The organism is Thiosocius teredinicola, assembly GCF_002009425.1.
Taxonomy (GTDB): Bacteria; Pseudomonadota; Gammaproteobacteria; order Chromatiales; family Chromatiaceae; genus Thiosocius; species Thiosocius teredinicola.
This window is the reverse complement of the sequence record NZ_CP019936.1, coordinates 949,987-1,005,031: the sequence shown is the minus strand read 5'-3', so window position 1 is coordinate 1,005,031 and position 55,045 is coordinate 949,987. Positions and strand designations below refer to the sequence as shown.

General features: G+C 51.9%; 76 protein-coding genes (1 of these 76 cut by a window edge). All 76 read right to left on the bottom strand.

From position 1 onward, the window contains the following. Positions 1-169: 169 nt before the first annotated feature. On the bottom strand, positions 170-493 hold the full coding sequence (locus B1781_RS22855; protein ID WP_164513250.1) for a hypothetical protein: 324 nt from the start codon (positions 491-493) through the stop codon (positions 170-172). A 138-nt stretch (positions 494-631) separates the two neighbouring features. Next, the gene (locus B1781_RS04835; protein WP_125931921.1) at positions 632-823 is read right to left on the bottom strand and encodes a hypothetical protein; all 192 of its coding nucleotides are present in this window, start codon (positions 821-823) and stop codon (positions 632-634) included. Positions 824-1,202: 379 nt separating this feature from the next. Then, positions 1,203-1,571, bottom strand: coding sequence for a hypothetical protein (locus B1781_RS04830; RefSeq protein ID WP_078118577.1), 369 nt, complete (start codon positions 1,569-1,571; stop codon positions 1,203-1,205). A gap of 588 nt (positions 1,572-2,159) precedes the next feature. Then, on the bottom strand, positions 2,160-2,546 hold the full coding sequence (locus B1781_RS04825; RefSeq protein WP_125931920.1) for a hypothetical protein: 387 nt from the start codon (positions 2,544-2,546) through the stop codon (positions 2,160-2,162). 129 nt (positions 2,547-2,675) lie between these two features. Beyond that, positions 2,676-3,125, bottom strand: a complete 450-nt coding sequence (locus B1781_RS22850) for a hypothetical protein (RefSeq protein WP_125931919.1) — start codon at positions 3,123-3,125, stop codon at positions 2,676-2,678. A 687-nt stretch (positions 3,126-3,812) separates the two neighbouring features. Next, positions 3,813-4,184, bottom strand: coding sequence for a DUF5071 domain-containing protein (locus tag B1781_RS04815; RefSeq protein ID WP_164513253.1), 372 nt, complete (start codon positions 4,182-4,184; stop codon positions 3,813-3,815). Between the two features lie 328 nt (positions 4,185-4,512). Further along, positions 4,513-4,755: a hypothetical protein gene (locus B1781_RS04810; RefSeq protein WP_334223885.1), complete on the bottom strand. Its 243-nt coding sequence runs from the start codon at positions 4,753-4,755 to the stop codon at positions 4,513-4,515. A gap of 669 nt (positions 4,756-5,424) precedes the next feature. After that, a complete protein-coding gene (locus tag B1781_RS04805) occupies positions 5,425-5,697 on the bottom strand; it encodes a hypothetical protein (protein ID WP_164513252.1) in 273 nt (90 codons plus the stop codon). 160 nt (positions 5,698-5,857) lie between these two features. Then, entirely contained in the window at positions 5,858-6,271 is a 414-nt protein-coding gene (locus B1781_RS04800; RefSeq protein WP_078118573.1) for a GFA family protein, read from the bottom strand. Positions 6,272-6,438: 167 nt separating this feature from the next. Beyond that, positions 6,439-6,900, bottom strand: a complete 462-nt coding sequence (locus B1781_RS04795; protein ID WP_078118536.1) for a DMP19 family protein — start codon at positions 6,898-6,900, stop codon at positions 6,439-6,441. A gap of 128 nt (positions 6,901-7,028) precedes the next feature. Next, positions 7,029-7,394 (bottom strand): hypothetical protein, encoded by a 366-nt coding sequence (locus B1781_RS22845; protein WP_125931918.1) that lies wholly within the window; start codon positions 7,392-7,394, stop codon positions 7,029-7,031. A 132-nt stretch (positions 7,395-7,526) separates the two neighbouring features. Continuing rightward, positions 7,527-7,943 (bottom strand): hypothetical protein, encoded by a 417-nt coding sequence (locus tag B1781_RS04790; RefSeq protein WP_334223884.1) that lies wholly within the window; start codon positions 7,941-7,943, stop codon positions 7,527-7,529. A gap of 160 nt (positions 7,944-8,103) precedes the next feature. Continuing rightward, the gene (locus B1781_RS22840) at positions 8,104-8,550 is read right to left on the bottom strand and encodes a hypothetical protein (protein WP_125931917.1); all 447 of its coding nucleotides are present in this window, start codon (positions 8,548-8,550) and stop codon (positions 8,104-8,106) included. A 446-nt stretch (positions 8,551-8,996) separates the two neighbouring features. Continuing rightward, on the bottom strand, positions 8,997-9,527 hold the full coding sequence (locus B1781_RS04785; RefSeq protein WP_078118572.1) for a hypothetical protein: 531 nt from the start codon (positions 9,525-9,527) through the stop codon (positions 8,997-8,999). Between the two features lie 127 nt (positions 9,528-9,654). After that, the gene (locus tag B1781_RS04780) at positions 9,655-10,107 is read right to left on the bottom strand and encodes a protein tyrosine phosphatase family protein (protein WP_078118571.1); all 453 of its coding nucleotides are present in this window, start codon (positions 10,105-10,107) and stop codon (positions 9,655-9,657) included. 129 nt (positions 10,108-10,236) lie between these two features. Continuing rightward, entirely contained in the window at positions 10,237-10,737 is a 501-nt protein-coding gene (locus B1781_RS22835) for a hypothetical protein (RefSeq protein WP_125931916.1), read from the bottom strand. A 13-nt stretch (positions 10,738-10,750) separates the two neighbouring features. After that, on the bottom strand, positions 10,751-11,350 hold the full coding sequence (locus B1781_RS04775; protein ID WP_125931915.1) for a hypothetical protein: 600 nt from the start codon (positions 11,348-11,350) through the stop codon (positions 10,751-10,753). A gap of 153 nt (positions 11,351-11,503) precedes the next feature. Further along, a complete protein-coding gene (locus B1781_RS04770; RefSeq protein WP_078118502.1) occupies positions 11,504-11,920 on the bottom strand; it encodes a DUF1493 family protein in 417 nt (138 codons plus the stop codon). Between the two features lie 578 nt (positions 11,921-12,498). After that, positions 12,499-12,906: a hypothetical protein gene (locus B1781_RS04765; protein WP_078118569.1), complete on the bottom strand. Its 408-nt coding sequence runs from the start codon at positions 12,904-12,906 to the stop codon at positions 12,499-12,501. Between the two features lie 29 nt (positions 12,907-12,935). Continuing rightward, a complete protein-coding gene (locus tag B1781_RS22830; RefSeq protein ID WP_125931914.1) occupies positions 12,936-13,268 on the bottom strand; it encodes a hypothetical protein in 333 nt (110 codons plus the stop codon). Between the two features lie 271 nt (positions 13,269-13,539). Further along, positions 13,540-13,929, bottom strand: coding sequence for a hypothetical protein (locus B1781_RS04760; protein WP_078118568.1), 390 nt, complete (start codon positions 13,927-13,929; stop codon positions 13,540-13,542). 127 nt (positions 13,930-14,056) lie between these two features. Further along, a complete protein-coding gene (locus B1781_RS23575) occupies positions 14,057-14,437 on the bottom strand; it encodes a DUF805 domain-containing protein (protein ID WP_078118567.1) in 381 nt (126 codons plus the stop codon). Between the two features lie 157 nt (positions 14,438-14,594). Then, a complete protein-coding gene (locus B1781_RS04750) occupies positions 14,595-15,029 on the bottom strand; it encodes a HEPN domain-containing protein (protein ID WP_078118566.1) in 435 nt (144 codons plus the stop codon). Between the two features lie 133 nt (positions 15,030-15,162). Beyond that, complete coding sequence (locus B1781_RS22825; RefSeq protein WP_125931913.1) at positions 15,163-15,528, bottom strand: hypothetical protein; 366 nt, start codon at positions 15,526-15,528, stop codon at positions 15,163-15,165. Between the two features lie 241 nt (positions 15,529-15,769). Then, positions 15,770-16,024, bottom strand: a complete 255-nt coding sequence (locus B1781_RS04740) for a YdeI/OmpD-associated family protein (RefSeq protein WP_078118564.1) — start codon at positions 16,022-16,024, stop codon at positions 15,770-15,772. A 145-nt stretch (positions 16,025-16,169) separates the two neighbouring features. Beyond that, positions 16,170-16,586: a hypothetical protein gene (locus B1781_RS04735; RefSeq protein ID WP_125931912.1), complete on the bottom strand. Its 417-nt coding sequence runs from the start codon at positions 16,584-16,586 to the stop codon at positions 16,170-16,172. A 146-nt stretch (positions 16,587-16,732) separates the two neighbouring features. Further along, entirely contained in the window at positions 16,733-17,089 is a 357-nt protein-coding gene (locus B1781_RS04730) for a hypothetical protein (RefSeq protein WP_078118562.1), read from the bottom strand. 144 nt (positions 17,090-17,233) lie between these two features. Continuing rightward, positions 17,234-17,902, bottom strand: a complete 669-nt coding sequence (locus B1781_RS04725) for a LysE family translocator (protein ID WP_164513251.1) — start codon at positions 17,900-17,902, stop codon at positions 17,234-17,236. Between the two features lie 98 nt (positions 17,903-18,000). Beyond that, the gene (locus B1781_RS04720) at positions 18,001-18,603 is read right to left on the bottom strand and encodes a hypothetical protein (protein WP_125931911.1); all 603 of its coding nucleotides are present in this window, start codon (positions 18,601-18,603) and stop codon (positions 18,001-18,003) included. Positions 18,604-19,240: 637 nt separating this feature from the next. After that, positions 19,241-19,669 carry a tetratricopeptide repeat protein gene (locus B1781_RS04715; protein WP_078118559.1) on the bottom strand — a complete coding sequence of 143 codons (429 nt, stop codon included), beginning with the start codon at positions 19,667-19,669 and terminating at the stop codon, positions 19,241-19,243. A gap of 201 nt (positions 19,670-19,870) precedes the next feature. Beyond that, the gene (locus B1781_RS04710) at positions 19,871-20,194 is read right to left on the bottom strand and encodes a hypothetical protein (RefSeq protein WP_078118558.1); all 324 of its coding nucleotides are present in this window, start codon (positions 20,192-20,194) and stop codon (positions 19,871-19,873) included. 647 nt (positions 20,195-20,841) lie between these two features. Continuing rightward, positions 20,842-21,234, bottom strand: coding sequence for a DUF6678 family protein (locus B1781_RS04705; RefSeq protein WP_125931909.1), 393 nt, complete (start codon positions 21,232-21,234; stop codon positions 20,842-20,844). A gap of 158 nt (positions 21,235-21,392) precedes the next feature. After that, complete coding sequence (locus B1781_RS04700; protein ID WP_078118556.1) at positions 21,393-21,791, bottom strand: WapI family immunity protein; 399 nt, start codon at positions 21,789-21,791, stop codon at positions 21,393-21,395. Between the two features lie 147 nt (positions 21,792-21,938). After that, positions 21,939-22,316 carry a hypothetical protein gene (locus B1781_RS22820; RefSeq protein ID WP_125931908.1) on the bottom strand — a complete coding sequence of 126 codons (378 nt, stop codon included), beginning with the start codon at positions 22,314-22,316 and terminating at the stop codon, positions 21,939-21,941. A 140-nt stretch (positions 22,317-22,456) separates the two neighbouring features. Continuing rightward, positions 22,457-22,723, bottom strand: coding sequence for a DUF3592 domain-containing protein (locus B1781_RS23665; protein WP_456300673.1), 267 nt, complete (start codon positions 22,721-22,723; stop codon positions 22,457-22,459). Positions 22,724-24,267: 1,544 nt separating this feature from the next. Beyond that, entirely contained in the window at positions 24,268-24,399 is a 132-nt protein-coding gene (locus B1781_RS23385) for a hypothetical protein (protein ID WP_334223883.1), read from the bottom strand. Between the two features lie 683 nt (positions 24,400-25,082). Beyond that, a complete protein-coding gene (locus B1781_RS04680) occupies positions 25,083-25,487 on the bottom strand; it encodes a hypothetical protein (protein WP_078118552.1) in 405 nt (134 codons plus the stop codon). 208 nt (positions 25,488-25,695) lie between these two features. Beyond that, entirely contained in the window at positions 25,696-26,079 is a 384-nt protein-coding gene (locus B1781_RS22815; protein ID WP_125931907.1) for a DUF6756 family protein, read from the bottom strand. A 716-nt stretch (positions 26,080-26,795) separates the two neighbouring features. After that, positions 26,796-27,125 (bottom strand): DHCW motif cupin fold protein, encoded by a 330-nt coding sequence (locus B1781_RS04670; RefSeq protein ID WP_078118550.1) that lies wholly within the window; start codon positions 27,123-27,125, stop codon positions 26,796-26,798. Positions 27,126-27,271: 146 nt separating this feature from the next. After that, positions 27,272-27,637 (bottom strand): hypothetical protein, encoded by a 366-nt coding sequence (locus tag B1781_RS04665; protein WP_125931906.1) that lies wholly within the window; start codon positions 27,635-27,637, stop codon positions 27,272-27,274. 143 nt (positions 27,638-27,780) lie between these two features. Then, positions 27,781-28,332, bottom strand: a complete 552-nt coding sequence (locus B1781_RS04660; protein WP_078118548.1) for a tetratricopeptide repeat protein — start codon at positions 28,330-28,332, stop codon at positions 27,781-27,783. A gap of 160 nt (positions 28,333-28,492) precedes the next feature. After that, on the bottom strand, positions 28,493-29,284 hold the full coding sequence (locus tag B1781_RS04655) for a hypothetical protein (RefSeq protein WP_125931905.1): 792 nt from the start codon (positions 29,282-29,284) through the stop codon (positions 28,493-28,495). Further along, positions 29,274-29,984: an HNH endonuclease gene (locus B1781_RS04650; RefSeq protein ID WP_078118546.1), complete on the bottom strand. Its 711-nt coding sequence runs from the start codon at positions 29,982-29,984 to the stop codon at positions 29,274-29,276. Before B1781_RS04650 ends, B1781_RS04655 begins: the two co-directional genes overlap by 11 nt. 137 nt (positions 29,985-30,121) lie before the next feature. Next, a complete protein-coding gene (locus B1781_RS04645; RefSeq protein ID WP_078118545.1) occupies positions 30,122-30,703 on the bottom strand; it encodes a hypothetical protein in 582 nt (193 codons plus the stop codon). A gap of 141 nt (positions 30,704-30,844) precedes the next feature. Then, entirely contained in the window at positions 30,845-31,210 is a 366-nt protein-coding gene (locus tag B1781_RS04640) for a putative signal transducing protein (RefSeq protein WP_125931904.1), read from the bottom strand. 1,297 nt (positions 31,211-32,507) lie between these two features. After that, complete coding sequence (locus B1781_RS04630; protein ID WP_125931903.1) at positions 32,508-32,951, bottom strand: hypothetical protein; 444 nt, start codon at positions 32,949-32,951, stop codon at positions 32,508-32,510. A 146-nt stretch (positions 32,952-33,097) separates the two neighbouring features. Beyond that, complete coding sequence (locus tag B1781_RS23565) at positions 33,098-33,478, bottom strand: DUF805 domain-containing protein (RefSeq protein WP_078118541.1); 381 nt, start codon at positions 33,476-33,478, stop codon at positions 33,098-33,100. Between the two features lie 157 nt (positions 33,479-33,635). Beyond that, the gene (locus B1781_RS04620) at positions 33,636-33,980 is read right to left on the bottom strand and encodes a hypothetical protein (protein WP_125931902.1); all 345 of its coding nucleotides are present in this window, start codon (positions 33,978-33,980) and stop codon (positions 33,636-33,638) included. Positions 33,981-34,244: 264 nt separating this feature from the next. Beyond that, complete coding sequence (locus tag B1781_RS04615; RefSeq protein WP_078118539.1) at positions 34,245-34,520, bottom strand: hypothetical protein; 276 nt, start codon at positions 34,518-34,520, stop codon at positions 34,245-34,247. 2,037 nt (positions 34,521-36,557) lie between these two features. Beyond that, positions 36,558-37,019 (bottom strand): DMP19 family protein, encoded by a 462-nt coding sequence (locus tag B1781_RS04600; protein WP_078118536.1) that lies wholly within the window; start codon positions 37,017-37,019, stop codon positions 36,558-36,560. 128 nt (positions 37,020-37,147) lie between these two features. Further along, on the bottom strand, positions 37,148-37,483 hold the full coding sequence (locus B1781_RS04595) for a hypothetical protein (protein WP_125931900.1): 336 nt from the start codon (positions 37,481-37,483) through the stop codon (positions 37,148-37,150). 131 nt (positions 37,484-37,614) lie between these two features. Next, positions 37,615-38,061 (bottom strand): hypothetical protein, encoded by a 447-nt coding sequence (locus B1781_RS04590; RefSeq protein WP_125931899.1) that lies wholly within the window; start codon positions 38,059-38,061, stop codon positions 37,615-37,617. Positions 38,062-38,193: 132 nt separating this feature from the next. After that, a complete protein-coding gene (locus B1781_RS04585) occupies positions 38,194-38,607 on the bottom strand; it encodes a hypothetical protein (RefSeq protein WP_125931898.1) in 414 nt (137 codons plus the stop codon). Positions 38,608-38,709: 102 nt separating this feature from the next. Further along, a complete protein-coding gene (locus B1781_RS22810) occupies positions 38,710-39,033 on the bottom strand; it encodes a hypothetical protein (protein WP_164513250.1) in 324 nt (107 codons plus the stop codon). Positions 39,034-39,178: 145 nt separating this feature from the next. Continuing rightward, positions 39,179-39,574, bottom strand: a complete 396-nt coding sequence (locus B1781_RS04580) for a hypothetical protein (protein ID WP_125931896.1) — start codon at positions 39,572-39,574, stop codon at positions 39,179-39,181. A 1,105-nt stretch (positions 39,575-40,679) separates the two neighbouring features. Beyond that, positions 40,680-40,820, bottom strand: coding sequence for a DUF4431 domain-containing protein (locus B1781_RS23560; protein ID WP_125931895.1), 141 nt, complete (start codon positions 40,818-40,820; stop codon positions 40,680-40,682). Further along, positions 40,817-41,326 carry an HNH endonuclease gene (locus B1781_RS23555; protein WP_078118531.1) on the bottom strand — a complete coding sequence of 170 codons (510 nt, stop codon included), beginning with the start codon at positions 41,324-41,326 and terminating at the stop codon, positions 40,817-40,819. Before B1781_RS23555 ends, B1781_RS23560 begins: the two co-directional genes overlap by 4 nt. A 1,915-nt stretch (positions 41,327-43,241) precedes the next feature. Continuing rightward, complete coding sequence (locus B1781_RS04565) at positions 43,242-43,628, bottom strand: DUF4160 domain-containing protein (protein ID WP_078118529.1); 387 nt, start codon at positions 43,626-43,628, stop codon at positions 43,242-43,244. Between the two features lie 147 nt (positions 43,629-43,775). Then, positions 43,776-44,030 carry a hypothetical protein gene (locus B1781_RS04560; protein ID WP_078118528.1) on the bottom strand — a complete coding sequence of 85 codons (255 nt, stop codon included), beginning with the start codon at positions 44,028-44,030 and terminating at the stop codon, positions 43,776-43,778. Next, complete coding sequence (locus B1781_RS04555) at positions 44,031-44,279, bottom strand: hypothetical protein (protein WP_078118527.1); 249 nt, start codon at positions 44,277-44,279, stop codon at positions 44,031-44,033. A 186-nt stretch (positions 44,280-44,465) separates the two neighbouring features. Then, the gene (locus B1781_RS22795) at positions 44,466-44,903 is read right to left on the bottom strand and encodes a hypothetical protein (protein WP_125931893.1); all 438 of its coding nucleotides are present in this window, start codon (positions 44,901-44,903) and stop codon (positions 44,466-44,468) included. Between the two features lie 149 nt (positions 44,904-45,052). Next, positions 45,053-45,466 carry a GFA family protein gene (locus B1781_RS04550; protein WP_078118526.1) on the bottom strand — a complete coding sequence of 138 codons (414 nt, stop codon included), beginning with the start codon at positions 45,464-45,466 and terminating at the stop codon, positions 45,053-45,055. Positions 45,467-46,103: 637 nt separating this feature from the next. Further along, complete coding sequence (locus B1781_RS04545; protein WP_078118525.1) at positions 46,104-46,559, bottom strand: hypothetical protein; 456 nt, start codon at positions 46,557-46,559, stop codon at positions 46,104-46,106. A gap of 8 nt (positions 46,560-46,567) precedes the next feature. Then, on the bottom strand, positions 46,568-47,206 hold the full coding sequence (locus tag B1781_RS04540) for a hypothetical protein (protein ID WP_078118524.1): 639 nt from the start codon (positions 47,204-47,206) through the stop codon (positions 46,568-46,570). Between the two features lie 151 nt (positions 47,207-47,357). Further along, positions 47,358-47,744, bottom strand: coding sequence for a DUF2703 domain-containing protein (locus B1781_RS04535; protein WP_078118523.1), 387 nt, complete (start codon positions 47,742-47,744; stop codon positions 47,358-47,360). A gap of 176 nt (positions 47,745-47,920) precedes the next feature. Next, entirely contained in the window at positions 47,921-48,367 is a 447-nt protein-coding gene (locus B1781_RS04530; protein ID WP_078118522.1) for a hypothetical protein, read from the bottom strand. Positions 48,368-48,683: 316 nt separating this feature from the next. Next, entirely contained in the window at positions 48,684-48,815 is a 132-nt protein-coding gene (locus B1781_RS23380) for a hypothetical protein (RefSeq protein WP_334223882.1), read from the bottom strand. A 127-nt stretch (positions 48,816-48,942) separates the two neighbouring features. Continuing rightward, positions 48,943-49,467 (bottom strand): GNAT family N-acetyltransferase, encoded by a 525-nt coding sequence (locus B1781_RS04525; RefSeq protein WP_078118521.1) that lies wholly within the window; start codon positions 49,465-49,467, stop codon positions 48,943-48,945. Positions 49,468-50,031: 564 nt separating this feature from the next. Continuing rightward, complete coding sequence (locus B1781_RS04520; RefSeq protein WP_078118520.1) at positions 50,032-50,583, bottom strand: tetratricopeptide repeat protein; 552 nt, start codon at positions 50,581-50,583, stop codon at positions 50,032-50,034. 156 nt (positions 50,584-50,739) lie between these two features. Beyond that, a complete protein-coding gene (locus B1781_RS04515) occupies positions 50,740-51,183 on the bottom strand; it encodes a DUF6998 domain-containing protein (RefSeq protein ID WP_078118519.1) in 444 nt (147 codons plus the stop codon). 139 nt (positions 51,184-51,322) lie between these two features. After that, entirely contained in the window at positions 51,323-51,625 is a 303-nt protein-coding gene (locus B1781_RS04510; RefSeq protein ID WP_078118518.1) for a hypothetical protein, read from the bottom strand. A gap of 182 nt (positions 51,626-51,807) precedes the next feature. Then, the gene (locus tag B1781_RS22790) at positions 51,808-52,209 is read right to left on the bottom strand and encodes a hypothetical protein (protein ID WP_125931891.1); all 402 of its coding nucleotides are present in this window, start codon (positions 52,207-52,209) and stop codon (positions 51,808-51,810) included. Between the two features lie 154 nt (positions 52,210-52,363). Further along, positions 52,364-52,837, bottom strand: a complete 474-nt coding sequence (locus B1781_RS04505; protein WP_078118517.1) for a DUF5063 domain-containing protein — start codon at positions 52,835-52,837, stop codon at positions 52,364-52,366. A 139-nt stretch (positions 52,838-52,976) separates the two neighbouring features. Next, the gene (locus tag B1781_RS04500) at positions 52,977-53,297 is read right to left on the bottom strand and encodes a hypothetical protein (RefSeq protein WP_125931890.1); all 321 of its coding nucleotides are present in this window, start codon (positions 53,295-53,297) and stop codon (positions 52,977-52,979) included. Between the two features lie 141 nt (positions 53,298-53,438). Further along, on the bottom strand, positions 53,439-53,936 hold the full coding sequence (locus tag B1781_RS04495; protein WP_078118515.1) for a hypothetical protein: 498 nt from the start codon (positions 53,934-53,936) through the stop codon (positions 53,439-53,441). Between the two features lie 564 nt (positions 53,937-54,500). Further along, a protein-coding gene (locus B1781_RS04490; RefSeq protein WP_078118514.1) for a tetratricopeptide repeat protein crosses the window boundary here: on the bottom strand, positions 54,501-55,045 show its 3' portion. The gene runs 7 nt beyond the window's last position; only the last 545 of its 552 coding nucleotides appear in the window; its start codon lies off the right edge, out of view; its stop codon occupies positions 54,501-54,503.

The following is a 55,045-nucleotide window of genomic DNA, read 5'->3' as shown; positions in this document are numbered from 1 at the left end:
GCCACGCTTCTCGCTCGCTTAATTCGATTCACGATCTTCTTACAGCTAACGCCAGGTTAAGCGGCACCTAGCGCGGAGCGCCTGCTGCGCCACAATGCCGAAGGCAGGCGCAAGCAGGTGCGGAGTGCTAGGTGTCCGAGCGAGCGTAGCGAGTGGCTTGAACGCCTTGTTAGGTGCTTACGCTTTGCCTGCATTCGTTGCACCAACATTCTCCGTTGCGGCATGTGCCAGGGCGCAAGATCCTAGCAATAGCATCGAATATATCGCCTGTTTCGAGTTCGCCTGGGCTTGTTGCCTCATCAAGCGTTAAATCGCCACAGCGCACGCATTTTGAGATGGTATACCGTTCCGACGAGTAACCTGCAAATTGATATTCGTCGAATTCAGCGCCAAACTTTTGAAGAACCTCTTTCAATTCTTCAATCAACCGTTCTCTCTCAGAATCTGAGAAATCTTCCGGCAACCTGTGAAACAAAATCGATCCGAATTCCATATCTTCTTTTACACCTAACGCCAGGTTAAGCGGCGGCCAGCACGGAGCGCCGTTTGCGCGAACATGGCGAAGCCACGCGCAATAAGGTGCGGAGTGCTGGGCGTCCGAGCGAGCATGGCGAGCGGCTTGAACGCCTTGTTAGGTGTTTTTGCCTGTTTTTCCATTACAAAACCACCACGCAACGCCGACAAACACCAAGGTTACTGCGATACCTGCAGGTACATAGCTTGAGTGAAAATCGACAATCTCACTGCCCAGATAATCGAGAAACTCCGGATCGCCCGACTGCGCGAATATGACAAATAATGTTCCACCGATCATTGCAGCCAAAACGGGGAACCCGATCGGAAAGTTTGATTGGAATGTTTGCCAGTAGAACAAAAAAGAAAGATATACACCCCAAAAACAGGTCTTGGTTACGAACAACCTTCAAATAGTTTTCATCTACTAGAAACGTTTGCGGCAATTGCCCAAGCGGCCCGAACGGCGCCGCAATAAGCAACACGAGAATCGATACAACCACTAGACCTGTCGTTTTTCCGATTATTTTGGCCATATCCCTTCTACACCTAACGCCCAGTTAAGCGGCGTTTCGCATGGAGCGCTTGATCGGGAAACAATGGCGAAGCCATGCCCGAACAAGTGCGGAGTGCGAAACGTCCGAGCGAGCATAGCGAGCGGCTTGAACGCCTTGTTAGATGCAGTTTTTTCACGCTCTCAACCTACGACGTGCACCCAAAAGCGCACCGATAACTGCAGCAGCTACGCCGGACAACATAAAGGCAAGAAGAATTGCCAATTCATCTATTCTCATAGTGAAAATCACGATTAGTAACGTGATCGTGAGTCCTACGGCACCACCCATAATCAGATACCTCGACAGCCTCGCCGAACGCACCTGCCGCGCCGAAACGTAACCACCAATTGCTAACGATGCTGCCGTGAGTATGCCGAAAGGCCAAAATCCGAGGCTGCCCACGAAATCAAAGAGGAAATGTAGAACGACCAACCACAATAGCCACGCTGCACCCAATCCAGCGACGACACCGAATACGTAAGGCCGAATTATTTGCTGCATGAAACTTCGCCCCGCATCTAACGCCCAGTTAAGCGGCGGCCAGTACGGAGCGCCGTTTGCGCAACAATGGCGAAGCCATGCGCAATAAGGTGCGGAGTGCTGGGCGTCCGAGTGAGCGAAGCGAGCGGCTTGAACGACTTGTTATGTGCGCAACGGAGTGCGTTGCAACAGGGAGATGAATCGGCTGCCAAGATGACCCAATTGGCACCAAAGGATGTTGGCACTTGGTTTGGTGAGCGCATTTCCATTTTTTGCGGCCTTTGCCTCCCTGCCTTAGTCTGCCTTCCGCGATTATTGCTTCGCGAACCCCGGAGGAAAAGTCCCCAATCTCTTTCCGCCATCAGGCGGCACACCCATTAGCCAGATGATGCAGGGCTTTAGCGTGCTTCAGCACTCACCAACGCTAACGGGTTGCACGAAAAGACTTAAATTCTTGACTTGCTATTGCCCCGTACTTTCTGCACATAACGCCCAGTTAAGCGGCGGCCAGTGCGGAGCACCGTTTGCGCAAAAATGGCAAAGCCATGCGCAAAAAGGTACGGAGTGCTGGGCGTCCGAGCGAGCTTAGCGAGCGGCTTGAACAACTTGTTAGGCATTCGGCTTCACCGCGAAAAACCAAAAGATTGCTGCCCCAAGTACACCGATAATGCTGAAGACCATTGATTGATAAGCGAGATCTTTCAGCGAATCATTTCCGAACGGTTTCGCTAAGGCAACAAAAAAAGGACCGGGAATGATGCCGATCAGTGCATACCAGACAATTCGCGTATGGTTTCTTCGTTTCAAAAGCAGGTGGATCGGTATCGCCCATGCGACTAGAAAGCCTAGAATTACGAAGGGACTGACAATAGCTACTCCAATTGCAAGCGCTTCCTGGAGATCGTTATTTGTACCTAACGCAAAGAATATGGCAATTGAACTGAGCCACATGCCAAGCGCCGAAACTAGACTCCCTCGAATTAGCTGCATATTCATTTTTGCCTAACGCCCAGGTAAGCGGCGCTTTGCGCGGAGCGCCCGCTGCGCAACGATGCCGAAGGCATGCGCAGCAGGTGCGGAGTGCAAAGCGTCCGAGCGAGCATAGCGAGCGGCTTGAACGCCTTGTTAGGAGCCATCATCGCAGTTTGCTCCATATGCCATAGATACTTGCTTTGTTTCTTTGCCAACAAGAACATCAACGCAATCGCCTACCGCAAACCCGGAATGCTTATTAAGTATGACAACCTTCTTAGAATCGGGCATTTCTATGGTATAGCGATAAGGTTCGCCCGATATTGTTTCTCCGCCAATAGCATCAACGTTTGCGCCGACGAGCGATCCGCCTATAGCTCCACCCAGCGCACTACCCAACCCAAAAAGAAACAACGAAGTTCTGTACCGTACTTCAGCTTCCCGAAGTTCTTCTTTCAGATTGGGATTCTTCTTCTCGACTTTCTCGATAATTCTTCCTGGGTATCGGTCTTTCGGCTCAACCGGTTCGTAGGTTGCGCAGCCGAACATCAATGTGGACATGACCGCGGGGATCAAAACCTTCCCTGTTGTTGCAAATTTCATTCTTGCTCCTAACGCCCAGTTAAGCGGCATTCAGCGTGGAGCGCTTGCTCGGGGAACAATGCCGAAAGGCATGCCCGAGCAAGTGCGGAGTGCCGAATGTCCGAGTGAGCATAGCGAACGGCTTGAACGCCTTGTTAGCGGAATCTCTCTGTGCGACACAACCTCACATGTTGATAGGCCGCTTAAGTACTCTGCATTCTTCCGGACTAGGATCGATGCGCCAATACTTAATAATGTCGGTATCACTCTCAACTCCATAGTTGAACGTACACCCATCGGACCTTTGCCTCCGATACTCGCTCAGATTCGCTGAGATTGGGACGACTTCGAATGAAGCTCTCCCAACCCTAACAGCATCTTCAAAGCGCAAGCCAACAAGCTCTTCGTCGTTTGGAACCGTGCTAACCGACCCGCAAGCAGCGAGATGAATAAGCACGAGCCCTCCGATCAGTAGTAGCGGCCCAAACCGATTTCTGGAAGCCGAGGTTGCGGCAATTTCGCTTCGTTCGTTCAGTTGAGCACCTTTTCTCATAGCACCGCTGATTAATCTCTTTTTATTATCGCTAACGCCCAGTTAAGCGGCGCTCAGCATGGAGCACCATTTGCGTGAACATGGCGAAGCCATACGCAATACGGTGCGGAGTGCTGGGCGTCCGAGCGAGCATAGCGAGCGGCTTGAACGACTTGTTAGGCGCTTCGAACACATTTTGCTAGAACCTTTGCGGACGCCAATGGTACTTCTTCATTTAACTCAACCTCGTTCACTGAACTCGCGAGGAAACGCAACTCTGCCTGAAGAGCAATGGCGAGAGATGGTTCCGCATTCGCTACAAGCTCCGTAATAACCCAATATTTCCAGACTGGATCGGAGCCCACTAGAACCTTTCTGACCTGCTCGGCCAAGGAATTACCCAGCGGAATCAAGCGCTCGCAGACTCGTGGGGCTACGGGCCAGTTCATATCTTGCAACCATTCTAAAAGTGCTTCCACGTGACGTGCCACCTCGTCATCTTCTGCCGCAGCAAGGGCATCACAAGCTGTGAAGTCGGTTTTGCTCATTGGAACGATGTGCATTTCTTTTTACGCCTAACGCCAAGGTAAGCGGCGGCTGGTGCGGAGCGGCGTTTGCGCAATCATGGCGTAGCCATGCGCAAAACGCCGCGGAGCACCAGACGTCCGAGTGAGCGTAAGCGAACGGCTTGACCGAATTGTTAGGCGTGAATCACTCACCGTTTACCGCCCACATGGTTTCACAGTGAAACGTACTGAGACCGTTGCGGAGCAGCCGCCCTTTTCAACGCTGACCCCAAAAGCCTCTAGATTCTCGCCGTAAGACGCGCGGCTTGCTCAATGTTCCACTAAATGCACGATGCGCGAACCATTCGCGTTATGTCTTTGTGTTTTCAAGAGATGATACTTTTTTAAGCTCAATAATCGAATCTTGCCGAATTAAAATCGTTGACCCATCCGGCCTTTCAACGCGATAGGATTTTGGTGTTTTCTTAATGCACTTAACACCATTTTCATATTCGATTTCATACTTGCCGCGCCGATAAACAACATCGTAAACCGTTCCTATTTCCATTCTTGTACCTATCAGCCTAACGCCCAGGTAAGCGGCATTCGGCATGGAGCGCTTGCTCGGGAAACAATGCCGAAGGCACAGCCGAGCAAGTGCGGAGTGCCGAATGTCCGAGTGAGCGTAGCGAGCGGCTTGACCGACTTGTTAGATGCTTTTGGAAATGCGTTAACTCGGAGGCCAAAAAGACGGTTCTGCTCGGTGCACTATAAATGCGCGCATCACCGGCATAAGGCACGGCCGTGAAAAGACCTTGCTCGACGATTGGCACTGACGTTCCTAATGGCACAGCGAAACAACCTCCCTATATCGAAATTCGCACGCGCTCGCTAATTATGGGCCACGGGTTATCAAGATACACCGCAACCACGTACCGCGAATAATCGCTGACCACCAAAGAAAGCGGCCTTAATAACTCACTTTAGCCGCAACTGCCGGACCACGAAACCCTACCGCTACGCGGCAGCCTATTTAATGGCACGAGCTGCCCGGCACTCATTTCTTTTACGCCCATCTAACGCCCAGTTAAGCGGCGCTCAGCATGGAGCGCCGTTTGCGCGAACATGGCGGAGCCACGCGCAATAAGGCGCGGAGTGCTGGGCGTCCGAGCGAGCTTAGCGAGCGGCTTGAACGACTTGTTAGATGCGCCACTGAACGCGGAAACACTGGAGCCATTTCCCCACCGTTTGCGGTAATCAGCCACCCAGATTGATGAACGCCTCATTCACTCAGCCCCGGCAATGCTATCAACGCTATTGCGACAGGCAAAATCACCCAAATTGACTGCATCAACCACTTTTGGAAGACGAGTTGCTTTTTTGATTCAGGATCTTCTTCCGAATCGATAGCGCGGAGCAAATTTGGGTAATCGTTCAAATGACCCGTTAGCCAGCTCACTTTGGTGCCCCGCTTACCGAGTAGATACTTGGTTCGCCACCAAATCATATTGGCCAGAACAATCAGGACGGCACCGATTTCAACTTGCGTAATCATTGACATCTTCATGCTTCGTGCATCTAACGCCCAGGTAAGCGGCGTTTGGTACGGAGCGGGCGCTGCGCAATCATGGCGTAGCCATGCGCAAGCGCCCGCGGAGTACCAAACGTCCGAGTGAGCATAGCGAACGGCTTGACCGCCTTGTTAGCCCTTCGCTTCATTGTTCGACCGGCGGGAACTCTGGATAACGCGGCAATTCATCAGAGAACTCGGCCCATGACAGGTGCCTCGAGTACCAGTAATGCATAGACGGCTGTATCGATTCGGGTTTATCGAAACTGCCCACGGTGATATCAATCAGCCCGGGTAAGTATTCAGCCTCAAAACTGATTTGGGTACCGCATTCAGCACAGAACCCTCGTATTGCTTCTTCAGATGCCTCGTACTTCTTCAATTGCCCAGCCACGAACGCAACTTGCCCGGACTCGAACATTGCCCACGCTACAGCAGGCGCGGCATTGGCTTTACGGCAGGTTGAGCAATGGCAGATCGCTGCCATAATCGGCTCGCCTTCAATTACGTATCGCACTGCGCCGCACTGGCAACCACCCTCAATGTTTTGCTTTGGCATTTGGGTCTTCCTCTTCGGGGCTAACGCCCAGTTAAGCGGCGCTTTGCGCGGAGCGCCTGCTGCGCAACAATGCCGAAGGCATGCGCAGCAGGTGCGGAGTGCAAAGCGTCCGAGCGAGCTTAGCGAGCGGCTTGAACGCCTTGTTAGCGTTACCTCCGATCGCGAAGCTAATCCGCATAATTTTCTTCGAAGTATTTAACGACAACCGCTTCCGCGACCTCCGCGATAGCATAGAATTCTTTGTTTACCGCATCGAGCGCGACAGACCACTCCGGCTCAATACCCTGTTCGATTTCTTCCTCGCTCCAACATAGCAGTTGCGCAAGTTGTTCTTCGAATTCCTTGGACACCCCGTTCGAAAAGATGATTGACTCGGCTTTTTCTACGAGTTCTGCAATCTTGGGAGCACCATTTTCGCGAAACGCCCTTTTTGCAACCTCAATTTCTTCTCTCGACGCCAAATCGAAGTATGTATGAAAGCCACCTCGTAAGACCGCACCTCTCAATAGATTTAGGGCATAGAATGTTCTTTCGCGACAGGTAAGCGACTCTAAACCAGCCTTCTTCTCTTTCTGAGAAACCGCAAGCCAAGCATCCCAGAATGGATCAGATTCTTCGCTGGAATTCATGACGCTAACGCCCAGTTAAGCGGCGTTTGGTGCGGAGCGCCTTTTGCGCAAGTATGGCGGAGCCATGCGCAACAAGGCGCGGAGCACCAAACGTCCGAGCGAGCTTAGCGAGCGGCTTGAACGCCTTGTTAGCTGCCGTACCTTTCCCGCCATGTTCTTGGATAGTATTTCTTGAGTTGACACTTGAATTCTTCCCTCGCTTTCGCGTTTCCATCGTGCAATTCTTCGAAGAAGTACCGCAACCAGACGAATGGCCCGCGATAGGTTTCCCCTTCATGGGTTTCTGTTACCCAGAAGCTCGGTTCTTCGCCATCGTTCACATTGAAGCATGACGCTTCGTAAAGCACAGGATCGTTGCCATACGGTATCAATTCTGGATCAGTGAGGACCCTGTAGAAACCTGCTTCAATTGCCAATACTTCGTATTCTTTCCCGAGGGTTAAACGTATCCTTGATCCTTCTGAGTCATATTCCTTTGTTGGCGTGACAATCATTTCTGCAGCTAACGCCCAGTTAAGCGGCGCTCAGCATGGAGCACCGTTTGCGTGAAAATGGCGAAGCCACACGCAAGACGGTGCGGAGTGCTGAGCGTCCGAGCGAGCATAGCGAGCGGCTTGAACGACTTGTTATGCCTTCTTATCCCAACCAACGACATAGCCATTTTCTACCGTTACTCGCAACCCAAACCGATTGCCGCCCATGTGGTTGTATTTCCAGATTTCCTTAGTTTTTGTTTTGAGAACTTTTCGATCAACCTCCACAGGTTGACCAAGCGAATCGACCAACTGCCCCTCGGGCTGGCCTTGCCAGAAGTAACCTTCAAATATCTTCTGTACAAGCTTTTCATCATCATATTTTTCTCGCAGCGCGCTCAGACGCTTTTCCTTTTTACTCGACTGATACCAGAAATAGCCCCCGAACAAAGCTGCGACGACAAGAAGAGGAATGAACCACCCTACAGACTCGACCAGTTTCGCGGCAGCAACGAATGGCGCCGCAATTAACGCTAAGAAAAGAACTCCCTTACTTTCCGATTTGGTCATTCTTCCTCCGAGATTTTTTCTTATTGGGCATAACGCCCAGTTAAGCGGCGCTTTGCGCGGAGTGCCTGCTGCGCAACAATGCCGAAGGCATGCGCAGCAGGTGCGGAGTGCAAAGCGTCCGAGCGAGCATAGTGAGCGGCTTGAACGCCTTGTTATGCCATTATTTTTCCCAAATATTTTCATAAGGAAATTCGGCATGCCCCAGCTGCCTGAAGAATGAAGCAGACTTGCCGTTTGCTCCGACATACGTTCCAACCGCGTACAGGTTGGGCACGGCCAACGGAAACGAAGAATCAACAACTTTGAAGTGTTCAACGAATATTCGCTGCCCTTTGGGAATAGTTGCAACCGATGCCATTTCGAACAATTCGCAAGTTCTTGCCCGTTGTACTCCATCGATTTCGACATGCCGATTCAGCATTTGGTGCTTTGGGAAATCTGCGCCCAACACGGAAAGGTGTTTCGGCTTGCCTGCTTCACAAACAATGGCATCTTCCGTTAGCAAACTTACGCCGACAGCGTAGTATCCTACTTCTCGATCTGGCAGTACGGAGACCGTTGTACAACCGCTCAAAACAATTGCCAGAAAAATAAAACTACGTTTCATAAGGCATAACGCCCAGTTAAGCGGCGGCCAGTGCGGAGCGCCGTTTGCGCAACAATGGCGAAGCCATGCGCAACACGGCGCGGAGTACTGGGCGTCCGAGCGAGCATAGCGAGCGGCTTGAACGACTTGTTAGGTGCGCAACGGAGTACGTTGCCATGGGCGATGAAATGGCCTCTGCACTCATCAAATGGCACCCCTTCCAAGTTTGCACACTGCCTGTTTCTGGCGTTTCCTCGCACCGACCTTCACTCCATGATTTACTTGCGTACCGCGAACATGGCTTCGCGAACCCCCATTTGAATACGGCACCGATCTCATTCCGCTATCGAGCGGCGCGCTTCGATGAAGACTAGCACTGCACCAGAAATTCCGCCGCTGCGCTCGACCGAGAGTGCCGTAGTTTCCTCAACTGCCACGACTGCTAGAAACACAATCTTCTTCTGCACCTAACGCCAGGTTAAGCGGCATTCGGCATGGAGCGCTTGCTCGGGCAACATGGCGCAGCCATGCCCGAGCAAGCGCGGAGTGCCGAATGTCCGAGCGAGCATAGCGAGCGGCTTGAACGACTTGTTAGATGTGCTCCACAGGTTCTTTCTCCCTAGCCATAGCAATTGAGCCGTTATCATCAGCGGCACGATAACGACCAACGAATACCAGCCGCCATCGAAGAATAGAACTGCACCCGCCAGAACTGCGGCTGCTATACCGAATAATACGAACAGTAAGGTGGTTCTTGGGTAGCGATATGGTTCGCCATCTTCGTACGAAACCTCAACCGCCAGAATAAGAGCGCCAACAGTACCTAGCACTCCCAGTGGCACACCGAGGGCTATCGCCGTTTCGAACATTCCGGCAGTTCCCCCAAACACCATCGCGACTGTTCCCGGCCACACAACGAAACCCCATACCAAAAACATCAGTATCGGAAAGAATCCAATGACGACTTCAAAGATTATGTAAACGCGGTTCTTTATCATCTAACGCCCAGGTAAGCGGCATTCAGTACGGAGCGCTTGCTCGGGCAACAATGGCGAAGCCATGCCCGAGCAGGTGCGGAGTACTGAATGTCCGAGCGAGCCGCAGGCGAGCGACTTGACCGACTTGTTATAACCAAACATCTTTGGCTTCCAGCGCCATGAATTCTTGCCATACCTCATTGGGCTTCCATTCCTCCAGCACGACTTTTCTCGCTTCTTCTTCATCCACGCGCCGGACCAATCGAAAATATTGATACAGGAAAGCGGACACCCGGTAGTTCACGACACAGTGAACCCAACATTTTTTTGACTCGAATGCCTGCATAAGAGCGAAAAATGATCTCAGATGCTCGACGGTAGGCGCTTCGAACGGTACGGCGAGGTGTACGTATGCCATTTTTCTGGCCGTTACTATGTAGCCCTCCTCGGGTATCGCGTTTTCTGAGTTCGGCATCGCAAGATTGATGACCACTTCGAAACCTGCTGCAGCAATTTCTTTGAACTGCATTTCGTCGGGCTGGCCAGACGATGCCAATCGTTCCGATATCTCTCTGTAGTTTGTTATCTCTTCGAGACTCATTGGTTATAACGCCCAGTTAAGCGGCGGCCAGCGCGGAGCGCCGTTTGCGTGAAAATGGCGAAGCCACACGCAACACGGTGCGGAGTGCTGGGCGTCCGAGCGAGCATAGCGAGCGGCTTGAACGCCTTGTTAGGGCGATTTTTCGCATAGCGCAGACAGCCGATCAATCGACCGATACTCGCATGTGTATGTTGTAAGCAACACCAAACCTTCTGGGCTTTTCGCACTCTTCGATAGAAATACTCCAACCGAGAATGCAGACATATTTTTTGACTGAAACACAAATAATCGATTGGTGGACGATGAGCGTGCCGCAACCCGTAGCTGGCCATCTGACTCCTGCACGTGCTGGACATTAGTTAGCTGATGAACCGGGGGATCAATCTCACACGCAATATCATATAACTCGCTCTTCCCACCATTTTCGCTGAAGATCATAAATCGCTGATCTTCGCTTGAGTAAGGCTCGGAATCAGTCTCAGTGAACTGAGCATTTTCAAACTCAGCTGCTAAGCCCCCCCGATGACCTTTACACACCAATTTTTCCTCCCCAATCGCAGCAATTGGCAGTAGCAGTGCAATGACAAAAATCAGAAAGGCTCGAAGCAGAATTGTGTGATCAATTTTCATGCTCTATGTAGCCCTAACGCCCAGTTAAGCGGCGTTCAGCATGGAGCGCTTGCTCAGGCAATAATGGCGAAGCCGTGCCTGAGCGAGTGCGGAGTGCTGGACGTCCGAGTGAGCGCAGCGAACGGCTTGAACGACTTGTTATGCGTTTCGGCAGTTCCACGTTGAAAATGATGGTTTTGAAATGCTCGCCGTTCAAGAATATTTCGAACTGATATTCGCCGCTCGGATCGCCCTCCTCGAGTTGCAAGACCGAATGCATGTAACCAGGGAATTTCTGAGGCGTTCCGCTTAACGTGATTTTTCCATCGTTCACGATTCCGAAGGACGACGCATTGCCACTAATGTTCGCCGGCACATCGGTTGTGAGGGTTGAAAGTTCTTCGAATTCGCCCTCCGATGATCGTATTAGGTACCCAAACCCGAACGAAGGATCTTCACTTTTTGTGATGTACGGAATATCCAATGTTTGGCGGACTAGCTCGAATTTTTCGGGGCCGACCTTTTTCAAGATACCGTAGGCTATTTCGAAAGTAGGCCGATTTTGGTCCGCGGGCACCGACGTTCCGAGAATCATCAGCAGGACAATGGAGATGTTTCGGACTACAAAATTCATGCTACGCATAACGCCCAGTTAAGCGGCATTCGGCGTGGAGCACTTGCTCGGGGAACAATGCCGAAGGCATGCCCGAGTAAGTGCGGAGTGCCGAATGTCCGAGCGAGCATAGCGAGCGGCTTGAACGCCTTGTTATGCGCTTCGCCCACATTCTCAAAGACCTCGGGGGATAAACCATACTAGCGCCCCAACCCCGCAAAGGACGAAAATCGCGGATTGAATCATTCGCTGCCGCTTCAATTCTCTTTGAGACTTTACAAAATACTCTGGGTTACGCGGCGGCAGTTCCCAACGACCAGACCGAACAACTTTCAGTAGGTGGCCTACCGACACAGGATAGTAACCATACTCTGCATCTGAGCTTTTCCCGACCTCGGGCAAGAAATGTTTTTCCAGTTCAAACCCCGAAAAATCAACTTTGAACTCTTCTTCTAACGCCTCCACAAGTTCATCCGCATCATCTCCAGTAATGCCTAGATCTTCTTCGAGCAGCGCATTTTCAAATAGCTCTTCCTTCTGAGCACCTGCATATTCGAGTATGACTTGCTCAACGCTGGTTGTAGTGCTCATATCTTTTTACGCATAACGCCCAGTTAAGCGGCATTCAGCATGGAGCGCTTGCTCGGGCGAACATGGCGAAGCCATGCCCGAGCAAGTGCGGAGTGCTGAATGTCCGAGTGAGCGCAGCGAACGGCTTGAACGACTTGTTAGGTGCGCAACGGAGCGCGTTATCATGGGCGATGAAATGGCCTCTGCACTCTTCAAATAGCACCCGTTGCAATATCGCACACTGCCTGTTTCGGGCGTTTCCTCGCACTGACCTTCACTCCATGAGCAACTTGCGTACCGCGAATACGGCTTCGCGAACCCCCATTTGAATGCCGCACCGATCTCATTCCGCTATCGAGCGGCGCGCTTCGATGAAGACTAGCACTGCACCAGCAATTTCGCCGCCGCGCTCGGCCGAGAGCGCCGTAGTTTCCGCAACTGCCACGATTGCTAGAAACACAATTTTGTTCTGCACCTAACGCCCAGTTAAGCGGCGGCCAGTGCGGAGCGCCGTTTGCGTGAAAATGGCGAAGCCACACGCAACACGGTGCGGAGTGCTGGGCGTCCGAGCGAGCGTAGCGAGCGGCTTGAACGACTTGTTAGGGCTGCAACTTGTCGTACTTGTCGATAACGGGAGCAAGGCCGATACCAACAGCAACGCCCGCCATAAGCGATCCAATGTTGTATGGCCAATTTGTATAGCCAAATACTTCGATAGCCAAACCCGCCAACCCAAACAAAAACACCATTCCCAGTACGAAGTAAGACAACCAACCAAACACCGGGTGAGGATCTAGAAACCGCCGCCCTCTACCCTTTATCACCTCCCAAAACAGCAAGCCACTGAATGCTACGATGTAGCCAAACGAATAACCGGATACGAATTCGTAGACGACTTTCCAGCCTTGCGCCTCAATTAATTCAATCGCTGAAAGCAGAAACATCCACAACAGGAAACCGAAAATTGCGAGGGCTAGCTGCCAAACTGGTATTTCTTCGTTTTCCATCGTTTTCCCTTTCTTGCCCTAACGCCCAGTTAAGCGGCGGCCAGCGCGGAGCGCCGTTTGCGTGAAAATGGCGAAGCCACACGCAACACGGTGCGGAGTGCTGGGCGTCCGAGCGAGCATAGCGAGCGGCTTGAACGCCTTGTTATGCGTTCCGCGATATTGGCGAAAACATACCCCAAATGCCAACCAGCAAACCGCCTAAAAAAAACGATTGCGAATTGGGGTACGAGGAATGCCAAATCAATCGCTGCTCCAAAATCTTCAATCTCGGAATCTTCACCATTTCTATATTCGGTGCATTCCGGATCGCTTTTTCCTTCTTCAGCGCAGTAAGCTGCCCATTCCGCATCTGGACCCAACATTTCCCCTACTGCGTAGGACGCTGCGGTGACTATTAGAGCAACAACAAACGCTCGAAATATTGAATTCAATAGCCCTAGTAGCATCGACTACCCCAAACAACGAATAGGCCAAGTATTGAGCATCGGTGCTCTTTCAACTTTTTTCGCATAACGCCCAGTTAAGCGGCGTTTGGTGCGGAGCGGGCGCTGCGCGACAATGGCGAAGCCATGCGCAAGTGCCCGCGGAGTACCAAACGTCCGAGCGAGCATAGCGAGCGGCTTGAACGCCTTGTTAGGCATTAGGTAGCAAGCCTATGAAATTCGCCATATAGATAACCCAGAGTACGACCACCGTGCCCCCGAAAATCACGGGTAGCTGGATGGGTTTCTTACCATGTTTTTTCCTGCTTATCACAGCAAATGCGACTGCAATAGATGCGAGTATTACGGCTGCTCCAAAAACAAGCGGTACCCGACCATCTTCGGTAACCATACCTCGCGGCGCAGACAGAAATACACCCTCTACCTCGCCGCTTTTGCTCAGTGCCGACGTAACCTTAGATACCATCTGAGAATACTGATCATCGTGACGCAAGTACTGCTGGTGATAGTAAAAGCCCGAAAGAAACGCAAGGATGGCGAATGCGAGAAACGCAACGCTGAGGTTTTCAATTAGCTTCATCTTTTTTGCCTAACGCCAGGTTAAGCGGCATTCAGCATGGAGCGCATGCTCGGGGAACAATGCCGAAGGCATGCCCGAGCAGGTGCGGAGTGCTGAATGTCCGAGCGAGCATAGCGAGCGGCTTGAACTACTTGTTAGGCGCATACCCTTCTCCGGAACCTGGTGCACCAAACCGATTACCGCTCCCCGGGCCTCGTAAGACGAAACCTTGGATCACCAACCACAATATTCCGGCCACTGGAATTATGCTTGAAAGGAGCGCAAGCCCAGAATAATTCCGGTCGTGTAGCCGTTTGACCCAGATATTGATGTTCGCGAAGAACAACGGAACCAGTACTAATGCTGCTAAGGCCACCATTTTTACCGGCGGCTTTCCTTCATAGACGACTATTGCGGACCAGATTGCTCCAAACCACAACGGCAAGAAAACCGATTGGAATGCCGCAAACGATCTTCTTGATATTCGACCATGGTTCGTCCACAGATACTCGAGCCAACTCCTTTTCATGCTTTTCCTTTTGCTCGCCTAACGCCCAGTTAAGCGGCGGCCAGTGCGCAGCACCGTTTGCGCAACTATGGCGAAGCCATGCGCAATAAGGTGCGGAGTGCTGGGCGTCCGAGCGAGCTTAGCGAGCGGCTTGAACGCCTTGTTAGGCGCACCGCGCTCATGCTTGCCGAGCCATGCCCAAGTTGTAGACAGAATCGCATAATGCCCGAGCGAAATAGACAACCTCCGAACCATAGCTTCGAGGAGCATTGGTTTCATAGGGATAGCGAAGATCTACGAATAGCCTCGAAAATTTTTGTAGCCCTTCCATCAATGACATACCTGCAGATTCCTGGTCGAAGTACTTGCCGAGGTGCTGGCGATCTTCATTGCTCAATTTCTTGAATAGATCCAAGTGCGGGTGACCATGCTCCGTTTCTGCTACCCACGGGCCTTCTCGTTTTGCGAGAAATGCTTTAAGGAGCACTTCGATTGCAAGAGCCGACATAACCACCGCGGATTGGAGTCTATTGTAATCGAGCAGAATCTCTGCGGATTCCACGTAATCCTTCGCAGCACTCCATACAGCAACATTCGGAGATTGTTCGGTCATCTTTTTCGCCTAACGCCCAGTTAAGCGGCGTTTGGTGCGGAGCGCCTTTTGCGCAAGTATGGCGGAGCCATGCGCAACAAGGCGCGGAGTACCAAACGTCCGAGCGAGCTTAGCGAGCGGCTTGAACGCCTTGTTAGCTGCCGTACCTTTCCCGCCATGTTCTTGGATAGTATTTCTTGAGTTGACACTTGAATTCTTCCCTCGCTTTCGCGTTTCCATCGTGCAATTCTTCGAAGAAGTACCGCAACCAGACGAATGGCCCGCGATAGGTTTCCCCTTCATCGGTTTCTGTTACCCAGAAGCTCGGTTCTTCGCCATCGTTCACATTGAAGCATGACGCTTCGTAAAGCACAGGATCGTTGCCATACGGAATCGATTCGGGATCAGTGAGGACCCTGTAGCAACCTGCTTCAATTGCCAATACTTCGTATTCTTTCCCGCGGGTTAAACGTATCCTTGATCCTTCTGAGTCATATTCCTTTGTTGGCGTGACAATCATTTCTGCAGCTAACGCCCAGGTAAGCGGCGTTCAGCATGGAGCGGCTGATCGGGCAAACATGGCGAAGCCATGCCCGAGCAGGCGCGGAGTGCTGAACGTCCGAGCGAGCTTGCGAGCGGCTTGACCGCCTTGTTAGGCGCGGCCTTGCCCCCATAAGCCGCAAACCACTGCCGCACCGAGGCAACCACATGAACTCCAAACAGCACACGCCTTTTCGCGACTGGATGCCGAACCGTGCAACTCATTGCTTAGCTGATGCTGGATGAGACATTTTCATGTAAACGCCACCTTTATCGAGTTCCTCGAGCATTTGCTGTAATCGCCTATTTTTTGTTTCTTGTTTTTTTGCTTGATTGATCCAGCCCAGGTAATCGTTTTGTTGATACTCGGGACGCGAACGATAATCGGCGAGCAGATTGGCACTACGCAATGCCTCTTCAACAAACGCCGGCATTGGCTGGCGATCCCTTTTCAGCTTAGACCCGGTGTTGCCCATTCCCTCGATCCCTTCTTGCGCCTAACGCCCAGTTAAGCGGCGTTTGGTGCGGAGCGGGCGCTGCGCAACAATGGCGAAGCCATGCGCAAGCGCCTGCGGAGTACCAAACGTCCGAGCGAGCATAGCGAGCGGTTTGAACGCCTTGTTAGGTGTTTTTGCCTGTTTTGCCATTACGAAACCACCACGCAACGCCGACAAACACCAAGGTTACTGCGATACCTGCAGGTACATAGCTTGAGTGAAAATCGACAATCTCACTGCCCAGATAATCGAGAAACTCCGGATCGCCCGACTGCGCGAATATGACAAATATTGTTCCACCGATCACTGCAGCCAAAACGGGGAACCCGATCGGAAGTTTGATTGGAATGTTTGCCAGTAGAACAAAAAAGAACGATATACACCCCAAAAACCGGTCTTGGTTACGAACAACCTTCAAATAGTTTTCATCTACTAGGAACGTTCGCGGCAATTGCCCAAGCGGCCCGAACGGCGCCGCAGTAAGCAACACGAGAATCGATACAGCCACTAGACCTGTCGTTTTTCCGATTATTTTGGCCATACCCCTTCTACACCTAACGCCAGGTTAAGCGGCACCTAGCGCGGAGCGCCTGCTGCGCAATAATGCCGAAGGCATGCGCAAGCAGGTGCGGAGTGCTAGGTGTCCGAGCGAGCGTAGCGAGCGGCTTGAACGCCTTGTTAGCTGTGTTACGCGAAATATACATAAGCAACAAGCCCAGCAAGCCACGGAACCAGCCACAACGCCAGAAACCCTAGAAATAACACAACGCCTTCGATGCCACGTGTAGTGACCAAATACCAAGGAAAGGCGACCGGCCACAGCACATACGCCACGAACCCAAATTCAAATGGTTTATGGAACTGCCTTTGTTTGGAATCGGCGTAAGACCACATGATGCTCAGCAAAACATAGACAATGCCCCAGAGCGACTGAGTTCCGGCAGATACGACCTCCCCTCGAAGATTCGCCCAGATCTCCAGCACCCCCATGCCCGCCGACGATGCCAAGAGCCCGTAGATAATCAAGACCTGTGGTTGGTTCATTTCTCTTATTGCAGCTAACGCCGTGTTAAGGGGCGGCTGGTGCGCAGCAGCTTTTGCGCAATAATGGCGAAGCCATGCGCAACAAGCTGCGGAGTGCCAGACGTCCCAGCGAGCATAGCGAGCGGCTTGAACGCATTGTTAGCTCTACTTGCTCTCTAGTGCCAAACGCACACCAAGCCCCACCAGAATTACCCCTGATACCCGGGACAGCCAAGCTTGTACATTCTGCTGCTGCGCCCACCTTTTGCCCTGAGAAATAACCAAGACCAAGCTGCCGAGCCAAATGAGGCTGAGCAAATTATGGATACACGCCAACAGCAGAGACTTTGCCAACACCGGATCACCTGGAGAGATGAACTGGGGCAAGAACGCTACATAAAAAATGGCCACCTTCGGATTTAGGACGTTGGTTATCAGCCCTTCTTTGAAAGCACCACGGATCGCCAACCGCCCTCCGACATTTTGTGAAGCTTGCGTTCGCCCGGAAGAGCGCAAAGCCTGGATGCCGAGCCAAACCAAATAAAGCGCACCGAGCAATTTTATCGAGTGGAACAGCGCCTCTGACTGTGCAACAACCACAGATATTCCCAGCGCCGAAATTACAGCATGGATGAGAGTTCCCGCCAAAACCCCGAATGTTGTTGCCCAACCCGCACCGCTACCTGAGCGGATACCATTCTTCATTACAAGCATGGTGTCAGCGCCTGGCGTGACGGCCAAGACCACGGCGACGAGCGTAAATGCAATAACTTGTGAATCGAACAATGCGATTTCCTTATTTGAGCTAACGCCCAGGTAAGCGGCGTTCAGCATGGAGCGCCTGATCGCGCAAAAATGGCGAAGCCATGCGCGAGCAGGCGCGGAGTGCTGAACGTCCGAGTGAGCCGCAGGCGAGCGGCTTGACCGCCTTGTTAGGGCTTCTTTGCCGCTGATTTTGCATAGCATGCACCAACGTAGGCTTGAACATATTCTTCTACCAACGGACGCAATCTCTGGTAAGCATCGCCCAACCCTTTCAGTTTTTTCCCCTCTTTCCAGCTAGAGAATGCGCGGGAGAGTGATTTAGACACCTTGCCTTCGTGCTTGATCGAATTGTTGAGAAGACGAAGCTCATCAAAAGCGGCGAACGCATGAAGCTTTTTCAATTTAAACGGAAGGAGCTTTATCTGATCATCGATACTGGAGAGTTTCTTAGGATCAATCTTTGGAAAATGCTTCTTCGCTACCCTTTTTGTATGCAACTCCACTTGCTTGTACAACGCAACGATTGCCAACTCATCGGATAGGTGCTGCACCTCTCGTGCGAAAGCCCATCTGTCTTCCAGGTGTGATCGATACATTTGTGCATCAAAATCATGATCTGGTGCTGCATGCTTCAGCGATTCTTCTTCCTTCTCAATTGATCTCTCTTGTCGGCGAAGCATTATCGACACAAGATCTCTAAACTCATCCAGTTCTTCCGTTTCGAATCGTTTATCCCAGTTTTCCATGACCTTTGCCATCGGTAGAGACATTGGCATTCTCCTTTATTGCCCTAACGCCATGGTAAGCGGCATTCGGCATGGAGCGCTTGCTCGGGCGAAAATGGCGAAGCCAAGCCCGAGCAAGTGCGGAGTGCCGAATGTCCGAGTGAGCGTAGCGAACGGCTTGACCGACTTGTTAGATGACTTGCCATTCGCACCAGCTTTGATAAACAAATGGCCGATACGCTGCGTGCTGTACAAACGCCACCGCAACCCGAAGACAGCACAAAATGGAAATGGCGATGTGCAATGATTTGCACAGACGTTCCTACTGGCACAGCGAAACAACCTCCCTATCTCGAAACTCGCAAGCGCTCGCTAATTATGGGCCACGGGTTATCAAGATACACCGCAATCACGTACCGCGAATAATCGCTGGCCACCAAAGAAAGCGGCCTCGAACGCTCACTTTAGCCGCTACCGCCGGACCACGAAACCCTCTCGCCGCACAGCAGCCTATTTACTGGCACGGGCTGCCCAGCGCCCATTTTCTTTTGCGCGCATCTAACGCCCAGGTAAGCGGCGTTTGGTGCGGAGAGGGCTTTGCGCAAACATGGCGAAGCCATGCGCAAAAGCCCGCGGAGTACCAAACGTCCGAGTGAGCATAGCGAACGGCTTGACCGCCTTGTTAGGTTCTAGTTCTGTACGGACCATCAAACTGCGACAGATACTGCTGCGCCTCCGTGTTGCCCAGTTCCGCAGCTTCGGCAAACAAGCGGTTCGCCATAGCTCGATTCAATGTAACGCCTCGACCATGGAAGTACAGAAGCGCCAGCTGATAATTCAGACTCCCGTAGCGATGATCATTTTCAATTTCCGAGTACGGGGCCAAGACCTCAAATGCTTTTTCGTACTCGCCCCTTTCGTAGAAGCCACTGCTTAGGCCAAGGATACGGCTTGCTTTAAATTCAGCACATAGCTGCTTCCCGAGACCAATCTTCGCAAGCGCACAGACAATTGTGGCGATAATTTTGGCAACTCGGTTCACCGGCCTAACTACGCTCGCTTGGAAGTTGCGCCATTGCTTTTCTGAACCTAACGCCATGGTAAGCGGCATTCGGCATGGAGTGCTTGCTCGGGGAACAATGCCGAAGGCATACCCGAGCAAGTGCGGAGTGCCGAATGTCCGAGTGAGCGCAGCGAACGGCTTGACCGACTCGTTAGGCAAAACTCACTCATTAGTTGCCCCTCTTCTCCATAGAGCTGCCGAAAGCGGTGAAAAGACATGCGGCCGAAATCGTACCAAGCTGTGAAGTGCTCAATTTGTTCCACTTCCTTGGTATCTTCCCTCGTGTTTGTGCACCGCGGGATAAACCACCCGATTGATGTACCACAGCAAGTGAACGAAATAAATTACTCCGCACAATAGCCCTGCGGTAATCGACAGCGCTTCAACATGACTACCGAACAGGAGTGGCCCAATCCATTCGTTCCAAACGGTGAGAAACAAAAGAAAATTGACCAAGAATAAAAGCCAGATGCCCGCCGTTTTCCATCCTACGCGCTCCTGCTGTAGCGCGAACTTCACTACGGCTTTGATGTGCTTTTTATCTTTGTGCTTGAACTGCGGAAATTTTGGCACGCTCCAATACACGAAACTTCCTTATTAATGCCTAACGCCCAGGTAAGCGGCATTCAGCACAGAGCGCTTGATCGGGCGACAATGGCGAAGCCAAGCCCGAGCAAGTGCGGAGTGCTGAATGTCCGAGTGAGCGCAGCGAGCGGCTTGACCGACTTGTTAGATGCTTTTTGAAATGCGGTAACTCGGAGGCCAAACAGAACATTCTGTACTGGGCCAGACCGATGCCCGTTGGCTCGACGGATCGCACGGCTGCGAAATGACCATGCTCGACGATTTGCACTGGCATTCCTATTTGCACAGCGAAACAACCTCCATATCTCATAACTCGCAAGCGCTCGCTAATTATGGGCCACAGGTTACCAACCTACACCACAACCACGTACCGCGAATAATCGCTGACCACCAAAGAAAGCGGCCTAGACAGCTCACTTTAGCCGCTACTGCGGGACCACGAAACCCTCTTGCTACACAGCAGCCTTTTTACTGGCACGGGCTTGCCAGCATTCATTTTCTTTTGCGCGCATCTAACGCCAAGTTAAGCGGCGCTTTGCGCGGAGTGCCTGGTGCGCAACAATGCCGAAGGCATGCGCAACAGGTGCGGAGTGCAAAGCGTCCGAGCGAGCGTAGCGAGCGGCTTGAACGCATTGTTAGGGCTTGTAGCCAAATATAGTAATGTGTTGCTCATCGACTTCTATTGGCAGTAGGCCGACATTCTTCAAACGCGCCGTCAATTCGAGACTCTTGGACTCATCGGCAAATTTTTTTCCCGTACTTGTGTTCCTGAATTCTTCGAACCGCTCGATGCGAATTGCGAAGATATCTTTATACTCTACCGGACCACCGATAAGGCAGCCATCGCCCACATGACGCTCGAACAGACCAAGGTTCTCCAGCGCTTGAAGTGTTCCGTATTTTTCTTCACCAACATAGGCTATGGAAAACCAAACTTGAGCCGAGGAGATTTCAGCTAGCACTTCACGCCACTTCGTATTATTCATAAGTGCCACGGAGTATCGAGCTGTGAGCTGGCCGGATTCCATTTTTGTATCTCCGTACTTATTCGCCCTAACGCCAGGTTAAGCGGCATTCGGTACGGAGCGCTTGATCGGGCCAACATGGCGAAGCCATGCCCGAGCAAGTGCGGAGTGCCGAATGTCCGAGCGAGCATAGCGAGCGGCTTGAACGCCTTGTTAGGTGTCTACACTTCACCACTGACTACTCTTTCGATAGATTTTGCAATCGAAGGCAAAAACGTTTGATCGATTGAGAGCTCGAAGGTCAGTTGATTATCGCGTTCACCATAGTATTTGATTGCCTTTCCCGTAACTGATACCTGGCCCCTCGCATCCATCGCAAGCCGCAACTCCAGCTCTTTTTCAAGCGGACTAAAATTCGCCACCCCTTCGAGCTTTTCATAGAGCGCCAAAATTTCTTTTCGAAACTCTACGAGATCTCTGATTTGGATGTAGGGCTCAAGTTGTGCCAGGAATCCAGAGACTCTAACCTCCACTTTTGCGGAGCAGAAACCATCGGCATCGATTTCACCGATTGGGCCGATCATTACGTGTTCGCCGTGCAGTGAGCCGATCACGATCATTTTTTCACCTAACGCCCAGTTAAGCGGCGTTTGGTGCGGAGCGCCTTTTGCGCAAGTATGGCGGAGCCATGCGCAACAAGGTGCGGAGTACCAAACGTCCGAGCGAGCATAGCGAGCGGCTTGAACGACTTGTTAGGGCCAGCTTTGCTAATCACCCGAACCACCCATACTTGAGCCACCACTTGAATGACCATGGTTTCCGCCCGCGCCCGTTGCGCCGAAATCTACCGCTTGACCCAGATTTTCATCGCGGTGGTTATGCGGAGAGCGTGGCTTGCCAAATACCAAACTACGTATTGGCCAAGGCACCCATTTTCGACGTATTGCTTCCGGCTCATTTTGCCTAACAAGGTACAAGATGAGCATAGCGCCGAGGACTGGAACAAGCCATACGACAGTTATTTGCGCCTTTCTTTGAAAAGAATCTAGCGTGCCATCGTGACTTGCAGCGAAAGTGCTAAGTACATTCAGCCACAGGAACAGCACCACCGGTACTCCAACAATGAGAAGCGTAGAAATATCCATTTTCGTGTATTTGCCCTAACGCCCAGTTAAGCGGCGTTTCGCATGGAGCGCTTGATCGGGGGAAGATGGCGAAGCCATGCCCGAACAAGTGCGGAGTGCGAAACGTCCGAGCGAGCATAGCGAGCGGCTTGAACGCCTTGTTAGGGCAACCTCTTGGCCCGCCATAACCTCAACCACCAGAATAGCGCTAAAAGTGTAGCGCTCAACGACAAGCTCCACACAAAGATTAACCCCCAAGGCAAGCGCTTCGTCAATAGACTTTCGTTGTGATTCGAAGGATTGTAGAAGACTACCACTTCGGTGCCGGCACCAAGACTTCGTGGCTTATCTAGAGAACCTTTACCGGAGTGGGTAGAACCTTCGACCCTATATTCATAAGCCGCTTCGACCTTCAATGTTTGGGCCATGGGCCCCTTCATTGACCAGGACGTTGAGCCCTCCCAAGAGCTTCTTACCTTCAGTAATTTTCCTTTTGTACTTGGCCAATGGCGAACAGCCAAATGAGTAGCCGCGATCTCCGCCAATTGCCATACGCAAAGCAGAGACAAAACAATCAAAACCCTCGCAATTGGATCGAGTGATCTTCCCACCTTCTTGCCCTAACGCCATGGTAAGCGGCATTCGGCATGGAGTGCTTGCTCGGGCGATAATGGCGAAGCCAAGCCCGAGCAAGTGCGGAGTGCCGAATGTCCGAGTGAGCGCAGCGAACGGCTTGACCGACTTGTTAGATGACTGGCCATACGCACCAAGCTTGATAGACGGATGACTAATACGCTGCGTGAGAAACGATTACCACCGCAACCTGAAAACGGCATGACCCAGAAATTGCCATGCGTGACGTTTTGCAACGACTTACCTATTGGCACAGCGAAACAACCTCCCTATCTCAACACTCGCCAGCGCTCGCTAATTATGGGCCACGGGATATCAAGATACACCGCAACCACGTACCGCGAATAATCGCTGGCCACCAAAGAAAGCAGCCTCGAACGCTCACTTTAGCCGCTACTGCCGGACCACGAAACCCTCTCGCCGCGCAGCAGCCTATTTACTGGCACGGGCTGCCCAGCGCCCATTTTCTTTTGCGCGCATCTAACGCCCAGGTAAGCGGCGCTTTGCGCGTAGTGCCTGCTGCGCAACGATGCCGTAGGCATGCGCAGCAGGTGCGGAGCGCAAAGCGTCCGAGCGAGCTTAGCGAGCGGCTTGAACATCTTGTTAGGCATCATCACCTACCTGATAAGGGTAATGGATACTATTTAGCCAGCCGCGGAGGTTGGCCAACCCGAAGTGACCGGGTGTGGTTGGCTCGTACAACTGTACGTCGTCACCTGAGGCAGGCGTACTACCGTAGCCTGTGCCTGGGTTTGCGCCGCTAGACGACTGCACGTCGAGAGTGAACTTTGTCAGCGGGCGACCACTTTGAACGATGTAAGCTCTGAAGAGCATTAGTGCCGGGATTACATGATTAAACCAGTCCTCAACTGGCTGATCGGCGCCTAGCCTTGGGTACCGATACGAACTCCCCCCTAGATTTTGCCACCCAAAGCGCTCAAAGGCGCATTGAATTCGATTACGCTCTAAAGATGGAGCGCCCTCTATGTCAAAAGTTAAGATGACAGGCACAGTGCCTCCTTGTTTATGCCTAACGCCCAGTTAAGCGGCGGCCAGCACGTAGCGCCGTTTGCGCAACAATGGCGAAGCCATGCGCAACACGGTGCGGAGTGCTGGGCGTCCGAGTGAGCGTAGCGAACGGCTTGAACGACTTGTTAGGTGCGCGACAGTGCGCGTTATCATGGGCGATGAAATAGCCTCTGCGCTCATCAAATGGCACTCCTACCAAGTCCGCACACTGTTTGTTGCTCGCGTTTCCTCGCACTGACCTTCACTCCATGATTCACTTGCGTACCGCGAACATGGCTTCGCGAACCCCCATTTGAATGCCGCACCGATCTCATTCCGCTATCGAGCGGCGCGCTTCGATGAAGACTAGCACTGCACCGGAAATTCCGTCGCTGCGCTCGGCCGAGAGCGCCGTAGTTTCCGCAACTGCCTTGATTGCAAGAAACACAATTTTCTTCTGCACCTAACGCCCAGTTAAGCGGCGCTTTGCGCGGAGCGGCCGCTGCGCAACAATGCCGAAGGCATGCGCAGCTGGTGCGGAGTGCAAAGCGTCCGAGCGAGCTTAGCGAGCGGCTTGAACGACTTGTTATGTGCTTTCATCACTCTGATAAGCAGATCCAAACTTTGCCCCACACTTTGTGCATAAAGAGGCGCGCCACGTTTTTAGCTTCGCATTGCATTGTGGGCAGTTTCTTACCTTTGTGGGGCATTTTTCAAAAAGGCCATGCTCTGCCCATGACACCGCTTGTTCTCGCGTTGCGCCTTCCAACGACATGAGACTGTTGATAAAGGCTTCCTTGCTACTTGAATCGTATCGGTGAAGATATTCGATACGGACTTTTCTCCGAAAGATCATTTCTCCACAGTTGTCGCACATCACCTTCTGCATTCGACGTTCTTCTTCACACATAACGCCCAGTTAAGCGGCGCCCAGTGCGGAGCGCCGTTTGCGCAAACATGGCGAAGCCATGCGCAAAAAGGCGCGGAGTGCTGGGCGTCCGAGCGAGCATAGCGAGCGGCTTGAACGCCTTGTTAGCTGCATTCTTCTTGCTCAATTCGTTCTCTAATCTGCTCTATGGAGCCCAGCTTCCCTTCGGGCGCCAACTCCATCAGTGCTGAGCAGCAAGCCACGAACTCTTTTTCTCGTTACTGTTTCAACAGCACTTTCGCCTTCAGAAAATGCAACAGCCACTCTTGCTTCGCACCAATACCAATAGACCTCCCGATTTCTTCGAGTGCTTCCGAAAATCTGTTTTGGCAGAACAGAGTTTCACCCAAGGTGAATCGCGCGAAAGTGACTACGACGGAAGTTACTTCGTTATGCTCCACAGCTACATTTAGAGCCATTCTTTCATACCTTTCCGCATCGCCGAATTTCTTCAGGCCCCTCAGGACAAGGGCATATTCGTGGTAGAGATCTGACGCGCGCCAAGATTCTGCTTTGACGTGGGGAATCACTTCGGCGAAACATTCCTCCGCTTCTTCAAGCTTTCCCTGTTTGAAGTTTTCCCATGCTTCTTCGTACTTGGCCGACACCTCTTTCTTTTTCACAGCGACTTTCCGCAGCTAACGCCCAGTTAAGCGGCGCTCAGCTCGGAGCACCGTTTGCGTGAAAATGGCGAAGCCACACGCAACACGGTGCGGAGTGCTGGGCGTCCGAGCGAGCATAGCGAGCGGCTTGAACGCCTTGTTATGCGCTGCACGCTTCCAGCCTCGACGAAATCGGTTTGCCTACCCCAATTACCAAGTTATGGTGATTTTAACAGAGAAGCCAAGCCTTCGATTTCGGGATGATGTAATACTCGAATGCATAACACTCCCCGATAACCTTTTGAATGGTATCTGGAGTGGCTTCGTATATGGGAAAAAACGGCAATTGATCCTCTTCCACTACGAACCACACCCTCTCCTCGGGATTCGGAACCAACTCCACAATTCTTTCGAAGCCTTTTCCATCCTCGAAGTTTCTTGACGAACTTGGCTTCGAGAACGCCTCCCACCACCAGCGACGATCTGCGCCAGTAACAAACTCTGCAAAAAGCTCCTGATAGAGAACGCTTCCTTCGTCATTTGGTAGCAGCCTAAATGATCTCGGAGAGAGTCCTAACTTGCGTACGGCGCTATCTATTTCAGGAGTAACCAATTCCGTGCTCGTTCTTTCTACGCATAACGCCAGGTTAAGCGGCACCTAGTGCGGAGCGCTTGCGGCGCCATAATGCCGAAGGCAGGCGCAAGCAAGTGCGGAGTGCTAGGTGTCCGAGTGAGCGCAGCGAACGGCTTGAACGACTTGTTAGCCATTCTACCTTTCTAACCACATTCGATACTCACACTCGCCAAGAGCGCTTTTGCAAAAGAATACCCAAATTTGATGCGCCTCCGCGTACTCCCCAATTTCAAACCCGCGCGCTTCTTGTTTGGCCAACGTTTCTCGCCAGTTTTCGAAAGGCGACGCTCTCGACGGCGATGAGAGCTGCGCAAAGAACTCGCGATGATCTGCTTTCGTGTACTTGAATTTTCCCCACGATATATTGAGATCGAGGTCGTTGTTCGTTTCAATCTCCGTTGCCGACGACGGAATAATACCGGGCAGCCAGCCATTCGCTATTTGCCCATCTACGGTCGCGACCCCTTTATTCGGATAGGAAGTAGTGACTACATCGCAACCCGACAGCGCGGACGCAATCAGTACAAGTAGAATACGCCGAATCAACATCTTTCTGTGGCTAACGCCCAGTTAAGCGGCGCTTTGCGCGGAGCGCCGGCTGCGCAACAATGCCGAAGGCATGCGCAGCAGGTGCGGAGTGCAAAGCGTCCGAGCGAGTATAGCGAGCGGCTTGAACGACTTGTTAGGCATACGCATCAATCGACAACAAACAGCTTCGCACCAATACTTGTGGACGACCGATGAGCTTCCGCATTATCTGCCACCTGATAACTCATACCGGGTTTGAGAATGAATTGGCGACCATCTTCCAACTCTGTGTGCAATTCGCCTTCGAGACAAAAAATAATATGCCCTTTTGAACACCAATGATCAGCCAAATAGCCCGGCGAATATTCGACCATGCGAACGCGTATATTCGCGAACTGCTGTGTTCGCCAATACGCGACACCACTTTCGCCGCGGTGTTCCGTTTTTTGAATACCAGACCAATCGGTTGTACCAAACGAAATATCGCTAATATCCATTCTTCTTTTTTCCCTTCTTGCCTAACGCCAGGTTAAGCGGCATTCAGCATGGAGCGCTTGCTCGGGCAAACATGGCGAAGCCTTGCCCGAGCAAGTGCGGAGTGCTGAATGTCCGAGTGAGCGCAGCGAACGGCTTGAACGCCTTGTTAGGTGCATTTCTGCTCATCTTTTGTGGGCCATAGGAATTCGGAACACGCAAACACGTAGCTCACTCCGACGATGAAAATTACAGCATAGCCCCAGTGCTGATTGGCGTAAAAAAACACCGAAGCCAGAACCGCAGCGCAAACAGTAAGTATCAACGAAGCTATTAGTGCGATTCGATTGAATAGCAGCATACCGACCGACAACCCAACCATTGCAAACGACGCTGGCAACCCAATCCATTGCTGGTGCGCTCTGTACTCGGTGAATCCGAAGGTATAAATCCACACCGCCGCAAAAAACAGTGGCACTAAAGCACACAGGACAATCAAACCCTTCTGCATTACGCGGTTGCTAAAATTTCTCATTCTTCGACCACCTAACGCCAAGTTAAGCGGCGCTCAGCATGGAGCGCCGTTTGCGTGAAAATGGCGAAGCCACACGCAACACGGTGCGGAGTGCTGGGCGTCCGAGCGAGCATAGCGAGCGGCTTGAACGCCTTGTTATGTTCTTACTCTTCAATTGCTGATGCCATCGCGGCAAACTTCAAACCCGCTTCTGTGTTGCCTTCTCTCTGAAATTCTTCACTGTAAGCAGCAAGGACCTCGGCCGTGTACTTTTTCTCACGAGGTGAGAAATGATCTGTTAACTCGTAGGCCCTAGTTAAATAAGGTGCACCTTCCTTCCATTTTTCTTGCCCGGCGAGTGACGCCGACAGCTCTACGAGGCGGCGCCCGATTCGGAGGGGTGACGGTGAAGGAAGGGATTCTTCTATTGCCAGGGATTGCTTCATAAGCTCCTCCGCCTCTGGAAACTTAGCAAGTTGGCGTTTAATGCGGGCCAGGTTGTACTGCTTCTGCGATCGTTCAGCGGGGCCGAGATTTCCCCACGCCACATTGGTTAGCGCACGACCACATGCCTCCTCTGCCACGAGAAGATTGCCATTATGCTCTGCCGCGAAGCAGGTTTGCTGGTAATTATCGGCCGTGACTTGATTGATCGGATTTGCGCACCCACCAGCCGACACAACCACGCTCAGAACAATCAGTTTCTTAAATTTCATTTGTGCTTCCTTTCAGAACATAACGCCTAGGTAAGCGGCGCTCGGCATGGAGCGATTGAACGGGCAAAAATGGCGAAGCCATGCCCGAACAAGCGCGGAGTGCTGAGCGTCCGAGTGAGCCGCAGGCGAACGGTTTGACCGACTTGTTATGCACCGTTCGCTACTCCGAACATGCCACTATTCTGTATTTAGGGCGAACATGATTTCGGTTCCACTCGTTCGTACCCTCAAAGGGCATTTTCATTGCTGGGTCGCCTAAGTCTGCTTCCGCAAGGCAAAGTTTGTTCGGAAGTGGCCCGCCCTCCGCACTCCGCGCGCTCTTTGAAAAGACATCAATGAAATAGTACTTGTTGGGCTCTATCGTGGCTGTGATTCGGTACTTCTCTACTGACCGGTAATAAGAAGCACTCCCTAGCCCCCCCATATATAGAAAGGAATGGTTAGCGCTACTTGGAATGATTTCTGGATTATCTGTTTCCCATTCCATCTCAAACTCATGATTCCCTGGCGTGACTTCGACAATTTTGGGCTTTCGAATTGGCCGATCATCATAGATTGCCGTGCCATCAACAGCCGAAATGTTCGCCGAAACATGGTCTTCCGCTCGGGCGAAAGATTTGGTGATTATTTGAGCTATCGCTGAATTCCCACCTGCGCCTACCCCGCCATTGTGTAGCTTGATGACTTCTGGTTTCGCCACTATGCATCCCTGCAGAAGGGCGAGCAGACTTGTGACAAGAATGGCCTTTGGTAAAGCACGCATGTTAATTCCCTTCGACTTAGCGGGCGCACCGGCTTTCAGTGCATAACGCCCAGGTAAGCGGCGTTCAGCATGGAGCGGTTGCTCGGGCAAAAATGGCGAAGCCATGCCCGAGCTAGCGCGGAGTGCTGAACGTCCGAGTGAGCCGCAGGCGAACGGCTTGACCGCATTGTTAGGCGAACTAGAACTCATGCATTTCTTCCCACGACTTTCGCCCTACGATTGGCTCCCGATTCGACGCGAAAAACCGCCACATGAAGTGCCAGCCTCCTTCGTACCGAGCAAGATCAAATAGACGATCATTCATTTCGTATCGCAGATAGAAGAAGCCATCATCTTCAATCAGTTGTACGGTTTCTCCTGGAAAAATGGTATCTCCCAGAGACATCTCCAGCATTCTGAATGGCGATTGATCGACTATTTCGTTTTCGTATTCATCGAAATCGCAGCCTTCTACTGGCACTTTCATAGGGAAATACAGCTGAAGCTTGCAACGATCGACGGGGGAAGTTTCTGTATTGGTATAGGACACCAATAGGCTATAGCGATGTAGTTCGGCCATAGCCAATTTTCTCTTGTGTGATACCTCAAACCCGTTACCAATAGCCAACTCTGGGTGATGCTCGCAGTATTTCAGCCATTCATCGCGATGGCGAACAAGTTCGGTTGGAGAGTACTTGGTACCAATCGGATGTTTCGCATTGTAATGACCAGCTTCACCGTGGCACTGCAAGCACAGGACAATGGCATTCTCCGGGGTGCTCGGGCCTCCTTCGGACTCCGGCACGATATGATGAACATTCACCGAACGGCCAGCAAACTTGTGGCACACGCAACAGCGACGACGCGCTTTGACAAGTAGGTCTTCTCTCAGCTGAGGTGAAAACGGCATCTTCTTTTCCCGCCTAACGCCCAGTTAAGCGGCGGCCAGTACGGAGCGCCGTTTGCGCAACAATGGCGAAGCCATGCGCAATAAGGTGCGGAGTGCTGGGCGTCCGAGCGAGCATAGCGAGCGGCTTGAACGACTTGTTAGGTTTTTTCACCAAGAAAAGTAACCAACAGTGTGGATCTTGAAATGAACCGGTATTCTGGAACTGCAAGATTCTTTTCCTCGATGCTCGAGCCCGCATAAACCCGCCCGGCTTTATCGTAAATTTCGCCTTCTGCCCTGTTGACGAAACCTCCAAACCAGGGGTGAGTCGAAGGATAGCCCATAAACGTTAGATCACCCGGCATATACTCGACCCAGTAGGGCAAACGCTCAGCATGAGTGTAAGCAACGAAGTACTCGGGGTTCACTGAACGGAAAGGATTTTTAGCCTCAGCAGGCTGGCGGCTTCGTTCGGACATCGGATCTTTCAGATAACCTGATAGGCCCTGAAGGTTTTCGAGATCTTCCTTGGTTCTACGAAGCACCATAATTCGGTGTTTGCTCGGGCTGGAGTAGTACTTCAGGTCACCCGGCGCCAGATCAGAAACATCGACCTGTAGCACGAGATCACTTCGCGACATGCTTGGATTCAAAGCAGACAGCAGCACCCAAGCCACTCCTCCGACAATTGCGACTGCCGAGAACACCATGAAGGTCTTGTAAAGCGTGCGAATTTCCATATTCGTAAACCTAACGCCCAGTTAAGCGGCATTCGGCATGGAGCACTTGCTCGGGGAACAATGCCGAAGGCATGCCCGAGCGAGTGCGGAGTGCCGAATGTCCGAGCGAGCATAGCGAGCGGCTTGAACGCCTTGTTATGTTCATTGGCTGTTAAGAAACCATGCCAAACCGAAGAACCCGAGTATTATTGCGATAGCTGTAATGGCGAGGTTTGCATATGCCTGGCCAACGGTTGCCGAGTTTTTCGCACTGCTATTGTTTTGTTGGTAGAAGCGACGGACGTCGACGCCCGTAGTGACTTCGTGTGCTTCATCTAAAACCAACTGATCTGCATCGTACGCCTGTTCATCAATGTAGATCCATAGCTGAGCTTGATTGAAGGAAAACGGTAGCACAACTCTGGAAACATTCTCTCCAAGCACAACGGCAGGAATACCTTTGCCTTCAAGACGCAACTTCAGTGCATGTAAATATGAATGATCAGATGCGCGAGTGATTAACTTCATGGCTCTTGATGAACATAACGCCCAGGTAAGCGGCGTTTGGTGCGGAGCGCCTTTTGCGCAAACATGGCGGAGCCATGCGCAAAAAGGTGCGGAGTACCGAACGTCCGAGTGAGCGTTAGCGAGCGGCTTGACCGACTTGTTAGATGCTTTTGGAAATGCGTTAACTCGGAGGCCAAAAAGAACTTTCTGCGCTGGACCCGGCAGATGCTCGATGGCTCGACGGAAAGCACAGCACTGAAATGGCCGTGCTCAATGTTTGCCGCTGACATTCCTATTGGCACCTTGAAACAACCTCCTCATCTAGAAGCTCGCAAGCGCTCGCTGATTATGGGCCACGGGCTATCAACCTACACCGCAACCACGTACCGCGAATAATCGCTGGCCCGCAAAGAATGCGGCCTCGATTGCCCACTTTAGCGGCTACTTCGGGACCACGAAACCAGCGTTTAGCACAGCAGTAGTTTTATTCCTTCGGAGCTGCCAGCTTTCTTTTTCTTGTGTGCGCATCTAACGCCCAGTTAAGCGGCGTTTGGTGCGGAGCGGGCGATGCGCAACAATGGCGAAGCCATGCGCAAGCGCCCGCGGAGTACCAAACGTCCGAGCGAGCATAGCGAGCGGCTTGAACGCCTTGTTAGGCGAATTTCGATGCGAACTGTGCTCACGGACTTAGCTACCCAGAAAGACTTCGTAAACTGGAAGACCCATATAAGTGGACCCATTCACAATGCTTAACCCCTCGAAGTATGAGTGATCCTGAGCTTTAAGGTACGGATGGGCCGCTTGGTGTATTTTGAACAGAATTTCGCCGGCGCTTAAACTGGCACCGTCACTGCGAATTTCCACCTCTTTCCACTCCGTTACCCATTCGACCTCGTTACTACGAACTGCGGGATGTTCCGCGTGGTACTCATAGCGCACTGCTATTGCTGAGATACCTATGGGTGATTCGAGGCTTGACGGAGGTATCGGATAGCCTATCTCATCGTTATATCTATACACATCCTCGACGAAGCTTTGCAGATCATTTGCGGCCGTTTCGCGGAATGACCAAGCAACGCCAGACAGAAGCTGTTCGGGACGATGCTCTTCTGAACACCCAGCAACCAGAAGGAACGCGCTCGGAAAGAGTAGGCCCGTCAAAAGGTACCGCATATCTTTGTTTTCCTTTTTTCGCCTAACGCCCAGTTAAGCGGCGTTTTGCGCGGAGCGCCGGCTGCGCAACAATGCCGAAGGCATGCGCAGCAGGTGCGGAGTGCAAAGCGTCCGAGCGAGTATAGCGAGCGGCTTGAACGCCTTGTTAGAACCGATTAAGCAATGCCGAGATTTTTTCATCGATAGCTTGAGCCTCTTTCAGGAAGCGCGACCGCTTGTTAACCATATTTCGGAATAACTGTTCGTCGTAACTTTCGCTGTACTTCAAATTCTGAATCGAGGATTCCAATCGTTCGCACTCCATGAGCAGAAATTGCTGCCTCATTGAATAGGCACCGATGACATTCGAATCGACCTGCTGCTTTGATTGGGTAAGCATGGCGGCAAGAGCCAAGATTAAAGCGATAGGTGACATGAAAGCGCTCAATACGCCGAAAGAATCACCGAGTTCAGCCGTATTCTTCGGTAACTTGATTGCTTGCGTGGATTCGATCAGCCATCCAGGCTCGTAAAGCTGGAGCAAAACGGCTCCAAAAACAACCCATACGCAAATCGATACGACCAATAGCAACCAGATCGATATTTTCACAATAACTCCTTTTGTGTGGTTTCTTTGGTTCTAACGCCCAGTTAAGCGGCGCTTTGCGCGGAGCGCCCGCTGCGAAACAATGCCGAAGGCATACGCAGCGGGTGCGGAGTGCAAAGCGTCCGAGCGAGCATAGCGAGCGGCTTGAACTACTTGTTAGGCGCATACCCTTCTCCGGAACCTGGTGCACCAAACCGATTGCCGCTCCCCGGGCCTCGTAAGACGAAACCTTGGATCACCAACCACAATATTCCGGCCACTGGAATTATGCTTGAAAGGAGCGCAAGCCCCGAATAATTCCGGTCATGCAGCCGTTTGACCCAGATATTGATGTTCGCGAAGAACAATGGAACCAGTACTAATGCTGCTAAGGCCACCATTTTTACCGGCGGCTTTCCTTCATAGACGACTATTGCGGACCAGATTGCTCCAAACCACAACGGCAAGAAAACCAATTGGAATGCCGCAAACGATTTTCTCGATATTCGACCATGGTTCGTCCACAGATATTCGAGCCAACTCCTTTTCATGCTTTTCCTTTTGCTCGCCTAACGCCCAGTTAAGCGGCGCTCAGCGTGGAGCAACGTTTGCGTGAACATGGCGAAGCCACACGCAACACGGTGCGGAGTGCTGGGCGTCCGAGCGAGCTTAGCGAGCGGCTTGAACGCCTTGTTAGCCGAGCCGCACTCACTTGGCAAGGATCTCCGCGGCGGAACGCGCTCCGACCACGATAACTATCGCCAAAGAGATTTGGAGCAAGTAAAAAACTAGGAACTCCTCCATGACCTCAACTTTCCGCCGCTTCCACATCTGCTGAAGATGCACCCCCACACGCTTAAGCGGCGCAAATTCTTGCCTCTCAATGGCACGAGACGCTCTGCGGAACCAGATTTTATTCCGGCCCACACATTTTTCTCGAAACATGGTTGTGTTCGCGTAAACCGCAATAGCGAAATAGAAAAGGAGTAAGTAGAACCCAAGTGTAGGCAACCAATTGCTCATATCGAACCTAGTGAAATCCAGCTTTTCCATTGTGACTGCCACGAATGTGAACAAGAGCGCTTGAGGGGTCAGATTACGCAAGAACTCCAGGTAGGCACTTCTCGCAGGCCCCAACACTTGGACTCTTTGAATGAACTTCCTTTTTCTCATGTATTACTCCGGCTAACGCCATGGTAAGCGGCGTTTGGTGCGGAGCAGGTGCTGCGCAAACATGGCGAAGCCATGCGCAAGCGCCGGCGGAGCACCAAACGTCCGAGTGAGCATAGCGAACGGCTTGAACGGCTTGTTAGGCATTTAGGAGAAGATGGAAGACACGAATTCAGAAACCGCCTCAATGACTTCCATGACCCCATCAAGAATCGATTCGAAAAAGCCCACTACCATCTCAATCAGGCTTTCTCCTTCCATTACGCTCGGTGCACCCAAGCCAAGTACTGCAGCCGCAAGCGCCGCCCCGACATACAAATTTATTCCGACCACGAGCACATAGACTACCGAACCGATAAAAAGACACGCTGCAACGGCAGACAAGAACCTAAATCCAATCGGCTTATCTTTTCTATTTGTCATATTTCTTCCTTAAGAAAACTCGGCGATTCTCGAATTTAAATACAAAAGAACAAGCGAAGCCAGTTTCCCTTTACGCCTAACGCCCAGGTAAGCGGCGTTTGGTGCGGAGCGGGCGCTGCGCAAACATGGCGTAGCCATGCGCAAGCGCCCGCGGAGTACCAAACGTCCGAGTGAGCATAGCGAACGGCTTGAACGCCTTGTTAGCGCTTGAGGAGCTCTGCATTATTTGCCCTACGCGCAAACTCATTTTCGATACCAACGAGTTTAACTTGATCTCCGACGTTCGCAGATAGCCACATATTCTTAGGCAAGCATACCCTCTCTGGCCTTTGCCATACCTCCATTTGCACGTAAACCGGATACGAACAGCTCCAACGATTGAACGGCTTTTCATCCTTCCTGACAACCTGGGTGACGACCTCAAACTTTTCTGAACTGGCGTATAGAGACAAAGAGGGAAAACCATGTGCCACCGCACCCCATACCAGAATCGCGATAAAAAGCGCGAAAACAAGTGCCGCGACAACCCTCGTTGCCCACCCAGACTGACGCGCTTTCTCGGTAGTGGGGTTAAGTAGGAATGGAAGCACAACAACGAAGCTAGATACGTAGAAAAGCCACCAATACTCCAACCCCCATCCCCGCACCTCAATACTTCTGATGAAATACAAAGACATGGTGCTTTGGTATAAACCATAGACACCGACACTAACCAGTAGAAACAGAAGTACTCGATGAACCTTTTCCCAGGCATTCAAGCTTTGACCGAACACATGCACCCTCGTGTTTCAGCGCTAACGCCAGGTTAAGCGGCACCTAGCGCGGAGCGCCTGCTGCGCCATAATGCCGAAGGCGGGCGCAAGCAGGTGCGGAGTGCTAGGTGTCCGAGCGAGCATAGCGAGCGGCTTGAACGCCTTGTTAGGCGGTCTTTCTCAAGCATGATAACTCCTCGTAAAATACCAAAACACAACAATCATGGCAGTTAACGGGACGACGTACTCAACGAACATGTAGTAACCAGTGGTGAGTTCAGCAATGACCAAGAATGGCAACCATGCCAAAAGGAACAAGAACAGTGGATATGGCATTTTCACTGTTTTGGAAGCTAGGAGCACTGGGTATAAATAGAGTGCCGTAAAGCCCAGACCAATTACCCAGTTTTGAAGACCTCGAGCGGTCCCAATTGACCAAATAGGAGGCCGAGATTCCGGACCCGCATACGCCTCGAACCCTCCCAACCATTGAACTACAAGAACTTCGTTTGCAATTGATGCGATGAGGATGATGGGCAATAAGGTAAGACTGTACCCAAGGATCAATCTGTTCACTTATTCGCCTAACGCCCAGGTAAGCGGCGTTTGGTACGGAGCGCTTTTTGCGCAACGATGGCGGAGCCATGCGCAAAAAAGTGCGGAGTACCGAACGTCCGAGTGAGCATAGCGAACGGCTTGACCGCCTTGTTAGCTGAATTCATTGGCTAGCCCTCTTTCCGCGCGGTACTTTCGACCCAACCAATCAACCTTGGCCAAGACCTCTCTATTCGCTCGCCCGACAATTCGTACAACACATGATCGCGGCCAAGCTGCTTCAGCATAATTGAACCCAATTTCCGCAGTTTGGAACTCGGACAATTGAAAACCCTCCGATTTCGCGATTGCCTCGAACTTTCTGGAAAGACCACGAACGGCGCCAGACGTGGGCAACGATGCACGATATTGCTCCGAACATATTTCGCTGGTAATCAAATTGAAGCATACCAACGAGACACCCTGAGTAATGCATTCCTCGCCTAAGCGCGGGTGTAGCCACGACAAACCGCTCACTGCATGTTGAGCGGTACTGTATGCCACGCTTCTCGCTCGCTTAATTCGATTCACGATCTTCTTACAGCTAACGCCCAGTTAAGCGGCGCTTTGCGCGGAGCGCCTGCTGCGCAACAATGCCGAAGGCATGCGCAGCAGGTGCGGAGTGCAAAGCGTCCGAGCGAGCTTAGCGAGCGGCTTGAACGCCTTGTTAGCGTTACCTCCGATCGCGAAGCTAATCCGCATAATTTTCTTCGAAGTACTTAACGACAACCGCTTCCGCGACCTCCGCGATAGCATAGAATTCTTTGTTTACCGCATCGAGCGCGACAGACCACTCCGGCTCAATACCCTGTTCGATTTCTTCCTCGCTCCAACATAGCAGTTGCGCAAGTTGTTCTTCGAATTCCTTGGACACCCCGTTCGAAAAGATGATTGACTCGGCTTTTTCTACGAGTTCTGCAATCTTGGGAGCACCATTTTCGCGAAACGCCCTTTTTGCAACCTCAATTTCTTCTCTCGACGCCAAATCGAAGTATGTATGAAAGCCACCTCGTAAGACCGCACCTCTCAATAGATTTAGGGCATAGAATGTTCTTTCGCGACAGGTAAGCGACTCTAAACCAGCCTTCTTCTCTTTCTGAGAAACCGCAAGCCAAGCATCCCAGAATGGATCAGATTCTTCGCTGGAATTCATGACGCTAACGCCAGGTTAAGCGGCACCTAGCGCGGAGCGCATGCTGCGCCAAAATGCCGAAGGCAGGCGCAAGCAGGTGCGGAGTGCTAGGTGTCCGAGTGAGCGTAGCGAACGGCTTGAACGACTTGTTAGGCATTAGACCGCACCAAGTAAGACACCACCAAGAGCACGGGCGCCGCCAACATGCCTAGGTAGAAGTTAGCCGAGAAAAGCAAAGCTCGAACGTCACCCATCTTTGATACGCCACCTTCTTTTCGCAGCCAACGTTCCAATGCAAATAGCCAGAAATGGTGAGCAAAGACGGCGGCACACAACACCGCAAACAATTCGCCGGAAACCCAGCTTTTGTTCACCAATGTAATTAGCGCAAGAACCCCAAAGATGCCTACCGTAGCCATAGCGTACTTAAACCAAGCCTTCCAGATGCTCCGCACTGTTGACTCTGCGTAAGTAGCAATTTTCATTTCTTGCCTAACGCCAAGGTAAGCGGCGTTTGGTACGGAGCGGGGGCTGCGCAAAAATGGCGAAGCCATGCGCAAGCGCACGCGGAGTACCAAACGTCCGAGTGAGCATAGCGAACGGCTTGACCGCCTTGTTATGCATTCTTCAACCTTTCGAACGCAGCTTCGGGAAACGGATACTTACCAAGGGTTCTTCCAGCAGCACCGCAATGCTTTTGCACCTCAGCAAGCATGGAGCGCACAGCACCAAGCAACTCCGCGACCGAAACTTCAAAAATTGCCAGCACTTCTTCCTGCGCTTGGCCTCCTAAAACCGCATAGGGGATGGCTACCCACACCAATTTGATTTCAACTCTACCATCGCCAAGAGGCGCCATTCCGAGAAGATGCTGACCGGGTTCATTCTCGAACGCGACTTTTGCTTCGCGGCCTTCTAAGACAGTTGAGCTAGTTACTTCGGCAAACTCTCCAAGGCTATCAATGGCATCTGTTCCTTCAAATTCCCACGAGCGTTCACCCACCATCATTCCGAAGTGAGCTACATTTTCCGACGATTTACTCCAAGTAAACGAAAGGCTCATTTTTATGCATAACGCCCAGTTAAGCGGCGGCCAGTGCGGAGCACCGTTTGCGCAAAAATGGCAAAGCCATGCGCAAAAAGGTGCGGAGTGCTGGGCGTCCGAGCGAGCTTAGCGAGCGGCTTGAACAACTTGTTAGGCATTCGGCTTCACCGCGAAAAACCAAAAGATTGCTGCCCCAAGTACACCGATAATGCTGAAGACCATTGATTGATAAGCGAGATCTTTCAGCGAATCATTTCCGAACGGTTTCGCTAAGGCAACAAAAAAAGGACCGGGAATGATGCCGATCAGTGCATACCAGACAATTCGCGTATGGTTTCTTCGTTTCAAAAGCAGGTGGATCGGTATCGCCCATGCGACTAGAAAGCCTAGAATTACGAAGGGACTGACAATAGCTACTCCAATTGCAAGCGCTTCCTGGAGATCGTTATTTGTACCTAACGCAAAGAATATGGCAATTGAACTGAGCCACATGCCAAGCGCCGAAACTAGACTCCCTCGAATTAGCTGCATATTCATTTTTGCTAACGCCAGGTTAAGCGGCACCTAGCGCGGAGCGCCTGCTGCGCCACAATGCCGAAGGCAGGCGCAAGCAGGTGCGGAGTGCTAGGTGTCCGAGCGAGCGTAGCGAGTGGCTTGAACGCCTTGTTAGGTGCTTACGCTTTGCCTGCATTCGTTGCACCAACATTCTCCGTTGCGGCATGTGCCAGGGCGCAAGATCCTAGCAATAGCATCGAATATATCGCCTGTTTCGAGTTCGCCTGGGCTTGTTGCCTCATCAAGCGTTAAATCGCCACAGCGCACGCATTTTGAGATGGTATACCGTTCCGACGAGTAACCTGCAAATTGATATTCGTCGAATTCAGCGCCAAACTTTTGAAGAACCTCTTTCAATTCTTCAATCAACCGTTCTCTCTCAGAATCTGAGAAATCTTCCGGCAACCTGTGAAACAAAATCGATCCGAATTCCATATCTTCTTTTACACCTAACGCCCAGGTAAGCGGCGTTTGGTACGGAGCGCTTTTTGCGCAACGATGGCGGAGCCATGCGCAAAAAAGTGCGGAGTACCAAACGTCCGAGTGAGCATAGCGAACGGCTTGACCGCCTTGTTAGAGTTCATGTTTTCTTTAGCCCCCTTTGGATCAGCCAAATCAGGCCTCCTGCTAGCACCAAGAGCTGAATTCTCGCCAACGCAAGCACCTGATTTACAACAGCGTAAGACTCACCAGGCTCTCTGCCAATATATGCCAACAATTGCCAGCCAACACCGATCAACAAGCCAACTACTGCAGCATTGAACACCGCACTACATTTTGCGAAGCGAGCCGCTAAATAACCGGGAATCACAAACGTAAGCCAAAACCCCAAATCGAATACGACATCGGGAATCTGAAAATCCGACGTTTGTGCGAGCGATACGGCGAACACCAATTGCGCCACCAAATATGACGAAAGCGCGATCCCTATTGACTGCCAATTTCTTTCCAAGATCTTGATGAACTCTAACGCCATGGTAAGCGGCATTCGGCACGGAGCACTTGCTCGGGCGACAATGGCGAAGCCAAGCCCGAGCAAGTGCGGAGTGCCGAATGTCCGAGTGAGCGCAGCGAGCGGCTTGACCGACTTGTTAGATGAGTTGCCATACGCACCAACTTTGATAAAAAAATGGCCGATACGCTGCGTGCTGGACGGTTGCCGCCGCGAACTGACGACGGCACAAAACACAAATGGCGATGTGCAATGATTTGCACAGACGTTCCTACTGGCACAGCGAAACAACCTCCCTATCTCAACCCTCGCAAGCGCTTGCTAATTATGGGCCACGGGTTATCCACATACACCGCAACCACGTACCGCGAATAATCGCTGGCCACCGAAGAAAGCGGCCTTGATAGCTCACTTTAGCCGCTACTGCCGGACCACGAAACCCTCTCGCTACGCGGCAGCCTATTTGATGGCACGGGCTGCCCAGCACTCATTTCTTTTACGCGCATCTAACGCCCTGGTAAGCGGCATTCGGCATGGAGTGCTTGCTCGGGGAACAATGCCGAAGGCATACCCGAGCAAGTGCGGAGTGCCGAATGTCCGAGTGAGCGTAGCGAACGGCTTGACCGACTTGTTGGATGAGTTGCCAAACGCACCAGCCTTGATAAGCAAATGGACGATACGCTGCGTATTAAAAGATTGCCGCTGCAACCTGAAGACGGCATGAAACAGACTTGACCAAGCGCAATGATTTGCACCGACGTTCCAACTGGCACAGCGAAACAACCTCCCTATCTCAACACTCGCAAGCGCTCGCTAATTATGGGTCACGGGTTATCAAGATGCACCACAACCACGTACCGCGAATAATCGCTGACCACCAAAGAAAGCGGCCTTGATAACTCACTTTAGCCGCTACCGCCGGACCACGAAACCCTCTCGCTACACAGCAGCCAATTTACCGGCACGGGCTGCCCAGCACTCATTTTCTTTTACGCGCATCTAACGCCCAGTTAAGCGGCGGCCAGTGCGGAGCGCCGTTTGCGCGAATATGGCGAAGCCACGCGCAACACGGTGCGGAGTGCTGGGCGTCCGAGCGAGCACAGCGAGCGGCTTGAACGACTTGTTAGGCTCATTGTGATTCGACCGATTCGACTTCCATAAGCGCATCACCACGGTGATGCCCAGTGTGAGATTGCCACAGCTTCCCGCTCACTATGGCGTTATCCAACAGAAAAGAATTGATCTCGCTAAATGCCTCGCTTGGGATCATCTGCAACCGGCGAAGCCGCCAATTTCATAAGATGACTCGTCTTCAAACGAGGATGCAATGAGCGTTATCGGCTCTTTTAGCACCAACATCCAACATACCTCTCGCGTATCAGTTTCGAGAGACTCATAGTTCGGCGGGCCAGGAAAGGCTTCACGCCAAACATACCCTCCAAGCTCGACTCTTTGACCTTCATACATTTTCGACTCTTCATCTCGAGGCACAATAGCGCGCGAAAGATCACTCACCGCTGCAAACCATTTATCTCGATGCCCCCGAAGCTCATTTGACGAAAACTTCGTACCTTTTGGGTGGGCCGGATTGTAGTGCTCAACGTCAGCGTGGCAATTGAAGCAAAGAGGAATACAGTTTTCGATTGTGGATAGCCCACCTTTTGACTCAGGCACAATATGATGCAGCTCGATTTTCGTGCCACAGAAGGTATGACAAATACTGCATCTTCTCCCACAGGACACTAGGGCTTGTTCTTTGACTTTTCTTGGCCACATCTTTTTTATGCCTAACGCCGTGTTAAGGGGCGGCCAGTGCGCAGCGCCGTTTGCGCAACAATGGCGAAGCCATGCGCAATAAGGCGCGGAGCACTGGACGTCCCAGCGAGCATAGCGAGCGCCTTGAACGCCTTGTTAGAGCTTAAAGCCAACCGACCAATGAGCCGTAACTCTGCACGTTAACGGACGGATTTGGCGCGCTATTGTTATCGATCAATTTCCAACGAAATGTTCTGTTATTCGAAACTGGGCAAATAACTAAGCCACCACTCCATTCGGAGCCATATTCTGTGACAGAGATATTCGAATAGTGCGCGATCGAATCATTGAAATTTCCCGCGGAATCCGCGCAGACAAAGGATCCGCTATCACTCTCATTTGTAGTGTGAACAATCACATTCATGAGTACCGCTTTAGCGCTCTTTGGAATAAGTGACGATACGTCTTCCGTATGGACAGCGCCTATTTTGTTCGCATTCCATAGGATTTTATATTCAGAGGAGGGGAGGAACTGGAAACGCTGGTTGAGCGATTGGATTTGATACAACAACCAAATAGCAGATGCTAGAGCGAAACCACTAGATATAATTGCTATTGTAGATGCACTGTGGCCGCGACTGCGTTCGCTATCGCTTCCCTCAGGACCCTTTACCCTCGAACGATCGATTAACGCCAATACTATGCTCCCTAGAACGGGTATGGCTGCGACGAGAATTTGTGTGTAGTCCACGGTTCCTCCTGTTTTACGGCTCTAACGCCGTGTTAAGGGGCGGCCAGTGCGGAGCGCCGTTTGCGCAACAATGGCGAAGCCATGCGCAAAAAGGTGCGGAGTACTGGACGTCCCAGCGAGCATAGCGAGCGGCTTGAACGCCTTGTTAGATGCGCTACGGAGCGCGTTACCAACTCTATCGGATTTACCCATTTATGCTGCCACCGTATTAAGAAACACCGCATTTTTTTCTTCCAAGTGAGGAACGATCAAATTGCTCCCGAATTACGGACGTTTACTCACGAAAGATATCGCCTGTAAAAAGCCACAAAAGCCCAAATCAGAACCATCAAGCCAAGACCATAGTTGAATAGAAGATCGATTAGGCCACCCTCTTTGACGACCTTCTTCGGCAGAAAATAGTATTTATGCACCAACATGATTGAAAGCGGGACAATCAAGAATATGGTTACAAAGATCTGATATCCATTCATAAACACAACCAGCCCAGAATCCCAACGGGTGCAGCCAAATTACGAAAAAGCAGAAAATTGCCTCTGGCCAGCATCTAACGCCAGGTTAAGGGGCGTTCAACGCGGAGCGCCTGCTTGGGCAACAATGGCGAAGCCATGCCCAAGCGGGTGCGGAGTGTTGAACGTCCCAGTGAGCGTAGCGAACGGCTTGAACGCCTTGTTAGATGCGCCACGGAGTACGGAAACACCGAACCTGAAGCCGCGACAATTTTGCTCGGTTTTGAATTCATGCTCTTCCCTGCGAGTGAGCGCCCTTTCCGATAAGAGCGCCACTTGGCCTTTTCTTTTTTCTTTCCTACGAAGTGCGGTGAATCTGCATTCGCACTCATCGTTTCAGGATTACCTTGCCTTCCTCGGTTCCACGGGCCTTCCGCCCCACCGCGCTTCGACTTTCTCGAATTTACCACGAGTAACAAAGAATTCGGCCTTTCCGCTGCCATAGTGGTATTTGGATTTCGGTACCACGCCACTCAATGTTCCACGAAAGAGGCTACTGTGATTCAAACCCGCCGCAACAAACTCTTAAGCATTGCCATCTAACGCCGTGTTAAGGGGCGGCTGGTGCGCAGCAGCTTTTGCGCAACAATGGCGAAGCCATGCGCAACAAGTTGCGGAGTGCCAGACGTCCCAGCGAGCATAGCGAGCGCCTTGAACGCCTTGTTAGAAGCGAGCCTCACTCGGTGTAAGCCCCAACGGGACAATCTGTTGGCCTCGTTGAATTCCATGCGTGAATCAGTTGCTCCCTGCTTCTCTGGTACCACCACTCAATAAGCGCCTTTTCTCGACGACCCACATTGCCTTGAAGATGCTCGCAGCTCTCGAGTGAAAACGAGGCATTAACGCCACCGCCACGCACATGAAAATGGGGCGGCGCATGTTCTTTTGCGAATACCTCGATTTTTAAACCTTTCACTTGGGCTACTAGCTGGCGAATGTAGTAAAGGCTGCCATCTTCCCCAATTGAATATCCCCCACCCAGAAGCAATTTCAAAACTTCAGCGATCTCTTCTAAGGAGATCGCCTCAGCCAGCTTCTTTTCTATGAGATCTTCCGGGACCATGTTTCTTTTTGCTTCTAACGCCAGGTTAAGGGGCGGCCAGTGCGCAGCGCCGTTTGCGAAACAATGCCGAAGGCATTCGCAAAACGGCGCGGAGTACTGGACGTCCCAGCGAGCATAGCGAGCGCCTTGAACGCCTTGTTAGAGCATTCACTGCTCATTGGCCCGACATCTCAAGCGAGCCCACGAGTAACCTATAAGGCCAGCAATACATAAGCCAGAAAATGCCATGGCGTGGAGCGGAAAATGACCAAGCGCCTGAACGAATGTTGCTCCTTCTTCTTTCATGTAACCAAACATGAGCGGCCAGAGGATTTTGCCGTACGTTAAGACAACAATAAGCGTTCCCCAGATAATAAAACGCGGAATCAATGCCTTAAGTTCCGACGAGCTACCCGATTCCATTCAGAACACCGTAAACAGCAGAACCGCCAAAGCCAAAGGCGTTAGCGCATTCAAACCCCAAAACCACCGCCACCATTTAATTGCCGGCGCTTTGCTAATGAAGGTGCCAATGACCACCACACCGGCGAAGAGAAACACTGGTACGCCGAATCTTAATAGGCAATGGGCGAGATCAAAATCCGCTTGGGCGCTCCCCGCACCTGCAGCCGTATACGAGGTAGCAGCGAACCAGAGCAACCAAATATTCATAGCAGTCACAGCCGCTGCGGGACCGATTCTTAGTACAAACTCCATTCGCGCTCGTTTTTGCTCTAACGCCGTGTTAAGGGGCGGCCAGCGCGTAGCGCCGTTTGGGTGAACATGGCGAAGCCACACCCAATAAGGCGCGGAGTGCTGGACGTCCCAGCGAGCATCGCGAGCGGCTTGAACGCCTTGTTAGGGCCGAAACCCGCGGCCAACAGATAACCCATTTTTTATTCCCTTATATGCGATCGGCAAGCCCAGAACAGACAGAACCACCTCAAACGAATATGGCGGCAGTGGTTTGAAGACACGACAGACTAAGCTAATTTCACAATCCCCAAATGTTCTAGGGCCAACCCAAATAAAAGCGCAAATTCCTGCAGCGATAAAGACTCCGCCGGCTAACTGTATGGCGCTTTTTTGACCTTCTTCAGTGAGACGCCTTGAACCCGCGTAGGCAAGTAGGAGGAAAAACAGACTGCCAAGAATAGCTATTCCGCCGATTGGAACAGGCTCCCCACTCTTATGCGCATTAAGCATGAGAACGAGCGAGGTTACCAACGTCACCCCTACGATCACCGTGACAACGATGAACCAGAGAGTACGACCAATGACGCCAATCCATGCCATGTTTGATCTGCCCTAACGCCCAGTTAAGCGGCGGCCAGTGCGGAGCGCCGTTTGCGCAACAATGCCGAAGGCATGCGCAACACGGCGCGGAGTACTGGGCGTCCGAGTGAGCGTAGCGAGCGGCTTGAACGCCTTGTTAGCCCTTCGCTTCATTGTTCGAACGGCGGGAACTCAGGATAACGCGGCAACTCATCAGAGAACTCGGCCCATGACAAGTGCTTCGAGTGCCAGTAATGCATCGACGGCTGTACGGATTCCGGATTATCGAAACTCCCCACGGTGATATCAATTAACCCAGGCAAGTACTCAGCTTCAAAGCTGATCTGGGTGCCGCATTCAGCACAGAACCCTCTTGTTGCTTCTTCAGATGCCTCGTACTTCTTCAATTGCCCAGCCACAAAATCAACTTGCCCAGACTCGAACATTGCCCACGCTACAGCTGGTGCCGCATTGGCCCTACGACAGGTTGAACAATGGCAGATCGCCGCCATGATGGGCTCACCCTCGACCACGTATCGCACCGCGCCACACTGGCAACCACCCTCAATGTTTTGCTTTGGCATTTGTGTCTTCCTTTTCGGGGCTAACGCCCAGGTAAGCGGCGTTTGGTGCGGAGCGCCGTTTGCGCAAACATGGCGGAGCCATGCGCAAAAAGGTGCGGAGTACCAAACGTCCGAGCGAGCGTAAGCGAGCGGCTTGACCGACTTGTTAGATGCTTTTGGAAATGCGTTAACTCGGAGGCCAAAAAGGACGTTCTGCAGACGCCCCGAATAACGCCCTTTTGCTCAGCGGGCCGCACGGCATCGAAATAGCCATGCTCGATGATTGGCACTGACTTTCCTATTGGCACAGCGAAACAACCTCCTTATCTTAATACGCCCAATCGCTCGCTAACTATGGGCCACGGGCTTTCAACCTACACCGCCACCACGTACCGCGAATAATCGCTGACCACCAAAGAAAGCGGCCTTGATAGCTCACTGTAGCCGCTACTTCGGGACCACGAAACCTTCTTGCTGCACAGCAGCCAATTTACTGGCACGAGCTTGCCAGCAATCGATTTCTTATGCGCGCATCTAACGCCCAGTTAAGCGGCGTTTGGTGCGGAGCGACTTTTGCGCAAGTATGGCGGAGCCATGCGCAACAAGGCGCGGAGTACCAAACGTCCGAGCGAGCTTAGCGAGCGGCTTGAACGCCTTGTTAGCTGCTGCCGCGGCCTCTGGGCATTGTGGACAACCAATCGATGCCAAGGAACCCCGAGAGATCGATAAGAAACATAATCGGCTGCTCAGCCAGGTATGAGCCCGGGTTTGCCAGGAAACCCTCAAGATACCAACCCGTTTTTGTTTCTGCTTCTTCAAGAGACAAACCCTCTTCGGCAATTTTTCCCTTCACCAAATTCGCAAGTGCCTCTGGGCCTAGATACCCTTCTGGCGATGCTTCGGCCTCAGGAGCCAAAAGCTGAAACAGCGATTGCCCAAAATGACCTGCGACTTTGCTCGCTGCTCCAAAGCTTACAGCATCGATAATTTCATCATCGTAGCCTTCTAGGTCGCCGTACTCGCCGATGCTCAACCCTACGGCTTCGGCTACTTCATTCTCCGTTTCACCCGATGTTTCACGGAGCTTCTGAATTCGTTCAGCGACACCATTCATTCTTGCGGCTAACGCCCAGTTAAGCGGCGGCCAGTACGGAGCACCGTTTGCGTGAATATGGCGAAGCCACACGCACAACGGTGCGGAGTGCTGGGCGTCCGAGCGAGCATAGCGAGCGGCTTGAACGACTTGTTAGCGCCACCACTGATCGAGACTTCTAAGTTAAAGCCTGAGATAGTGAACTCGAGCCGCTTAGGTTCAAACCAAAGTTCTGTCGTATACGTATCACCTAAGCCTTCTACGACCAACTCTCTATTCGCATTCCACATTACCTTGAAAGAATTATCAGCACCTTCTGGGATTTCGTATTCCGAATACTGTTTTGATTCTTCGCCGTTCTCGCCGATGTGGAAATAGCCTCGTGTTTTACCAAGAAGAGAGGAAAGTGACGTTCGAGCTCCCGTACCACCCACCTTCAGATAGGACGACTCATCTTCGCCGTAAATAATTAAGCCAAACGAAGGCGCCCAGAATAAACCCTGAGATTTCGCATTAACGCGGTAGTTGATTGTGAACACGCATTCCTCACACTCCAGAGGCACAGGTATGGCTTTAAACCGGCCGGCTGGCACATCGCTTTCATGCTCATACGCAAACGATGGCCCAGCCACCGACAACCCGATCAATAGTGCGAGTAATCTGATCATTTTTTTCTTCACGCTAACGCCAGGTTAAGCGGCATTCAGCATGGAGCGCTTGCTCGGGCAACAATGGCGAAGCCATGCCCAAGCAAGTACGGAGTGCTGAATGTCCGAGTGAGCGCAGCGAACGGCTTGAACGCCTTGTTAGGCATTTCTATCAACAGCATTGTGCGACCTCACAGATGGCTTTTCGGATTAGGCCCGCTGGAATGCCTTCGTACGAGACACCTTGAAACTCTACCGTGCGACACGATGTAGTGGGGTTACCGGTGAACTCGCAGCACGATTGGCAGTGACTTTCCGCCGCCTTCGCCCCGGAAAGAATGGACTCGATCGGAATGCCGTTGACGAGAATACTATTGGATTCAGATATCTGCTTTTTAGAAAGCTTGGTTTCTCTTAACTTAATCTTCCAACCACAAGGAGCGCATTCATTCGCGAGCTCCTGTACTACTTCCTCCAAGGCTTCGCCCGTATCAGAGCATCGAACGCAGGTGTTTCCCGATTTATCGAGATGCTTCCATTCGACTTCGATCATATTCATCGATTTCTCCCTTTTCAGTAGTTGATTGCCTAACGCCAGGTTAAGCGGCACCTAGCGCGGAGCACCTGCTGCGCCATAATGCCGAAGGCAGGCGCGAGCAGGTGCGGAGTGCTAGGTGTCCGAGTGAGCGTAGCGAACGGCTTGAACGACTTGTTAGCGGCCGCTCACCGCCCCTTTTACTCACGGATAATTCGCTTAACGACCACGTTATTGTGTTCGATATCGATCGCTTCAATCTGACGGACTTCTCGCTCTTCACTTGATTCAACCCTGAATCTGATGATCTGAACATCCCACGGGCCAAGCCTAATTGGAAGATTAATGTTTGGCAGACTGTCAAGATTCTTCACGATTCCGCCATCTTGATTTTTTACGTATAGATAGACCACCGCCGTGGGCCTTTGACTCAGGTTCCGAATTACAACACTAACAATTGTGTGCGGATCTCGAGAACCGGTGTGGTATCCATTGCTCCACTGCAACTCTAAGTTCGCTTCGTTCTTCTTCCTTTCAATACGGCGTTGCCATTGCAAAGTCCAAATGGTCAGAAGCAAGGCAATCGACGAAATGGCAATTGGAATCCAATCTAACAACTTAAAACTGTTATGAGTTTCTTCAACCATATTGACGCTAACGCCCAGTTAAGCGGCGCCCAGTGCGGAGCGGCGTTTGCGCAACAATGGCGAAGCCATGCGCAACACGGCGCGGAGTGCTGGGCGTCCGAGTGAGCGCAGCGAACGGCTTGAACGACTTGTTAGGTGCGCAACGGAGTACGTTATCATGGGCGATGAAATGACCTCCGCACTGTTCAAATGGCACCCCTCGCAAGACCGCACACTGCCTGTTTCGGGCGTTTCCTCGCACTGACCTTCACTCCGTGAGCAACTCGCGTACCGCGAATAGGGCTCCGCGAACCCCCATTTGAATGCCGCACCGATCTCATTCCGCTATCGAGCGGCACGCTTCGATGAAGACCAGCACCGCACCAGAAATTCCGCCGCTGCGCTCGGCCGAGAGCGCCGTAGTTTCCGCAACTACCATGATTGCTAGAAACACAATTTTCTTCTGCACCTAACGCCCAGGTAAGCGGCGTTTAGTGCGGAGCGCTTGATCGGGCAACAATGGCGAAGCCATGCCCGAGCAAGTGCAGAGCACTAAACGTCCGAGTGAGCCGCAGGCGAACGGCTTAACCGCCTTGTTAGCTGCGTACATTCAGAACCTTACCCATTACCACAGCGTTTTCGTTCGTGGAAAAACCCAAAGACTCGTAAAACAATTTCGCCGGGCCTTCACGATCGGTGAGCAAATAGACCTTCTCAACGTTGGGCGGCAATTTATTCAAGAGCATTTCAATAACTTGCCGGCCGATGCCCCTTCGCTGTTGCGATACCGCCACGCAAAGCTCCTTGATCATAAATAGCTGCGACGAATTCCATTGCTCGACTTCACCGATAACGAACCCACAAATTCTCTCATGCGCAGTAGCCTTGCACCCGATGGAGCTCTCATTGCCATAAAGGCTTTTGAGCCGCTCAAGCGCCGAACTTAGACTCCAGTTCTGACTCCATGGCGGCGATGCAAATGCCTCTACGAACACTGCTGCGCATTCTTCAAGATCTTCGGCAGCCAACTCTGAATATGAAACGCCCATTTCTCTGCAGCTAACGCCCAGGTAAGCGGCGTTTGGTGCGGAGCGCTGTTTGCGCAAAGATGGCGAAGCCATGCGCAAAACGGTGCGGAGTACCAAACGTCCGAGTGAGCGTAAGCGAGCGGCTTGACCGACTTGTTAGATGCTTTTGGAAATGCGTTAACTCGGAGGCCAAACAGAACATTCTGCACTGGGCCAGACCGATGCCCGTTGGCTCGACGGATTCCACGGCATTGAAATTGCCATGTTCAATGATTGCCGCTGCATTTCCTATTGGCACTGCGAAACAACCTCCATATCTCATAACTCGCAAGCACTCGCTAATTATGGACCACCGGTTATCAAGCACCACCGCCACCACGTACCGCGAATAATCGCTGACGATCTAAGATTGCGGCCCCGAATGACTCACTTTAGCCGCACCGGCGGGACCACGAAACCTGAACCTTGCGCGGTGGGACTTTCATTCCTTCGTGCTCGCCAGCATTCATTTTCACTTGTGCGCATCTAACGCCCAGTTAAGCGGCGCAAAGTGCGGAGCGCCGTTTGCGCAACAATGGCGAAGCCATGCGCAACACGGCGCGGAGTGCTGGGCGTCCGAGCGAGCATAGCGAGCGACTTGAACGCCTTGTTATGTTCTTATTCTTCAATTACTGATGCCATCGCGGCAAACTTCGAACCTGCTTCTGCGTTGCCTTCACTCTGAAACTCTTCGCTGTAAGCAGCAAGGACCTCGGCCGTGTATTTTTTCTCAAGAGGTGAGAAATGATCTCTTAACTCGTAGGCCCTAGTTAAATAGGGTGCACCTTCATTCCATTTTTCTTGCCCGGCGAGTGACGCTGACAGTTCAACGAGGCGGCGCCCAATTCGGAGTGGCGACGGTGAAGGAAGGGATTCTTCGATTGCCAATGATTGCTTCATAAGCGCTTCCGCCTCTGGGAACTTGGCAAGTTGCCGTTTAATTCGGGCCAGATTGTACTGCTTCTGTGATTGCTCAGCGGGCCCGAGATTTCCCCACGCCACATTGGTTAGCGCACGACCACATGCCTCCTCTGCCACGAGAAGATTGCCATTATGCTCTGCCGCGAAGCAGGTTTGCTGGTAGTTATCGGCCGTGACTTGATTGATCGGATTAGCGCAACCACCAGCCGATACAACCACGCTCAGAACAATTAACTTCTCAAATTTCATTTGTGCTTCCTTTCAGAACATAACGCCCAGTTAAGCGGCGCCCAGTGCGGAGCGCCGTTTGCGTGAAAATGGCGAAGCCACACGCAACACGGTGCGGAGTGCTGGACGTCCGAGCGAGCATAGCGAGCGGCTTGAACGCCTTGTTAGGTGCCATATTCAACTCGCTGGATTCTGCGCAGCAAGGCTACGCGCTTTCGCAATATCGAGCTCATACTTTCCTGCCTGCTCGTATCTCCTCGCAACCGCCACTGCTTCCTTTATGCAGCCGTAGTACACCAGAGAAAGTTCTCCGGCCTGGTATTGCAGTAACATTAGATCATCTGCGAGTGCGAGTGTTTTCAACGAGATGGCAATAAAACCAGATTTTTGAGCGGTAGCCTTAACGCTGATTCGACGGCCATCAGGCGCGACGACATCGAAGCCATGCTGGTTGGCGCGATGTGCAAGAGTACCTCCCACCCTCAGCGCACACTCGAACTCACCTAGCCGACCTATCAAATGCCTTACCTCGGTGGGTTTCACGCCAAACTCTTCAACTTCGAGTTGCACAAGCTCTAAGTACTTGTCGCGAAGCTGCCGGATACGGAAATCTGGAATCACCGAAAGGCACCTAACGCCCAGTTAAGCGGCGCTTTGCGCGGAGCGCCCGCTGCGCAACCATGCCGAAGGCATGCGCAGCAGGTGCGGAGTGCAAAGCGTCCGAGCGAGCATAGCGAGCGGCTTGAACGCCTTGTTAGCTCTATGCTCCATGCCATTTGAAAACCGGGCCATATCTTTCGTTTAGCTTCCATTTTTCAACCAACACCCAGTAAACAAAGGCTACCGCCATAGCGCCTAAGGTCCAAGCTACACCATGAAAAATGAATACGACAAGAAAAATCGTTAAATCAATTAGGGGATACAAAGGCCAGTAGAAAATATTGAGCCTTACGCAGCCATTACCGCATTCGGGGCATTTCGATGTATTGATCAACCCGCCATCTTCAAGCAGCTTTTCATCCAGAACTTGCTCCTGACAATTTGGGCAGATTCTCTTAATCATTCCTTGAACCGCACATTTGATCCGATCTCGATATGAATATTTTTGGAGCTAACGCCAAGGTAAGCGGCGTTCAGCATGGAGCGACTGATCGGGCCAACATGGCGAAGCCAGGCCCGAGCAGGCGCGGAGTGCTGAACGTCCGAGTGAGCCGCAGGCGAACGGCTTGACCGCCTTGTTAGCGCTCACTTGAACACTGACCAAGGATCACCCTGCTGAATACTCGATAATGCCTTGTAAGTTACACCGCTTCGACCTCCAGCCCATTGCGACACCAACCCTTTTTTGACTAGCTCCGTGCCAGGGACAACGAAATACTCAGCGCTTTCTCCATTCTTAATTTTCCGTTCTGAGCCCAAATAGACGAAAACGTAATAGATAGTAGGAACCACTGAGGCCCTCGAGAGTGGCCAGTTGCTTTTTGACCTAACCGCTTTCGCATCAATGCTGTATGTGTTGGTTTGTGATTGAGCCACGATGTCTACGGACTTTGCGTTGCCGAAGGTAATCGACACAGACAAACCTCGCCGAGACAATTCACCAGCTACGAGGAACTCCCCTGCAAGATGCGTAGTGTTCTTATCCATTTCTCCATTCTCCTTTTTGCGCTAACGCCAGGTTAAGCGGCACCTAGCGCGGAGCGCCTGCTGCGCCATAATGCCGAAGGCAGGCGCAAGCAGGTGCGGAGTGCTAGGTGTCCGAGCGAGCATAGCGAGCGGCTTGAACGACTTGTTATGGGCTTCACGTATCTGGAACTCCGTACCTGTTGAGAACAAAGATCACATTGGCGGCGTGTTGCCCCCAGTGAAGGTAGAAGGTAATACGCCATTCATCTTCCGCTTGAGCTTCGCACCCCGCATCGAACACCGACAGCCCCGATTTCAGATCAACGTAGATATCGCGAAGATCATCGGCTAGATCTCCGACAACAGGCTCTTGCCCCGGGATCTGCTCGGGATCACCAACCATGCGGTAGTAGTTGAAGGCTAGGCTCCCGAACCGCTTGTATACCGCGTTAGCGATTTCACTAGACACCGTTGGCCCAGCATAGTTGACACCAACACGCTTCTGCAAAAGATGCGCGCTCGCATATAGTGCAGCTACAAACTGAATGGCTTGCCTTTCGTCGCCATTCTTAGCCGGCGCTTGTTCACAGAAATTGCAGAAGTTGCGCACAAGCCCAGCAAACTCTTTTAGGTACTCGGAAATTTCCACTTAACCCTACTGCCTATAACGCCAGGTTAAGCGGCATTCGGCGTGGAGCGCTTGCTTGGGCAGAATGGCGAAGCCATGCCCGAGCAGGCGCGGAGTGCCGAATGTCCGAGTGAGCGTAGCGAACGGCTTGAACAACTTGTTAGGCATTCATTTTCACCTTTAAGGATTTTGCCGTAATCGCAAGCACTCCACTTACCAGATAGATGTACGTAGTGCCTCCCTTCGTTGCTGGATGCCAGTATGTAATGTTGCCTGCGCTGCGGTTTCTCTCGAGATCGATGAAATTGGCAATCTCGCTAACATTTTCAACGCCCTTAAACACGATCTTTGCTGGCACCCTTGTTTTCGAGTGTTCTGCCTCCGGATAGTAGGAAATGCTCAACTCGACCCTTCTTTCTGGGTAGTTGATTGATAGGCCATCCAAAATGGCATCATGAAGCTCGACTTCTTCTGCTTTCATTCCCTTGCCTAACGCCAAGGTAAGCGGCGTTTGGTACGGAGCTGGCGCTGCGCAAACATGGCGTAGCCATGCGCAAGCGCCCGCGGAGTACCAAACGTCCGAGTGAGCGTAAGCGAACGGCTTGACCGCATTGTTATGTTGTTACGGATTGAAGATAGATTCCACATAAGCTTTTAGTTTCTCGTGGATGGTTTTCAACCCCGACACGGTAGCCCGCATCAATTCTTCACCTTGAACACTGCCTTCAACAACCCAAACCTCGCGATCTGCTTCTTCTACAGATTTGACACCATTCACGCCAGATAAGGATCTTTCCACTGTGCTGCGAAATTCGGTTTCAAGAGGTTCTTCTCGCACGAACTCAGCAACATTGATAAACACGACCCAAAGTTGCGGTTCTTCTTGCGATACGGTGACTCCTAGAATATGCGGCTCATCAGTGACATGGACTAACTGGGTGAAGCCATGTTGCGTTCTTTTATCTATGCCTATTGATTCTTCTGCCATGACCCCACTCACGAATACGAGAATGAAAAAGCCGACGATTGGCCTCATTCTACGAGCGATCATTTTCAACATAACGCCCAGGTAAGCGGCGTTTGGTGCGGAGCGCTGTTTGCGCAAAGATGGCGAAGCCATGCGCAAAACGGTGCGGAGTACCAAACGTCCGAGTGAGCGTAAGCGAGCGGCTTGACCGACTTGTTAGATGCTTTTGGAAATGCGTTAACTCGGAGGCCAAACAGAACATTCTGCACTGGGCCAGACCGATGCCCGTTGGCTCGACGGATTCCACGGCATTGAAATTGCCATGTTCAATGATTGCCGCTGCATTTCCTATTGGCACTGCGAAACAACCTCCATATCTCATAACTCGCAAGCACTCGCTAATTATGGACCACCGGTTATCAAGCACCACCGCCACCACGTACCGCGAATAATCGCTGACGATCTAAGATTGCGGCCCCGAATGACTCACTTTAGCCGCACCGGCGGGACCACGAAACCTGAACCTTGCGCGGTGGGACTTTCATTCCTTCGTGCTCGCCAGCATTCATTTTCACTTGTGCGCATCTAACGCCAAGTTAAGCGGCGCTCAGCATGGAGCGCCGTTTGCGTGAAAATGGCGAAGCCACACGCAACACGGTGCGGAGTGCTGGGCGTCCGAGCGAGCATAGCGAGCGGCTTGAACGCCTTGTTATGTTCTTACTCTTCAATTGCTGATGCCATCGCGGCAAACTTCAAACCCGCTTCTGTGTTGCCTTCTCTCTGCAATTCTTCACTGTAAGCAGCAAGGACCTCGGCCGTGTACTTTTTCTCACGAGGTGAGAAATGATCTCTTAACTCGTAGGCCCTAGTTAAATAAGGTGCACCTTCCTTCCATTTTTCTTGCCCGGCGAGTGACGCCGACAGCTCTACGAGGCGGCGCCCGATTCGGAGGGGTGACGGTGAAGGAAGGGATTCTTCTATTGCCAGGGATTGCTTCATAAGCTCCTCCGCCTCTGGAAACTTAGCAAGTTGGCGTTTAATGCGGGCCAGGTTGTACTGCTTCTGCGATTGTTCAGCGGGGCCGAGATTTCCCCACGCCACATTGGTTAGCGCACGACCACATGCCTCCTCTGCCACGAGAAGATTGCCATTATGCTCTGCCGCGAAGCAGGTTTGCTGGTAATTATCGGCCGTGACTTGATTGATCGGATTTGCGCAACCACCAGCCGATACAACCACGCTCAGAACAATCAGTTTCTTAA

Coding starts and splice junctions, on each gene's coding strand:
- B1781_RS22855 (WP_164513250.1), bottom strand. CDS start 493: ATGGAATTCGGATCGATTTTGTTTCACAGGTTGCCGGAAGATTTCTCA.
- B1781_RS04830 (WP_078118577.1), bottom strand. CDS start 1,571: ATGCAGCAAATAATTCGGCCTTACGTATTCGGTGTCGTCGCTGGATTG.
- B1781_RS04825 (WP_125931920.1), bottom strand. CDS start 2,546: ATGAATATGCAGCTAATTCGAGGGAGTCTAGTTTCGGCGCTTGGCATG.
- B1781_RS22850 (WP_125931919.1), bottom strand. CDS start 3,125: ATGAAATTTGCAACAACAGGGAAGGTTTTGATCCCCGCGGTCATGTCC.
- B1781_RS04815 (WP_164513253.1), bottom strand. CDS start 4,184: ATGAGCAAAACCGACTTCACAGCTTGTGATGCCCTTGCTGCGGCAGAA.
- B1781_RS04810 (WP_334223885.1), bottom strand. CDS start 4,755: ATGCCGAATGCCGCTTACCTGGGCGTTAGGCTGATAGGTACAAGAATG.
- B1781_RS04805 (WP_164513252.1), bottom strand. CDS start 5,697: ATGATTACGCAAGTTGAAATCGGTGCCGTCCTGATTGTTCTGGCCAAT.
- B1781_RS04800 (WP_078118573.1), bottom strand. CDS start 6,271: ATGCCAAAGCAAAACATTGAGGGTGGTTGCCAGTGCGGCGCAGTGCGA.
- B1781_RS04795 (WP_078118536.1), bottom strand. CDS start 6,900: ATGAATTCCAGCGAAGAATCTGATCCATTCTGGGATGCTTGGCTTGCG.
- B1781_RS22845 (WP_125931918.1), bottom strand. CDS start 7,394: ATGATTGTCACGCCAACAAAGGAATATGACTCAGAAGGATCAAGGATA.
- B1781_RS04790 (WP_334223884.1), bottom strand. CDS start 7,943: ATGACCAAATCGGAAAGTAAGGGAGTTCTTTTCTTAGCGTTAATTGCG.
- B1781_RS22840 (WP_125931917.1), bottom strand. CDS start 8,550: ATGAAACGTAGTTTTATTTTTCTGGCAATTGTTTTGAGCGGTTGTACA.
- B1781_RS04785 (WP_078118572.1), bottom strand. CDS start 9,527: ATGATAAAGAACCGCGTTTACATAATCTTTGAAGTCGTCATTGGATTC.
- B1781_RS04780 (WP_078118571.1), bottom strand. CDS start 10,107: ATGAGTCTCGAAGAGATAACAAACTACAGAGAGATATCGGAACGATTG.
- B1781_RS22835 (WP_125931916.1), bottom strand. CDS start 10,737: ATGAAAATTGATCACACAATTCTGCTTCGAGCCTTTCTGATTTTTGTC.
- B1781_RS04775 (WP_125931915.1), bottom strand. CDS start 11,350: ATGAATTTTGTAGTCCGAAACATCTCCATTGTCCTGCTGATGATTCTC.
- B1781_RS04770 (WP_078118502.1), bottom strand. CDS start 11,920: ATGAGCACTACAACCAGCGTTGAGCAAGTCATACTCGAATATGCAGGT.
- B1781_RS04765 (WP_078118569.1), bottom strand. CDS start 12,906: ATGGAAAACGAAGAAATACCAGTTTGGCAGCTAGCCCTCGCAATTTTC.
- B1781_RS22830 (WP_125931914.1), bottom strand. CDS start 13,268: ATGTTGGGTCCAGATGCGGAATGGGCAGCTTACTGCGCTGAAGAAGGA.
- B1781_RS04760 (WP_078118568.1), bottom strand. CDS start 13,929: ATGAAGCTAATTGAAAACCTCAGCGTTGCGTTTCTCGCATTCGCCATC.
- B1781_RS23575 (WP_078118567.1), bottom strand. CDS start 14,437: ATGAAAAGGAGTTGGCTCGAGTATCTGTGGACGAACCATGGTCGAATA.
- B1781_RS04750 (WP_078118566.1), bottom strand. CDS start 15,029: ATGACCGAACAATCTCCGAATGTTGCTGTATGGAGTGCTGCGAAGGAT.
- B1781_RS22825 (WP_125931913.1), bottom strand. CDS start 15,528: ATGATTGTCACGCCAACAAAGGAATATGACTCAGAAGGATCAAGGATA.
- B1781_RS04740 (WP_078118564.1), bottom strand. CDS start 16,024: ATGGGCAACACCGGGTCTAAGCTGAAAAGGGATCGCCAGCCAATGCCG.
- B1781_RS04735 (WP_125931912.1), bottom strand. CDS start 16,586: ATGGCCAAAATAATCGGAAAAACGACAGGTCTAGTGGCTGTATCGATT.
- B1781_RS04730 (WP_078118562.1), bottom strand. CDS start 17,089: ATGAACCAACCACAGGTCTTGATTATCTACGGGCTCTTGGCATCGTCG.
- B1781_RS04725 (WP_164513251.1), bottom strand. CDS start 17,902: ATGCTGAACGCCGCTTACCTGGGCGTTAGCTCAAATAAGGAAATCGCA.
- B1781_RS04720 (WP_125931911.1), bottom strand. CDS start 18,603: ATGTCTCTACCGATGGCAAAGGTCATGGAAAACTGGGATAAACGATTC.
- B1781_RS04715 (WP_078118559.1), bottom strand. CDS start 19,669: ATGCCGCTTACCATGGCGTTAGGTTCAGAAAAGCAATGGCGCAACTTC.
- B1781_RS04705 (WP_125931909.1), bottom strand. CDS start 21,234: ATGGAATCCGGCCAGCTCACAGCTCGATACTCCGTGGCACTTATGAAT.
- B1781_RS04700 (WP_078118556.1), bottom strand. CDS start 21,791: ATGATCGTGATCGGCTCACTGCACGGCGAACACGTAATGATCGGCCCA.
- B1781_RS22820 (WP_125931908.1), bottom strand. CDS start 22,316: ATGGATATTTCTACGCTTCTCATTGTTGGAGTACCGGTGGTGCTGTTC.
- B1781_RS23665 (WP_456300673.1), bottom strand. CDS start 22,723: ATGGCCCAAACATTGAAGGTCGAAGCGGCTTATGAATATAGGGTCGAA.
- B1781_RS04670 (WP_078118550.1), bottom strand. CDS start 27,125: ATGGATATTAGCGATATTTCGTTTGGTACAACCGATTGGTCTGGTATT.
- B1781_RS04665 (WP_125931906.1), bottom strand. CDS start 27,637: ATGAGAAATTTTAGCAACCGCGTAATGCAGAAGGGTTTGATTGTCCTG.
- B1781_RS04660 (WP_078118548.1), bottom strand. CDS start 28,332: ATGAAATTTAAGAAACTGATTGTTCTGAGCGTGGTTGTGTCGGCTGGT.
- B1781_RS04655 (WP_125931905.1), bottom strand. CDS start 29,284: ATGAGTTCTAGTTCGCCTAACAATGCGGTCAAGCCGTTCGCCTGCGGC.
- B1781_RS04650 (WP_078118546.1), bottom strand. CDS start 29,984: ATGCCGTTTTCACCTCAGCTGAGAGAAGACCTACTTGTCAAAGCGCGT.
- B1781_RS04645 (WP_078118545.1), bottom strand. CDS start 30,703: ATGGAAATTCGCACGCTTTACAAGACCTTCATGGTGTTCTCGGCAGTC.
- B1781_RS04640 (WP_125931904.1), bottom strand. CDS start 31,210: ATGAAGTTAATCACTCGCGCATCTGATCATTCATATTTACATGCACTG.
- B1781_RS23565 (WP_078118541.1), bottom strand. CDS start 33,478: ATGAAAAGGAGTTGGCTCGAATATCTGTGGACGAACCATGGTCGAATA.
- B1781_RS04620 (WP_125931902.1), bottom strand. CDS start 33,980: ATGGAAAAGCTGGATTTCACTAGGTTCGATATGAGCAATTGGTTGCCT.
- B1781_RS04615 (WP_078118539.1), bottom strand. CDS start 34,520: ATGACAAATAGAAAAGATAAGCCGATTGGATTTAGGTTCTTGTCTGCC.
- B1781_RS04600 (WP_078118536.1), bottom strand. CDS start 37,019: ATGAATTCCAGCGAAGAATCTGATCCATTCTGGGATGCTTGGCTTGCG.
- B1781_RS04595 (WP_125931900.1), bottom strand. CDS start 37,483: ATGAAAATTGCTACTTACGCAGAGTCAACAGTGCGGAGCATCTGGAAG.
- B1781_RS04590 (WP_125931899.1), bottom strand. CDS start 38,061: ATGAGCCTTTCGTTTACTTGGAGTAAATCGTCGGAAAATGTAGCTCAC.
- B1781_RS22810 (WP_164513250.1), bottom strand. CDS start 39,033: ATGGAATTCGGATCGATTTTGTTTCACAGGTTGCCGGAAGATTTCTCA.
- B1781_RS04580 (WP_125931896.1), bottom strand. CDS start 39,574: ATGGCGTTAGAGTTCATCAAGATCTTGGAAAGAAATTGGCAGTCAATA.
- B1781_RS23560 (WP_125931895.1), bottom strand. CDS start 40,820: ATGATCCCAAGCGAGGCATTTAGCGAGATCAATTCTTTTCTGTTGGAT.
- B1781_RS23555 (WP_078118531.1), bottom strand. CDS start 41,326: ATGTGGCCAAGAAAAGTCAAAGAACAAGCCCTAGTGTCCTGTGGGAGA.
- B1781_RS04565 (WP_078118529.1), bottom strand. CDS start 43,628: ATGGTCCCGGAAGATCTCATAGAAAAGAAGCTGGCTGAGGCGATCTCC.
- B1781_RS04560 (WP_078118528.1), bottom strand. CDS start 44,030: ATGGAATCGGGTAGCTCGTCGGAACTTAAGGCATTGATTCCGCGTTTT.
- B1781_RS04555 (WP_078118527.1), bottom strand. CDS start 44,279: ATGAATATTTGGTTGCTCTGGTTCGCTGCTACCTCGTATACGGCTGCA.
- B1781_RS22795 (WP_125931893.1), bottom strand. CDS start 44,903: ATGGCATGGATTGGCGTCATTGGTCGTACTCTCTGGTTCATCGTTGTC.
- B1781_RS04550 (WP_078118526.1), bottom strand. CDS start 45,466: ATGCCAAAGCAAAACATTGAGGGTGGTTGCCAGTGTGGCGCGGTGCGA.
- B1781_RS04545 (WP_078118525.1), bottom strand. CDS start 46,559: ATGAATGGTGTCGCTGAACGAATTCAGAAGCTCCGTGAAACATCGGGT.
- B1781_RS04540 (WP_078118524.1), bottom strand. CDS start 47,206: ATGATCAGATTACTCGCACTATTGATCGGGTTGTCGGTGGCTGGGCCA.
- B1781_RS04535 (WP_078118523.1), bottom strand. CDS start 47,744: ATGAATATGATCGAAGTCGAATGGAAGCATCTCGATAAATCGGGAAAC.
- B1781_RS04530 (WP_078118522.1), bottom strand. CDS start 48,367: ATGGTTGAAGAAACTCATAACAGTTTTAAGTTGTTAGATTGGATTCCA.
- B1781_RS04525 (WP_078118521.1), bottom strand. CDS start 49,467: ATGGCTTCGCCATCTTTGCGCAAACAGCGCTCCGCACCAAACGCCGCT.
- B1781_RS04520 (WP_078118520.1), bottom strand. CDS start 50,583: ATGAAATTTGAGAAGTTAATTGTTCTGAGCGTGGTTGTATCGGCTGGT.
- B1781_RS04510 (WP_078118518.1), bottom strand. CDS start 51,625: ATGATTAAGAGAATCTGCCCAAATTGTCAGGAGCAAGTTCTGGATGAA.
- B1781_RS22790 (WP_125931891.1), bottom strand. CDS start 52,209: ATGGATAAGAACACTACGCATCTTGCAGGGGAGTTCCTCGTAGCTGGT.
- B1781_RS04500 (WP_125931890.1), bottom strand. CDS start 53,297: ATGAAAGCAGAAGAAGTCGAGCTTCATGATGCCATTTTGGATGGCCTA.
- B1781_RS04495 (WP_078118515.1), bottom strand. CDS start 53,936: ATGGCTTCGCCATCTTTGCGCAAACAGCGCTCCGCACCAAACGCCGCT.